The sequence below is a fragment of the Winogradskyella sp. genome (assembly GCF_013213835.1).
Classification (GTDB): domain Bacteria; phylum Bacteroidota; class Bacteroidia; order Flavobacteriales; family Flavobacteriaceae; genus Winogradskyella.
In genome coordinates, this window is sequence record NZ_JABSSU010000005.1 from 173,015 (window position 1) to 230,685 (window position 57,671).

The following is a 57,671-nucleotide window of genomic DNA, read 5'->3' on the forward strand; positions in this document are numbered from 1 at the left end:
TCTCATCAACACCTGAACCTTTAAACTCTAAGGTGATACCTATATGATTAAATGCCATTTTCACAAAATCACGCACTTTTGTGGTAACTCCTGTAGCAATAACCCAATCTTCTGGTTCGTTTGCTTGTAAGATCATCCACATCATGCGTACGTAATCTTTAGCATGTCCCCAATCCCTTAAGGCATCTAAATTCCCTAAGTAAAACTTATCTTGTAAACCTAAGGCAATTTTCGCCACAGCTCTTGTAATCTTTCTTGTCACAAAGGTTTCACCACGTCGTGGCGACTCGTGATTAAATAAAATCCCGTTACACGCATACATATTATAAGCTTCTCGGTAGTTTTTTGTGATCCAAAATCCATAAATCTTAGCCACACCATAAGGTGACCTTGGATAAAATGGGGTGTTTTCATCATAAAACCCTTGTTCATTCTTATTCTCTGGCATACCACCATACAACTCAGAGGTTGAGGCCTGATAAATTTTGGTTTTTTCGGTTAATCCCAACAAACGTACAGCTTCTAACAAACGTAATGTCCCCAATGCATCCACATTAGCTACATATTCTGGAGTATCAAAGGACACCTTTACATGCGACATGGCCCCTAAATTGTAAATCTCATCAGGTTGTACTTCTTGTATGATACGTGTGAGGTTCATCCCATCTGTTAAATCCCCATAATGCAACTTTAAGCGTACATCATCGTTATGTGGATCTTGGTATAAATGATCTATGCGCTCCGTATTAAATGACGAGGCTCTACGTTTGATACCATGTACCATATAGCCCTTTTCTAAAAGCAATTCTGCTAAATATGAGCCGTCTTGTCCTGTAATTCCTGTTATTAATGCAACTTTCATGCGTTATTCGTTGACCGTTTTTCGTTGACCGTTTTTCGTTATTCGTTTTTTGTTGTTCGTTATTCGTTATTCATTGTTCGTGGTTCGATGGTGGACGATGAACAATGGACGATTAATGCCTCGCACTACTTTAACGACTTTATTAATTTATACAACATCATTTTTATTCTTGTACAAATATCTTCTAATTTCTTATATTCTTCAACTGAAATATAGCCTAAATCCTTTGCTAAGAACAATTGATAATTTGCTTCTTCTAAGGAGCCTTTGGCAATGTACAAAAACTGAATAAACTCTTTTTTATATTGCCTCGCTTGTCCCTCTATAATATTAGTCGGCACACTACTCGCGCTTCTCTTCAACTGACTCGTTAAACCGTACATTTCTGAAGCAGGAAACTTCTTTGAAACCTTATAAACTTCTAGCGTAAACTCATGTGCTACTTGCCATACTTTAAGCTTTGATTCCATTGTGTGGTTGTTCGTTGATCGTGGTTTGTGGTTCGTTTTTCGTTGACCGTTTTTTGTTAGTCGTTTTTCGATATTCTATGATAGACGACGGACGATAAACGGTAATCGGTAATCGACTTACATCTTCACCTCTTTAAAATCATCAACATGATCTAAAAACCATTGGTAGGTTTGCGCTATACCATCCTCTAATTCCGTTTGGTATTGCCATCCCAACTCCTTGAGTTTTGACACATTCATTAATTTGCGTGGAGTGCCGTCTGGCTTGCTATTATCCCAACGTATCTCACCTTCATGACCTACAATACGTTGAATGGTCTCTGCCAATTCTTTTATAGTGACATCCTTGCCCGTGCCCACATTATATAAATGCTCTGGTAATTGTCCTTCTAAAGCAAACACTACAGCTTGTGCCATATCGTCTACATGCAAAAATTCGCGCATTGGAGTTCCAGATCCCCAAAGTTCTACTGGTGCATGATGATTCAATTTTGCCTCATGAAACTTACGAATCATTGCTGGTAATACATGCGAGGTCTTTAAATCAAAATTATCATGAGACCCATATAAATTGGTTGGCATTAAACTTACATAATCCTTATCAAATTGTTTGCGTATGGCCTCACATGCTTTAACACCAGATATTTTCGCTAGAGCATACCACTGATTTGTCGGTTCTAAACTATCCGTGAGCAATGCTGCTTCCTTTAAGGGTTGCTCAGCTAATTTTGGATAAATACAAGAACTCCCTAAAAAGATAAACTTCTCTACACCATGTTTTAGCGCACCATCGATCAGATTGTTTTGAATCTGCATATTTTCCATCAGAAACTGATAAGGGTAGCTATTATTTGCCAATATACCACCTACTCGAGCTGCCGCATCTATGACCACGGCTATCTGTTCATCTTTATAAAAAGCATTAACAGCATCTTGATTGCGTAAATCTAAGGTTTTACTTGATTGACCGATAAGATTGGTATAGCCATGTTTTTCAAGAGCTCTCCAAACCGCAGAGCCGACCATACCTTTGTGTCCTGCGACATATATCTTAGCATTTTTTTGAATCATAATTGAATGTTGAGGGTAAATTCAAACACTGCGTAAAATTAACATTTTTATAAGATTAAATGCTTAATTGTTCGTTTTTTATCACATGTTAATTCACGCAATTAAACCAGCAAAGCATACTGAAATTAAGGATAGACTACAACGCATCATTTGTCTTGATTATTCTGTACCTTATCTGTAAAAACTACAGTGTTATTTTCTAATAGAAAATTTATATATTTGCACTAGCTTTCCCAAATTTTAACACACCTACTACTGTCAGTACAAGCAGTTTAAATTTGTACAATTGTTGACACCAATTTAACCCTTATAATTACTCACGTATGCCTAAAAAGCGATATGCCTTAGGTGGGACACCCACATTTTATGATATTGATTGTCTAATCAGTCACAGTATTTAGACTGGAAGAATCCCATATTATACCGCTTCCATCTATAAAAAAGCACATCTTTTTTTGATGTGCTTTTTGCTTTTAATAAGTATCCTAGAAACATACACCTTTCACAGAACAAAACAACCATACACCCTAATTAACACTAAGTTAATCTAATATTAATGTGATACCTCACTGACATTTCTATATTTGGCGTCCCAAACTACCCTATTGTCTTAACTACTTACTATACTTATTAGACAATATGAAACATTTTTACATTTTACTGCTTGCTTTATTTGTTAGTGGTTCAACTTTTAGTCAAATAAATGAAAATTTTGATTCTGGCCTAAGCAACAGTTATTCAACGGGTAACGCAATTTTAGCAAGTGGTACTTGGACAATTAAAGACGTAATTCAAGAATCTTCCTCTAATTCAAGATCCGGATTCGCCGCTAGAATTAATGACGACAAAACTGGAGCTCACATTACAACACCAAACTTAAATGGAGCTGGAACCATTACTTTTTGGTATCGCGAATTAAACAGTGGTGGCGGAACTTTCAATCTACAGATTGCTACTAATGGCGGCTCATATACAACTATAGATTCCCAAGTTTATTCTGGTCAAACATACTCTGAATACTCATTTGATATAAACAGTGCTAGTGCAAATCTAACTGTAAGGATTTTAAGTGATGATAATTCAGGCCATTTAATTATTGACGACCTTCAAATTACATCATATTCCTCAGGCCCAACACCAACCATCATCTTATCAGAAACCACATTATCAGGATTTAATTACGTAGAAAGTAATGGTCCTTCAACTGCCCAATCTTTTGATGTTTCCGGTACTGATTTAGACAATACTGATGTCATCATTACTGCACCTACTGACTTTGAAGTATCAGATGCCGAAAACGGAACTTATGGTAGTTCCATTACGCTATCGGCTTTTGATGGAACAACTGATGAATTATGGGTGAGATTAGCAGATGGTAAAGCAATTGGTAATTACTCTGGCGATATAACAACAAGTGGTGGTGGAGATACAACACCTCCAACTCTATCACTAAGTGGTGAGGTTACTGCTGCTCCGCCCACAAATGACAACTGCTCAAACGCTATTGCACTTACCGTTAACAACTCATGTTCATCTTCCTCTTACTCGAATGCGAATGGTACGAATAGCGGAACACTTCCAGATCCTGGATGCAGTATTTATTCTGGGGCAGATGTTTGGTTCAGTATCGAAGTGCCAACTTCTGGTAATTTAGATATTGAAACGACTGCTGACGGCATTACTGACGGTGCAATGGCACTATACTCTGGTACTTGTGGTGCTTTAACTTTAATTGAGTGTGATGATGACGATGGTGCAGGATTTATGCCGTTAATTTCTGTTACAGGTTTAGTACCTGAATCTACAGTTTATGTGTTATTCTGGGCATATGATGGAGCCGAAGAAGGATCATTTAATATTTGTGCGGTGGATCCTATCGTTCCACCAACTATCACATTATCAGAAACAAGTCTAACTGGCTTCACATATGAAGAAGGAAGTGGTCCTTCAGACGAACTGACATTCACAGCAGAAGGAAGTAGTTTAACTACAGACATTACAATTACAGCTCCAACAAATTTTGAAATTTCTACTACATCTGGCTCTGGCTTTGCTTCCAGCTTAATGCTCACACCTACTGATGGTACTGTTAGCACAACTACTATTTATGTGCGATTAGCTTCTACACTAGATATTGACACTTATAATGGTACCTTAAGCGCTACTAGTACCGGTGCAACTCAACAAGATATCAATTTAAGTGGTGAGGTTACAGCTGTTTCTTGTGCAAGTTCAACAACAACTTTCCCTTTCAATGGCGTTAGTGGTAGCACAAACTTAGATCATGATAATAGCGGAAGTAATCCTTCAGGTAGTAATGGCGAATCTTGTGGTAACAACTACAGAATTTATTATGATTCTCAACCAAGTACAGATGGAAGCGGTAACTACCTAAGATCAAACACAATTGATGGTTTAATCGAGAGTGCGGATTGGGGAGGAACCGGTAAATTTGAAACATTCTCCATTGATGTTTCTGGGGAAACCTCTGTAGATATAGAAACTTTTGGAAATACAACTAATAGTGGATTTAATACTAATAGTGAACAGTTTCAATGGTGGTATAAGTTGGATGGAGGAGCTGAGACTAACTTAGGGTCAGCATTTGGTGACGGAACCCCCTATACTGGTTCTTTAGCAATTGCGCCAACGACTATTAATGTTACTGGTGTCAATTCGTTAAAGGTCGGTTTCACTTTCAACATGAATGGAGGTTCTGATGGTTTTGAAGATGTAGACCTTACTGTAACAAAAACACCAACAACTTACACCTATAATGGTACTTGGTCACCTTCTACTCCAATAGGCAATTCAACTGTTAATGATTTTATAGTCATTGCATCAGGAAATATATCTATAGATGCAGATATAACTTGTAGCTCATTTACGGTTAACGCTGGCGCAGGAGTGACTATAGACTCTGGCGTTACGGTTACAGTTAATGATGTCACAGATGGCTTCACTTTAGAATCTACCTCGAGTTCTTTTGCAAGCTTAATTCTAGACGGTAGTATTAGTGGTACGGTGAACTATAAACGTTATGCCAATTCTTACACCAATAATAGCACTTTTGATGATAATGATCTTATCGCTCCACCATTAGCTGTAACTCAATTCAGCGACTTTGCTACGGCTAATTCGGGATCTCTATTGGCTTCAGGTAGTTTAAGAGCCTTTGCACCTTTTGATAAAGGTACAGGTACGTATATCAACTACAACAATACAGATATGACACCACTTAACCCTGGTACTGGTTATAGAGTAGCCACGATACCTACAAGTGACCAAATATTAACCTTCACAGGGACTCCAGTATCATCTGACTTAACTGGTGCCTCTGGAATTAACATAGAAGATAATGGTCCACAGTTTGCCGATTGGAACCTTATTGGGAATCCGTATCCTTCTTACATAGACTTAGAGGCCTTTTTAACACATGAAGTGTCTACAGCAACATCAGGTGAGCGAAATATTGATTTATTGGAAGGTTTATCGGGCGTTTATGGTTATGATGGGAACTCTAATGATGGATGGACGGTGATTACTTTAGCTAATGATGCTGGTGAGTTACTAGCACCTGGACAAGGATTCTTTGTTGCTGCTGACGGTACTGATGTTGCAGCACATAATATAGAGTTCACGAAAGATATGCGCAGAACAGGTACCGCTGACGACTTTATTGCTTTTAATGACAGTAATTCATTAACGTATTTAGAGCTAAAAGCATATACTGTAAACAACGCATACCATACCGAATTTTATTTTAACCCTAACGCCTCATTAGGTTTAGACCCAGGCTATGACGCAGTGGTGTTTGGTGGCAATGCACCTAGTACGTTTGCCTTATACTCTCATTTGGTACAAGACAATGCTGGGTCACCATTTGCTTTACAAGCCCTTGGTAGTAATGATGTATCAAACGTAACCATTCCACTTGGTATTAATGCTAATGCTGGTGAGCAACTGACTTTTACAATACATGAAATGCAAATTCCTGATACGGTTAATGTATACCTTGAAGATACTGTAGAAAATACAATAACGCTACTTAACACTTCAGATTATATTATGACACCTTCGAGTCAACTGACAGGTACTGGTCGTTTTTACATCACATTTACCAATACAACTTTATCGACGCTTGAGGAAACTTTAGACATCGTAGACATCTATGCCAATAATACTAACAGAACGGTTGTTGTTTCTGGGGAATTAGATGCAAATACCTCAGCAACATTGTTTGACCTTCAGGGAAGAGTAGTGGAAACTGCAACATTAGACGCTTCAAAGCTAACAAACACAATTAATGTGAATCATTTAAGAACCGGTGTGTACATTGTACAACTCACTAATGCTTCTGGTAGTAAAACGTCTAAGATTATACTGAAATAAAGGTATTTCACATCTACCACAATTTAAAAACGCGTCCTTTTACAGGATGCGTTTTTCTTTATACCACATTACATTGACGTCTTGTCATTCAATAAGTAACACCTGGCTACTGATATGCTGTGACATATTCGTAAAAAGTGTGTCTAATTTTTGAGGATATTGTAAAACTGATATCATTAGAGTGCATTTCATCGATAGGTATGTTAAATTTCACGTAAATGTCGACGAAACGACTTATTTTTACGATGAAATCCTAATTACTAAGACATAAACCCGCTTATAATGAAAAAGAATAGCATCCTTGTTATACTCTTACTCATCATCCCTATGTTGAGTTTTGGACAAAGCACCATTTACTTAGAAACGTTTTCCGGACAAGTAGGTAAAGGCGCCTCAGGAAGTATTCCTCTAGTCGATTTAACCGATGTTACTTGGAATATTGATATTGCCAATGCCAACGTCAGTAACAATTATGTATTTAATGTAAGAACACTTAATAATGGTAGCACAGTATTTGAGTCTCGAAACGTTGGAACTTCAATTTGGCTATCACCAACAATTAATATTTCTTCATATTCTGACATTACATTCACCATTGATGCTTCGCAAGGACGCAATCAACTAGATAATGATGATACGCTGACTACCGAATACCGTTTGGATGACGGTCCTTGGACCGTTGCTGACACAAATGGCTCATTATCTAATGATTATGGTAATGTCACGATTAGTCAAGATAACCTTAATGGTAATACTCTTGAACTTAGAATTACTTCAGTGAACAATGCTAACAATGAACGTCATCGTTTTAATAATATCGAAGTCACAGGTACGGCAGATTGTAATACTGCATTTTCATTACCTTTTAATGAAGGATTTGAAGGAGGATCATTTCCTCCAGACTGTTGGCAAAGCTATAGAGGTACCAATGGTTTAGGTACAGGGTTTGATTGGACGTCCACAACTTTAACTTCTAATTCTGGAAATACTTCCGCCTTTGTTGAATATGAAGCTGTAAATGGCGGCAATGCAGAAGACTGGTTAGTAACACCCGCTATAGACCTCAGTAATACGCAACCTCAACTGCGCTTTTTTGCCAGAGATCAATTTACAATCAATTATAACACCTCCTATTCAATCAGAATTTCTGAAACCTCGCAAACTGATATTTCAAGCTTTACAACCATTCAGACCTATACTGAAGCAACCTTAGGCAATGCATTTAATGAAAAAGTCATTGATTTGTCCGCGTTTACAGGGACTGTATACATCGCTTTTGTTATGGAACAGAATGATGGAGACAATTGGTTTTTAGATGATATTTCAGTAGAAGATATTTCAACTTGTACCACACCTGAAGATGTTACTAATATCACTACAGTTTTTGAAAATAACAGCATCAGACTAGACTGGCAATTGAGCGCATGCTATGATGAACTACTTATTATTGCTAGGGAAAATAATCCAGTAAGCGCAACACCTGTAGGAGATGGCAGTACGTATATGGCAGACACTGACTTTGGTAGCGGCACCGAAATCTCTACAGACGAGTTTGTAGTGTTTAAAGGAGTCGCCACAGGTGGTAATATTAGTAATGTTATCTTAGGAAGTTCATATCACTTTGAAATCTTTACAAGAAAAGGTAGCAATTGGAGTGCTGGAGTGCCTTTTAGTTATGACAGTGATTATTGCACAGTAACTGGGGATACAGCGTTTTTTGATACTTCCATCACCTTAGTCAACTTTGGCAGTATTAATAATGTCACTGGTCAAGGCTCAGGTTATGACGATTTCACTGCACAATCTACAAGTATAGCACAAGGTAACTCTGAAGATTTAACCGTACAACTAAATACGGATGGTGATGTCACTATTTATAGTTACGCCTGGATTGATTGGAATCAGGATGGTGATTTTTTGATGATGCTGGTGAAACCTACGATTTAGGGTTTGCAGAAAATACTGCGGATGGTCCAACATCTAATAGTGCTTTAGCCATTACAGCACCAATAGATGCGGAACTAGGAGATACAAGGTTACGAGTACTTTGCCAATACTACAACACTTTTATTCCTAACAATGGGCCATGCGATGGCTCTACTGACGGTGAAATAGAAGATTACACCGTGACTATTCTACCTGCAATCACTTACACCTATGATAATGGTTGGTCGCCAGAAGACCCCAATGGTATAGCCACATTGGCTAATCCTATTGAAATCATTAATGGTGACGTAACCTTTTCGTTATCTACCCAAGCACAACACATAACCGTACATCCCGGTGCTGGGATGACAGTAAATTCTGGGGTACTATTAACAATTGCTGATGATTTAGAATTACAATCTGTAAGCAATGCCTATGCTAGCCTTATTTTAAATGGTGATATATCGGGTACGGTTCGTTATAAACGTCATGTGAATTCGTATACCAATGATGGTGTTTTGAATGATAATGATTTAATTTCATCCCCACTATCTGGTCAAACTTTTGGTGACTTTGCCAATGATAACAGTAATTTATTGGCTTCAAATACTCTAAGAGCCTTTGCACCTTTTGACAAAACTACCGGAACATTTACCAACTATGATACGGTTTCTAATAACAACACGGTAATTACTGATGGCACAGCTTATAGAGTTGCAACTTCAGACGCTAATACTTTGAATTTTACAGGAGCGGTTAAAACAGATGAGGTGGATGTACCTATCGTGTCCTCAGGCCCACAATTTGATGTATGGAACCTTGTTGGTAATCCTTACACCGCCTATATTAATGTCGCTGATTTCTTAAATCAAGAAGTGAGTCCAGGAGTTGCTAATAGAGATCTTTTAGATCCATTTGCGGTAGCAGTATACGGTTGGAATGGTAGTGGCTATGACATTATTAATTTGTTTACAGCAGCTTCGGTAAACTTGGCACCTGGTCAAGGCTTTTTTGTAGCCACCAATGGCAATCACGATTTGAAGTTTGCGCCAGTCATGCGTAAAACGAGTATTCAAGCGGGTACTTCTGACGACTTTATTGCTAATGGAAACACTAATGCAGTGCAATTTGCACGACTGAAGTTAGCCACAACAGCAAAAAGCTATACGACATCCTTCTACTTTGACGACAACACCACCATGGATTTAGATCCTGGTTATGATACTGCAGTTTTTGGAGGTAATGCTCCTAGTGATTTTGCCTTATACTCTAAACTTGTTGGTGAAAACAACATGCCATTTGCTATACAGGCTATAAACACTACTCATCTTTCCAACGTTACTATCCCTTTAGGAGTCAATGCCAATGCAGGCGAGCAATTAACATTTAGTATTGAAGCAATGCAATTACCCTCGACTATTAATGTGTACTTAGAAGATCAAGTGACCAATACTGTTACCTTACTTAATACCAGTAATTATATCCTTACACCAAATACTAACTTACAAGGTACTGGCAGATTCTATGTTCACTTCACCAACACCACACTTTCTGCCCCAGATCAGACCCTAGATAGCATCCAGATACAATCTGATAATAGAAACAAAAACATTGTGATTAGCGGAGTCTTGTCCACATCTAGTGAAGTACACATTATAGATCTTAACGGCAGAGTGATTACAACACACGCATTGGATCCTACCACGACTATACAACGCATTAATGTAAATCATATAAATGCAGGTGTATATATGGTACAAGTACATAATGCTACAGGCCATAAAACCGTAAAAGTAATTTTAAAATAAACGATGAGTCTATACTTGTTAAAACTAAAAAACGGACACATTTATGTAAATGCAGTTTAATTTTCAAGCCTTTACATTGGGATACTAAACTTGTCTACGATTTAGTTGATAATCTTAACATAAATCAATAAGCGATGTATTTCATCGATATTATATTGCTTTTTGTCGTTGTTTTTATTACTATTGTCGGTATTATAGTTTGAAAAACACTATTGAGTCCCAAATCTTCAATAGTATTACACATTCAAGCGTCTAAATCCTACAGTGCCGCCTATTAAGAGCTTTTTATAGATCTGTTAATTAAAGTTTAACACTCTCAAATAGCCCCTTAATAATGAAAAATCTCTACCTCTCTCTTTGTGCAATTGCGCTGTCGCTTAATTGTTTGTATTCTCAAACTGAAGTCATCGAAAATGTTAATCTTGGACCTATTGAATTAGTTGTCTATGGTAATGATTTATACATCGCCAATACCTACGACAACAAAGTTCAAAAAATAGACATGACGTCACCTTCACCTACACTGATAGATGTTGCTACTAATATTGGAGGTGCCGCTGGTTTAGCTATAAGAGGTGATGAATTATTTGTATCAGGCTATAATGACACGAATATTTATAAACTAGATCTTACCTTACCCATTCCGATAACCCCAACCGTCATTTTTTCTGATACTTCATGCCCTTATGGTCTTGAAGTTAAGGGTGACGACCTCTATGTGGCCGAAATAGATTGTAATACCATCTTTAAAATAGATGTAACCGATCCAGAACCAAGTGCTGTAACCGTAGTTGAAACAGGATTGGATGGACCTACAAGTTTGGCCATTAAAAATGACATCCTTTACATTACCCAACAAGGTTCAAACAAGATTTCTACTGCAGATCTAAAGGCTAATTTACCAACGACAGTATCAGACGTTGTAACTGGTCTCAATGGTCCTTTTGCCTCATATCTTAATGGAGATTATTTATACTTTAGTGAAGGTGGTGCTAATGTGAACTCTGGCACAAATAAGATTTCAAAGTTCAATACTAATGATATTTCACCTACCGTAACTGTGATATACTCAAACCTTACAGACCCAACAGGTTTTGCTTTAGACGGTGATGAGATGTATTTTTCAGATTATTGGGATGGTAAAATATTTAGGTTTGACACTAATATTCCTTTTAGAACAGCAGGATCTGGCGACTGGAACTCGAGTCTAACTTGGACTGGTGGTAGCATTCCAACTTCGACAGAAGGTGTACAAATTAATCATAACGTCACCATGAGTTCTGGTGTTGTTCATAATGATAATATCACAATATCAAGTGGCTCATTAACCATCGAAAAACAAGCCAGTTTAACCATTAACGGCACCTTAACGACCAACAATAGTGTTATTTTAGACTCAGATTCCGATGAATATTCTAGCTTAATTGCTACAACTGTTGTCGGAGAAATTGCGTATCAACGCGCTATAAATGCCTACACGAATGATGCAGTTCTTAATGATAATGATTTGGTGTCTTCCCCAGTTGGTACAATAGCTTTTTCAGATTTAGCCAATCATTTAGATAATACCAATCTATTAGCGTCAGGATCACTCAGAGCCTTTGCCCCATTTGACAAAACAGCCAACCCTGCTGCTTATGTGAATTTTGACGTTAACAACGCTGATAATATCATCTTAGGTAGAGGCTACCGAGCGGCAACTACAGACGGTGGTACTATTACCTTTGAAGGTACACCAGTAACAAGTGCAGTAAGTTATAATATCACGGATTCAGGTAATGGATATGAAGAATGGAATTTAATAGGTAATCCTTATCCTTCCTTTATCGATGCCAATCTATTTTTAAATCATGAAGTTTCACTAGGGGTAACCAACGCAAGTTTATTAGATAACAACGCCATCGGTATTTACGGATATGACGGGAATACTTCTGATGGTTGGGAAGTCATTACCTTAGCCAATGCTGGTGGTAAACATATTGCACCTGGACAAGGCTTTTTTGTAGCTGCAGACGGCGATGATGTTGTTGCGCATGATATTGAGTTTACTCCAGCAATGCGACTGGCAAGTGCTGCTGACGATTTTATCGCTGGACGTCATGGAGAAAACACAACAAATGGCAGCACGTTAACCTTTGTTAAGTTGAAAATCAACAATACCAGTGCTAACTTTATAACTGATATTTATTTTGATAATAATTGCTCATTAGGATTAGACCCAGGCTACGATGCCATGATTTGGGGTGGCACAGCGCCAAGTAATTTTTCGATATATACGCATTTGGTTGAAGATAATACAGGTGTAGACATTGCATTGCAAGCCGTAGGAAGTAATGACATCAATGATGTTATCATACCGGTAGGTGTCAATGCAAGTGCTGGCACCCAATTAACCTTTAGTATTGATGAGATGAATAATATACCAAGTACAGTAGAAATATATTTAGATGATACCGTTTCAGGCACTAGTACCTTATTAAATGATGGCCATTATGTCTTCACACCATCAAGCAACCTCGCTGGTACAGGACGTTTTTATTTAAGGTTTACAAACACCACCTTATCCTTAACCGAAGACAGTTTAGAGCATCTGCAAATTGTCTCTAACCACCGTGAAAAAACCATAGATATTATTGGTAATCTACAACCAGAAATTACTGCCACATTATTTGATATACAAGGGCGTATCGTACTATCTACAGTACTCAATAGTCGCACATTAAAACAATCTATTGCAGTAGACACGATTAACCCTGGAGTATATGTCGTACAACTAAACCATAGTAACCAAAACAAAACCCAAAAGGTCATTATTAATTAATTACAAGCCCTTAAGCCTCTATAAAAAAAAGCAGTTCAACAGAAGCTGCTTTTTTTTTATTCTAAGAATTTTATAAATTGAGTTTTTAACACGAAAACGTTTTCGTAAATTTATCGTTGAGAAATTTTTAAATAAAAATGTATTTTCGTGTGACTAAATGAATTAAATAACTTCATATATGAAACAGTTTTACTTATTTTTTGCCCTGTTAACAGCATTTCCTTTTGCTTGCCTAGGTCAAACTTTCACCACAATTGCAGAAGATAATGCCAGTAATTACGGTGGATCATGGAATAACGGTGATAACAATGGAACCGGATTTGAGCAATGGACTCTGACAGCCAATCCAAATGGCGGTTTTGCTGGTAGTTATATTGGTGGCACAGCTATAGGAGATCCAGCATTTGGTTTATTTTCAGGGGATAATGGTTCAGCTGAGTCAATTGCTGAACGAGGGTTCAGTGAAAATCTTAAACCTGGGGATGTCATTTCTTTAAATATTGGACATACAACAACCATAAACGGAGAATTGGGCATTGTTTTATTAGATGGTTCAACACCTGTGTTCACAATAAAATACGTACAGTTCGCTTCATTTTGGGTAATCAATGACGGTGGATCAGATTTTAACACCAGTCAAGGTTACAGTGCTAATACTAGTCTATCTTTTACTTTTACTTATGAAGGTAATAATCAGTATTCATATACATTCGGCTCTTCTTCAGGTAATAACTTTACATTCTCGAATGGTACCGTATCAAATATTGATGGGATACGTTTTTTCAACATAGATCAAGGTGCCAGTCAAAACTTCGGTATAAACAATTTATTAATTCAGCGACCTACCTTTACGACTATAGCTAATGGCAATGTTAATAGTGGTTCTACATGGGCTAATGGTGATATTCCAGATGGCACAGGTCGTGTTATTATAAATCATGAAGTGACTGTTGCTGAAGATGAAAACTTAGAAGCTACCGATTTAGAATTAGGCGCCAGTGGCGAACTTATTTTAAATTCAGTAAGTGATAATTTTTCAAGTTTAATTGTGGACAATGTATCTGGTACAGGAACTGTCACTTACAACCGCTTTGTAAATACCACGCCTAACAATGATTTAATTTCTGCACCGGTATCAGGACAAACTTTTACAGATTTTAGAACAGCAGATTCCAATGCCAATCAGACTGCACTTCACGCTGATGCTGGTAACACGACATTTTTATTCGGTCCGTTTGATAAAACATCGGGGGCATTTACCACTTACGACACAAGTACATCTGCAACTTTAAGTGCTGGTACAGGTTATCGCGCAGCTACAGATGCTGGCAGCACATTGGCGTTTACAGGCACCGTAGAAACTGGTGATGTTGATGTTGATATTGTGTCTTCTGGGGCTCAATTCACAATATGGAATTTAATTGGGAATCCATTTACGGCCTATATTAATGTAGCCGATTTTTTAAATCAAGAAGCTGAAATTGGAGGAAACCCAACACTTGATAATATTGATTTATTGGACGACAATGCTCAAGCAATTTATGCATGGAATGGTTCAAGTTATGATATTTATAACTTGTCTTCAGGCAGCACAAAATACATTGCACCTGGTCAAGGATTCTTTGTAGGAGCTGACCCAAGTGATGTGGCTGGTTATGACATTAAGTTTGCAGCAAGCTTAAGAGTTGTAAGATCTGATGATGACTTTGTACCAAACAACACTGATCCGATTTCCTTCTTGAAATTGCGTGCCTTTACCTCAAACAACACCTATTCTACTGAATTTTATTTCAATCAAAATGCGTCTTTAGGTTTTGACCCTGGCTATGATGCTGTTGTATTTGGAGGTAATGCACCAACCAGTTTTGCTTTGTATTCGCATTTAGTACAAGACAATACGGGTCTGCCATTTGGTTTACAATCTCTAGGCAATTCGGATATTTCAAACGTGACCATACCGCTTGGTGTAAATGCTAATGCTGGTGAGCAATTGATCTTTACAATTGAAGAAATGCAACTACCAGAGTCTATTAATGTTTATTTAGAAGATACTGTAGAGAATTCAATCACCCAGTTAAATACTTCCGATTACATCTTAACGCCATCATCTAACATATCAGGTACTGGGCGTTTTTATATTACGTATACAAATACGACATTATCAACTACTCAATCGTCTCTAAAAGATGTTAACATCATTGCTGATTATACTAATAAAACAGTTATTATTAATGGGCAGATACAACATAATTCCATTGCAAATATTATTGATTTACAAGGTAGAGTTGTTATGACTCAAGTTCTTGATAATTCTAAGACATCAAACAGTATTGACGTAAACCACTTAAGCAATGGCATTTACATTGTACAACTCTCCAATGACGTCACCAATAAAAACAAAAAAATAATATTGAAATAGAAATTTATTAAGATGAAGCATATGGCTGACCTAGTAATTATCTTATGCTTCATCTTAACTTAATCAGAACCTTGGCATCATCTAACTATTTCATAACATTAGTGAATAAAAATAAATTACTATTTTTGACACATAACCGCAAGAGTAATCATGAACAACAAAGACAATAACAAAAACTCTATTACAAGAAAAGAGGCCATAAAAAAAATGGGGAAGTATGCAGCCTTAACTGCCGCTGGTACTTTTTTAATTTTGAATCCGTTAAATGCTCAGGCAGGTTCGCCTCCGGGAGCTGATGGCGATCCTTTTGCAGGAGGTTAATATACTATTAACCAATCGTCACTGTGCTTCAAACTTTAGCACCCACATATCAAACATCTTTTGATGACACAGTCTTACTTTGGTTTTTAAAATCAAATAAGTATGCTTTGGTTGACCGAGATTTTAATAATATTCTCAATCATTATATAAATGCGACATCATTAGCCGATTTTAATTGTGTATTAAATGATTTAGATGAAGCTTCAGACGCAACATTGGTTTCGCAACATCTTGAGACATTTCTTAAAGACTGTAATACAATTTTAAGTGAGGGTTCAACCGTGGTGTTGCCTTTTAATCACGAAAATCGCGATAGCTCAGAGTTATACCAAATTGGTGATACATTTATAGAAATGCATTATAGTAACGCGTTACTAAAACCATTATTTCATACAGCTTTAGAACAGTATCTCGCTAAAAATAGATCTGCCAGCCAAAAACTTATTTTTGATATTCATCTTGAAAACGGTAATATTTCACTATATATCAATGAACAACATGTGATAAGTGCACGCCAAGGGGACTATCATAAGATTCAAGGGAAGTTCATTATGCATGTCATATGTGCCATCCATAAACGTCTAGAATCTGAATGGTTAGGTACTTTTCATGGTTCTACAATAACAGATGGTAACAATGCGGTGTTGTTTATAGGCAACTCAGGCAAAGGCAAAAGTACCTTATGTGCATTACTGGCACAACATGGCTTTCAACTTTTGGCCGACGATGTTTCACCGATGTTGTCTGAGGACAGGAAAATCTATAGTAATCCTAATGCCATTTCCATTAAACATGGAGCTTTTGAAGTGCTGAAGCCTTATCTTAAAGATTTTGATGCATTACCAAAAACGTCGTTCTATCAAAATAAAGGTCAAACTGCCTATGTGCCTCAAAACACATTTGAACTGAAAGGCTATTCTTGTAAGGCTATCGTCATGGTGAATTACAAGGCTGGGGCTGAGACGGCTTTAAAACGCACTACTATAGCACCCGTCTTAGAAACCTTAATCCCAGAATCTTGGTTATCACATAATGCCAAGCATGCCAAACAATTTATGGTTTGGTTGGAACAAGTACAACTTTACGAACTGACTTATAGCAATACCGAAAGTGTTGTTGATCGGATATCATCTCTTTTTACTAGTTTTGGTGATACCAATGAGTAAAAGGTCAACGCAATAGAAGTCCATTTATGGCCAAACGTATAGCAACCTATCAACATATTGCCGATATTTTGAGCTTTGAGAGTTCTACCGAGGCATTAGAGGCAGCATTAACCGCACCCGACTTCGACTGGGACGCTATTGTTATGGAAGGCAGCAAGCACCTGGTCTTACCAGCACTATATTGTCGGTTGAAGTCTAAAGGCTTGTTGACTGTGCTTCCCGAAGAATTGAGCACCTATCTTGAAGAAATTACAAACATTAATCGCAATAGAAATAAAGTCATTTTAGAACAAGTCCATTGGTTGTCTACGGTATTTAACACACATCATATCAACCATGTCTTTTTAAAAGGTGCTGCCGTTTTAGCGATGGACCTCTATGACGATATGGCCGAGCGTATGATTGGCGACATCGATGTGTTGGTCGATTTGGAACAACTAGACACAGCTTATGAATTATTAATTAAAAACAACTATACACCAATTCCTCAGACTTTAGGTCACGACTTTTTTGAGCACAAACACTTACCTCGTCTTAAAACCAAAGACTTTATTTGTGCAGTTGAAATTCATCGTAAACTTTTCGTTTCTAATGAAAATGTCACACTGACAAATACAAACCTTATAAATAATAAAGAGAAGGTTAATGACATCTTTGTCCCTAATCATCAGCATCTTATAATGCATAATGTTCTAAATCATCAACTAAACGATGATGGCTATTATTTCAGTACCGTAAACTTTAGATCTAGCCATGAATCAATCAGGCTGTTACAAATTGAACCAATTAAGCATGAACAGTACAATGACACCTTTATACAATCCTATTTTAATCTAATTGGTATATTTTTTAAAGATGAAGTCCTTCATTTATACGCTACAAAAAATTTAAGAATCACATTTGCTCTGCAACGATTAAAATACCCAACGTTAAACCACCTTTATTTTAAAATCTTAAAATGGTGGCGTTTTATCCACATAATCATCAATAGATCAATACTTTTCGTTAAAAATAGCTCATATCGTAAGGCTATTTTGAAGGACAGAAGGCGTATATCAGCGCATTTACTATCATTTATCAAAAATTCTTAGGAATATTCTCAATAAGTTCATCCCTTTATTTGTTTTATAACACATAAATTTTACCTTTGACTTAAATTGAATTTAGCATGAAAAAAATTTCTTTACTCTTACTACTTATCTGCTTTGGTTTCTCAATCAATGCACAGTCCTCAAGAAATGACAAAGAATGGTTTGCCAGTGTTGGTTTAAATGGCATTAATAGTCTCGGATCGAAATCACCTGTTGAAAGTCCATTTGATTGGGCGAATGGTTTACCGATTTCAGCAGGAATTGAACTGGCATGGACTTCAGGCTTGGCGATAGAACAAAGTTTTACCTTAAACAAATTTGCCGAAGGCGATGAAATAGACGGTGTTGTTTTACCCGAAGATTATACGTATTCCTCATTTGATACCCATGTAAAGTATTATTTTGGAAAACATATTTTACCAAGAACATCTTGGATTGATTTCTATGGTAATGCCGGCATTGGTATCTTTTCAATTGACGAAACAAATATCTCACTAAATGTAGGTGGTGGTGTTCAAGTTTGGTTAAACCGACGCGAAACAATTGGTGTAAGATTACAAACCATTGCAAAATTTGCGATGAATCACGCTGAAAGTGGTATAGATAACAATCATTACCAAACCCATATACAAATGGTGTTTGCCTTGTAGTAAAAATATATATTAATTAATAAAAAAGGTCTCATTATCATGAGACCTTTTTTTATTGGTAGTTTCTTCTATCCCTATTTTGAAATGAACTTATCAAAATAGTCTATCGTATAGCCTAAGCCTTCTCGCAAATGTATTTTCGGCTCCCAGCCATTTAATTCTTTTTTTGCTAAACTGATGTCCGGCTGTCGCTGCATTGGATCATCTTGTGGTAATGGCATATGAATAATTTTAGACTTAGAACCTGTCAAATCAATCACTTCTTTCGCCAATTCTAGCATGGTAAACTCTACCGGATTCCCAATATTTACAGGCCCTACAAAACCATTTCTAGAATTCATCATTCTTATCGTTCCTTCCACCAAATCATCAACATACTGAAAACTTCTGGTCTGTGTCCCATCACCAAATACGGTAATATCATCACCACGTAAAGCTTGCATGATAAAGTTAGAGACAACACGGCCATCTTGAGGATGCATTCTTGGACCATAGGTATTAAAAATTCTAATAATCTTTATATCTACATTATTTTCTTTGTGGTAATCCATAAATAAAGTCTCAGCACAACGTTTCCCTTCATCATAGCAAGAACGTAAACCTATAGGATTGACATTTCCCCAATAGGATTCTGTTTGTGGATGCACATTAGGATCACCATAAACCTCACTGGTGGAGGCTTGCAATACCTTCGCCTTTACGCGTTTAGCCAACCCTAACATATTTATAGCTCCCATTACTGAGGTCTTTATAGTTTTTATCGGATTATACTGATAGTGTACAGGTGACGCAGGACAGGCCAAATTATAAATCTCATCAACCTCTATCATAAACGGATTAATAATATCATGACGGATTAATTCAAAATAATGATGATCCATTAAATGTTCTACGTTCTGTTTAGAACCTGTGAAGTAATTGTCTAAACATATCACTTCATTACCTTCGTTTAGCAGGCGTTCACATAAATGAGAGCCTACGAAACCGGCACCTCCTGTAACTAGTATTTTTTTCATTAAGTCTGTTGTTTTATTGTTTCTTAAAAATAAGATATTATTTACAAGTCTCTAGTATCCAGCAAAATAAAAATTCATTGTTTTTTGCATTAAACGGTACAGTTCTGGAAACTGCTTCTTAAATGCCCTTGGTGTTTCTATTAAACTCTCTAAGAGCACTGCAAAGAACTCATAATGATTGGTATAGGCATAAGCCCTAAAGTATTTAGATTGAATTAATGATTGCCGAATAGACGCATTCAACTTCAAATAGGTTATCAAATCTTGAAACCCTTGCTTAAAAATGACACTACTTGTATCCTTATTACCAAAGGCATTGAGATGAATGGCATGACCAAACTCATGAATACCCACATTTAAATTATCATCTCCTACATGATAACCATGCTCAAAGTCTTCCCAGGAAAAGACAATCACTTTTAGATTTGGGTTAACTTCTCCCTTATGATAGGTCTCATTCACTTTTGAATGGTATTGCCTGGGATAAATAATTATGGTCTCAATCAACCCAATACTATACTTTCTGAAACCAAAAGTGAGCATTACAGCCGTAGCACCAATTAGTGTTTTCATGCGTTCATTAGGCTGAAGACCTTGTCTACCAATAAACTGCTTTTCTGCGATAAAGTGTGCCAATCGGTGCTGAAATATATCTTGATCTCTTTTATCTAGGTTTCGATAAAACGCAAACTCTTCATTAAGCAATCGCAATTGAAATGGGCTTAATTTCTTTTTAAAAGGAATAGCATTTAAGAAGAACGGTTTACGATATTTTAAAGCATAGAGCTGCTCAAAAAACACATAAAAACGACTCAAAACAACCAAAGCCATACTCACAAAAAAGATGGTCAATAAAACGATTCGAGATGTCGGGTCCATAGGTTGTTATAGGGCAAATATCTAGTCAGTTATATGGGTAAATATAGTCAGAAAAAGAAGAAACACCACTCAGTTTGGCGCAACTATTTAGCCCTAATTAAGTCCAATTATAACAGGTTATTCTCAATGAGCATGCGCTTAACATCTTCATGATCTTCCCAAAACTTTTCATTAATACTTTTAATGGTTTTATTGTACTCTGGATGTGATTGTAATGCTTTGATTAATGGATCTTTTTCTAAGAACACAATCATCCAATACTGAAAGTTACTTTGATTTGAGAATATCTTGTACTGCGCAATTGCTTGATCATAATCGCCATCATAAATGTGCTTTACAGCTAAACTGGCAGATTGATATATGGATGTATCCGTTTCACAATAGGTAGCATACTCCTGATAAAATACGTTAGCGGTTTCAACCTCACCCATTTTTTTATACACTATGGCCATTTTTAAATATTCATGCGGATATAAATCAATGCCACGTGCCGTCTTTATGTCATTGTAAATGTCATAATAATGGTATGCTTCTTTATAATCTTCTTGATAATAATACAATTTTGCAACCTCATTTAAGACATCTATCCGTGTGGTATCTCTTTTCCATTCCTTAAGCATTAATTCGGTGGTTTTTTCGAGATTGCCATATTTGGCATATTCTATATAATTTTTAAGGTAAGGCGCATATGGATTAGTAGGATTATAATCCAATGATTTATCGATTTGCTCTAAGGCTTCGTCAACAAAACCAACTTGGATTAAGGCATTACTTAAGATGAGATACGCGTAGCTTTTACTCACAGAATCGTTTGCCTCAACATTAATCTGATTGGCTTTAAGTGCATACTTTAAATGTTTGGCGGTATTTGGTACCGCACGCGCATACAAGTCTGATAAAATTAAAACTACAGATGACGAATTGGGGTTGTATTCTAGCGCCTTCTCAAGGTGTGGAATGGCCAGATTGAAATCCAACGTGGAAATATAATATAGTGCTTTTGCTATAAGGCTTAGGTCTAACTTTGAATCATATAACAAGGCTTTATCTGCAGCTTCATTAAGTTTATCTATATACTTTTTTTGGATTTTAAACTGATCTAAGTAGTAATATGAAATGGCTTTTTGTGCATATGCAATCGCAAACTCTTTATCCAACTCAATGGCTTTATCAAAGAATTCTACTGCTTGTATTAAATGGTCTGTAGTTCTGCTTTGCGCCAATTCTAATCCTTGTAAAAACAAATCGTATGCTTCGACGCTTTCAGTAGGCGTTTTGTCTAAAATGGCAAATTCATTTGGCGTAATATTAGCTTTAATGGCCAAAGCTATTTTTTTAGCGACAGTATTCTGAAGTTCAAACACATTATCTAACTTGTATTTATACTGCTCTGTCCATAATTGCGTATCTGTTGTGGCATCAATAAGCTGAATATTTAATAACACTTCATTATTCTGCTTTTGCCCACTACCTTCTACGATATATTTGACATTTAAGTCTTTAGCAATGTCAGCGACCGATAAACTTGAAGCTCTATACTTTTCGACCGAAGTTCTGCTAATCACCCTTAAGTCTTCAATTTTTTGGAGTTTACCTAATGCCGATTCCATTAATCCGTTTACAAAGTAGAGATTGGATGAATCAGCACTCATATTTTTGAAGGGCAAAACGGCTATAGACTTTTGTGATTCTGCTGCTTTCTGAGAATCACCTGTAGTATTACCAACATAGAAACTAATAAGTGCTATAATCAATGCTGATAGTACCCCAATTATTTTGTTTTTATGCGTACTTAAAAATGAGGCTGATGTTTCCTGTAACGCTTGAGCGTCCTCTAATTCATTATCAGATTCATTAGATATAACATCAACCTCTGAGCGCTCATCAATCTGTTTTCTAGCTTCACCTGGCGGATGTCCAAAGTACTCTCTGTAACACTTAATGAAATAGGATGAATTACTAAAACCTACTTCATACGAAATTTCAGAAACTGTAAGTTCAGAAGTCACTAAAAGTTCTTTGGCTTTATCTAACCTCAGATTACGAATAAACTGGCTGGCAGACAGTCCGGTTTGTTTTTTAATTTTTCGTAACAAACTCGAACGACTCATACGCATGGCCTCTGCCAATTCTGAAACCCCAAACTGTTCATTAGAGATTTCATCTAAAACGCGTGCTTTAGCTTGGCTTAAAAAGTCATTAGAAAAGGAATGTTCGGACATGAATTAGGTTAAAAAAATGAAGATAAATATTTTTTAGAAAATGTTAGTGTAATGCTTTGATTTTATGACCTGCTTCAAGGGTTTGCGTCATAATTTATATCCCTGCAACATAATTTATATAGCGGCTTCAAACTTCATATGTATTGATTCACAAGTGTTTCACCTTGCTTCAAGACTTATCAGACATTTGTATCAACAAAACGACACAACGTCACCATAAAAATTTAAAACAATGAAAACAATTAAAATGAACACCATCAAAACTGTAAAACTGCTAAGCTTAGTATTTGTATTATTTATAAGTTCTTGCGCAAATGAAAAGACAAAGAAAACTACTAAAGATGACATCGCATCTAAAGTAGAAGCTCCTCAACAAGAGATTCATGAGGCTATTCTTACCAATAATTATGATGCTTTTAATCAACACATAAAAGCGGGAAGAGATATTAATAAAAAGGAAGCCATGGGAGGTTCAACACCATTGATGACTGCAATTACATTTGACAAGCCAGAAATGGTTAAGGCATTACTCAAAGCCGATGTAGATTTATCTATACAGAATAATGACGGATCTACAGCATTACATACTGCTGCATTTTTTGGAAAAACAGAAATCGTACAACAACTTATTGATGCCAATGCTGATAGGTCTATTAAGAACAACTTTGGCGCTACGGCCAGAGAATCTGTACTTGGTGATTTTGCACAAATGAAACCTGTTTATGAGATGATGATTTTACAATTGCAGCCTATGGGATTTCAGCTAGATCTTAATGAGGTTGAAAAAGCAAGACCCGTAATCGCTTTAATGTTACAATAATAATTCACCCTTAAAACTAGAATACAATGGAAAGACGATATGATATAGACTGGCTACGAGTAATTGCGATAGGATTGTTACTAATCTATCATATTGCTATTGTATTCCAGCCTTGGGCAATGTTTTTGGCCTTTATTAGAAGTGAAAACCTATCTACTGAACTTTGGCAACCAATGACATTATTAAACGTATGGCGCATCCCAATCTTATTTTATGTGTCTGGCATGGGTCTATTCTTTGCTATGCGCAAAAGAAATTGGCTGCAGCTCATCGGTGAACGTACTAAGCGCATTCTGATACCATTTCTATTCGGAATGGTGGCCATTACACCTTTACACATGTTTGTATTTCAAAAGTATTACAATATGACATTGCAGTATTTTCCACATATGGGACACCTTTGGTTTTTAGGAAATATCTTTACATATGTGGTGCTGTTATTACCTGTATTTCTAGTACTTCAGAAATACGACAATAGCAAACTAAAACAGGGCGCACAAAAACTAATGGCTTATCCATTGACACCATTCATTATCAATATCCCATTTATAGTAGAAGCATTACTATTAAAACCAACTCCATTTGCAATGTATGCCGAAACTTGGCATGGCTTCTTCTTAGGGCTTTTGTGTTTTTTCTTTGGGTTCTTTTTTATGCATGTTGGGCAATCCTTTTGGAAGAACGTTTTAAACTGGAGATGGCTTTATCTTGGTATTGCAGCCATCCTGTTTACTATAAGATTTACAGTTTTTGCTACTGAAGCACCAGGCTATTTAATGGTGATAGAATCTAACAGTTGGATCTTTGCAGTCTTTGGGTTTTGTCATAAATACTTAAACAAACCAAGTACATTATTGTCGTATTTAAGTACAGCTGCATATCCTGTATATATTATACATATGCTAGTGCTTTACGCGGCTTCAGCTTTAATTTTACCATTACAGCTACCAGTTTATCTATCGTTTCCACTGATTATTATTGGCACGTTTACAGGATGTTATGTCATCTATGAATTCATCATTAGACGCATAAGAATACTGCATCCGTTCTTTGGTTTACGATGGACTTTTAAACAGTTTCAAAAACGAAAGAATACGTCTCTAACAACTAAACCTTTAGACCAATGAAAATTTTCAGAAAAATCAGATTTCAGCTTCTTGAAAAAGGTAAAACCAGTCAATACCTAAAATACGCCATTGGAGAAATCCTACTTGTGGTCATTGGTATACTGATTGCCTTGCAAATCAACAATTGGAATGAAGCTACAAAGGAACAACGTATTCTTAAAGATTATCTCGTTAAGATAAAATCGCATACCCAAGAAGACCTCAGAGAATTAGAACTTGCGATAACATCAAGAAAACAGTTTGCTGACTTATGCAAAAAAGCAAGAAGAGCAATGCTTACACATACCGAAGAAGACAACATGTATGTGATGATGACGAGCGGATTGGCTTTTGTAGACTTTTATTTTAAACCAAAAAGAGACGGCTATGAAGCTTTAAAAAATTCAAGCTCGTTTGGTAAAATCAATAATAGTAAACTAGACTCCTTATTGATTCAATATCACATCATCATAGATCTTATCGCCGAAAATGAAAAAAGTTATAACGAGTATATCTTGACACAAGAGGCAGATCTATCTAAAAAGTTTGACAGAACACTGGTTTTGGCCTCAGCATTTATGCAACAAGATGAATTGAATGCTTTAGAGATTCCGCAGGAAGAATTCTCAGAAGCCTTTAAAGCCTATACGTCTTTTCCAGCTTATAGAAATGTCATCAATTTAGCGGCATTTCAATTTGAATCTATGGTAAAACAATATAAGGAACTGAAACAAACAGGTGAAGCTGTCATCAAAGAAATAGATAGGTTCACTGAAAAATAATCATCAATCAAAAAACGAACAATTATCAAATCAATTCAAACAAAAACAATCAAAAAACAAACAATTATTAAATCAATTAAAATGAAAACAATCAAAACTCAAATTTTATTAAGAACAGCTTGCGTCCTATTTACATTACTATCTGGTATAACAAACGCCCAAGACTCAGAAACAGCAAAATCAACAGAGCGTAGTGGTTTTATCTTTGAATTTACCATTGGAGGTGGGCTCATAAGTCTAGAAGATAGTGCAGGTATTCAAACTTTTGATACATCTCAAGGCACATTTGTATTTCCAGATTTAAAATTTGGTTATATGATAAATGAAAGACTTGCCGTTACTGCATCCATACCAGGAAACATCTATGAATTTCAAGATAATGATAGACACTTTGGTGGTTTTATCCCTTCTGTGCAGTATTGGGTAAAAGACCGTTGGTGGATACATGGTGGTATTGGCTTAGCAATAGACGCACCTGCATTGTATGATATTAAAGATGATGTCAATGACGATTGGAATTTTGGATGTGCAGTAATGGCAAGTACAGGTTATGAAATTTACAAAAAGAACAACTTTGCCCTTAATGTGCAGTCAAAATTGGTATTAGGTCGTTCATCTTTAGACGGTGACGTGCATAGAGATGCACTAATCTTTAATGTAGGATTAGGATTAAGTTGGCTATAAATGTCATGCAAATCAGATAAATACAGCAATATCAAGTTCAATTCATATGTATTAAAATCATGTTTGAAATATTATTGATAACGCTACCATACAAATATTACGATGAAAAAAATTTTATGTACTTTAATGTTATGTGGACTAACATTAATCGTTAAATCTCAAAATGCGAGTGTTGAAAAATCTACATTCGGAATTCAAACCGGAGTTTTAGGAATGTGGGCATACAATGAAGTAAGACTCTCAAATACCATCGCACTGCGAACAGAGCTTGGTTTTGATTTTGGTATTTGGGAAACTACTTTTTATGATGATTATGACGCACCATTTCTATTAACACCAGTTATCGTCGTTGAGCCTAGATTCTATCACAACCTAAAAAAACGTTCAAACAACTCAAAGCGAATTGATGGTAATAGTGGCAATTTTATTGCTCTAAAAATGAGCTATCATCCAGATTGGTTTGTCTTGTTCAATACAGATAATGCCCCTATTGTAAGTGATTTTTCTATTATCCCAACGTATGGAATTAGAAGAAATCTAGGTAAACACTTTAATTATGAAGCCGGACTAGGAGCTGGGTTTAGTCACACCTTTGCTGAACGCGCTGGTTATGATAAAAACAAAAGTGAAATAGAATTAAATATGCACTTACGCATAGGGTATAGATTTTAATGTAAATAGAAATCAAATTATCCATTATAAAACTAGCTTATCAAAGGATAAATTATCTATGATTATTTATCCTTTTGAGCATTTAATTGAGAAAAAATGAACCGATTGGTAAAATTTATTGAAAAGAATAGTTCAGGAAAAAAAGTTTTAGGACTTTTTATCTTGACCAATTGTATTTATGCATTTATGCTGACTGTTACGATTCCTAAAACCATGACATACTCTAATGATATGCAATTATTAGATATGATGCCTACAGGATATAATTTAAAATATGTCAATGAATTATTTACTGAACTTGGTGCAAATGGACGTTCAACCTATCTCACCAACCAAATACCGGTTGATATGGTTTACCCACTGCTATTCGGAATTTCTTACTGTTTGCTTTTGGGATATTTCTTAAAAAAAATGAATAAATTAAATACCCAATATAGGTATCTCTGCCTATTACCGATAATCGCCGGTATTGCAGATTATTTGGAAAATATCGGAATTATAGCAATGTTAAAAAACTATCCTGAATTGACAGAGGTTGCTGTAAAAACGACTAGTTTCTTTTCTCTAATAAAAAGTATTTCAACAAGCGTTTTTTTTATAGTCTTGATAATAATGCTGATTACACTTGCAATTAAATTTATGAAAAGGAATAAAACAAGTGCTAACAATGTAAATAGTCAGAACTGATATAAAACAATAAAATTAAATATCTATGATTGTAAATACAGAACAGAAAAATTTAATTAAAACCGCTAGAATAACTGGCGTATGGTATTTAATGATGGCCATTACAGGAATTCTAGGATTTATGGTCTTTCATTCTCAAATATTTGTGTCTGGTAATCCTGAACAAACACTGGCAAGTTTAGTAGCATTAGAAGCCACAGCAAGAATTAGGTTGCTATTAGAGTTTGCTATTGTAATATCACAAGCACTTACCGCTGTTTGGTTTTACAAACTATTTAAAGATAGTTATGAATGGGAAGCTTGGACTTTAGCAATATGGGGAATGGTAAATGCTTTAGCCATTATGATAAGTGCAATTGCAATCGCCTCAGCAATAGGTATTGCAAATTCTGATATCAATGCTATGGAAGACAAAGTTTTACTAATTCAGGTTCTTCAAAATATAATTTCAAATGCGTGGGGTATTGGTGGGCTATTTTTCGGGTTATGGCTATTTCCTATGGGATATATAGTCATCAAATCTAAAAGACTACCTGTCTGGTTAGGAAGAGTTATTATTGTAGGTGGTATAGGCTATCTAATTTCTACAGTTATAAGCTACGCTGGAATTGATTTTAGTTTGAATAAATTTCTAATGCTACCTGCAACCATTGGTGAATTTTGGATGATTGGTTATTTGCTAATTTTTGGAATAAGACCTAATTATGGAATAAAATTAAATTAAAACGGCACACAAGACCGTTAACAACATTAAAACGAAAATTATGAACTATAAGCTTTTTTTATTAATCATAGCACTCTTTATAACGCATACATCTTTTACTCAAAAAATTGAACTAAATAGCGGTTCAGGTTTTTTTAAAATCAACGGAATTGGCAAACATCAAAATGATTCAATTACCATTTTTTATCATAAACCAATAAATTTCACCCAAAGTTCAAAGATTTTAATTGTTGTTCCTGGTGCTGGCAGAAATGGAGACAGTTATCGAGATTCTTGGATAAAAACATCCGAAAAACATAGTGTTCTTATTTTATCACCATCTTATCCAGAAAAAGATTATAATTATGGAGATTATCATCTTGGAGGAGTTGTTAAAGACTTGGATTTATCAAAAGGAGTTTCATTCAAAAAAGGTACAAATCAAGTTCACATTGATGAAGATGTAATTGAATATACTATTGAAACAAACAACGCGAATTGGATTTTTAATGATTTTGATAGAATTTTTGAAATAGTCAAAAACTCAACAAATTCAAATCAAAAAAAATACGATATGTTTGGTCATTCTGCTGGAGGACAAATACTACATAGATTTGTTTTATTTCAACCAAATTCTAAAGCTGACAGAATACTAGCATCAAATGCTGGGACATATACGCTTCCTGATTTTGAAACGTCCTACCCATTTGGAATAGAAAATCTTAATATTCCGAAGAAGCAATTAAAGAGGTCGTTCAATAAAAAACTTGTGCTATTCCTTGGCGAACTTGATAACATTTTGGAAACTAGAGGTAGAATGTTACGATCTAAAACTGCAGATAAACAAGGAACAAGTCGCATTGAAAGAGGTAAAAACTTCTACTCCTTTAGCAAAGAATTAACTAAAACATCAGAAATGACATTTAATTGGGAACTAAAAATAGTGCCCAATGTAGGACATGATCAAAAAAAGATGGCAAAGGCTGCTGCAAAATATTTATATGAATAATCAACATAAAAATCTTATTCCAATTTTTAAGAAATAATATTTAAAACAATGATTAACTAGAATTTATCAGTAACAAATGAATTATGAAAGCAATAGTCTGTCTAAAATATGGTAAAGCAGAAAACTTAGTTCTGCAAAATGTTAAAAAACCTAAACCAAAAGATAATGAAGTACTTATAAAGATAATCGCTACATCAGTTACTGCTAGTGATGTTCTAATTCGCAAATTGGATGAACCTTTAATTCCAAAACTAATTCTTCAACTTATGTTTGGTTTTGGACGTCCAAGGAATCCGATTCTTGGAATGGTAACATCTGGAATTATAGAAGATAAGGGTAAAGATGTTACAAAATTTGAAATTGGTGATGAAGTTTTTGCCTATGGCTCTGTCTCCTCTACCAAACATCGTTTTGGTTCATATGCAGAATATATTTGTTTACCTGAAGCTTGGAATTTGGCACTCAAACCCGAAAATCTCAGTTTTGAAGAAACTGCTGCAATTCCTTATGGTGGATTACTAGCGAGTCATTTAATAAAAAAAACAAGTATAACAAAAGGTGACAAAGTTTTAATTTATGGAGCTTCAGGAAGCATAGGTACTATAGCCATACAATTAGCAAAGAATTTGGGTGCTCACATTACTAGTGTTTGTAGTAGTAGAAACTTCGAATTAGTAAAATCTTTAGGTAGTGATGTAATTATAGACTACACCTTAGAAAATTCTGAAAAACAATTAGAAACTTATAAATACGTTATTGATGCTGTAGGCAATTCAAAATCATCAACATTAAAAGAGAAGAGTAAAAAAGCGCTGACTTTAAATGGAAAATATATTTCTATAGATGATGGAATTCCTTTAACTCCAAAAGAAGCTTTTATTAATTTAAAAACTTTAGCAGAACAAGAAAAAATTAAACCAGTTATTGATAAAATTTATTCTTTAGAACAAATGGTTGAGGCTCACGAGTATGTTGAAACAGGACGTAAAAGAGGAAATGTCGTCATAGAAATAAACACCTTTTAAAAATGAAATACTATCTAAGAAACTAAAAGCCTTGGCCTGTTCTTGATTCAGAAAATATAGATAAGCGCACAACTGTAATTGGGATAGATTACATTGCCATGTTCCTTGCGAATAGATACAATTTAGAATGGAACCAAAAAAACAAATTAAAAGAACAAAAAAATTTGTTTTCGCAAAGCAAAATATAAAAAGTACTGATTAAAAAACACCAATCTTATGAATGGACCAGATAAACATAAAAAATTCCCACTTCAAAACTACGATAGACTTTGTTTCTTAAAAAACATTGTAAAGCATCCTAATATCATTGTGGGTGATTACACCTACTATGACGATTTTGAAAATGTAGAAAACTTTGAAAACAACGTAAAATACCATTTTGACTTTGTTGGTGATAAATTGATCATTGGGAAATTCTGTATGATTGCTTCAGACGTCAAATTTATTATGAATGGAGCTAATCATTTAACAGATGCATTATCAACGTATCCTTTTGCAGTTTTTGGAAATGGTTGGGAACATGCAATGGATGAGAAATCATATCCACATAAAGGCGATATTACTATTGGTAATGATGTTTGGATTGGTTACAATGCCACAATTATGGCCGGAGTAACGATTGGAGATGGTGCAATAATCGCCACAAATTCTACCGTTATTAAAGATGTTGAACCTTATACTATTGTTGGTGGAAATCCTGCGAAAGCCATTAAAAAACGGTTTGACAGTAGTACTATTTCAAAACTCTTAGACTTAAAGTGGTGGGATTGGGAAATTGAAAAAATTACGAAACACCTGCAGGACTTAACTGATAATAACATTGAGAAATTGTTAAAATAATTCTCAATGTTTCGGTTAAATGTAACATTTTATGTTCTGTCGCATCTAAATTACAGTGATATGAACTAATTAAACCCATCAAATAAACTTTATATGTTTTTTAAAACACAAGAAGGAAAACATAAAATTTTAGAACTGTACCATAAAAAGCTACAAGAACTAAACATTGATTATTCTGAAAAACTAATAAAAACAACCTTTGGTGTCACCAATATTATTGTAACTGGAGACGCAAAAAACCCTCCATTATTCTTAATTCATGGTACTGGTGGTTGCGCACCACAGATCTTGGAATCTTTTCCTAAACTATCGCAAAAATATAGGGTTTATGCTATTGATGTTTTAGCACAACCAAATAAAAGTGCCGAGCAGAAATTGGATATGAAGACTTTAGATTATGGTAAATGGGTGATAGAACTCGTGAAATACCTTAAGTTACAAGAAGTGACTCTAGTTGGGTTTTCATTTGGAGGTTTAATTAGTCTAAAGACTTTAGAATATAATGAAAGTTACATTAAAGAAGTGTTTCTTATAGCACCAGTGTATTTGGTAAATGGAAATCCATTCAAAAACTTATTTCAAATCTTTATTCCTTTGAAAAGCTTTATAAAAACAGGGAAACATGAAAAAATCAAAAAAATACTCAATACCTTGTTCTCAGAATATGATGATTTTGCGTTGCATTTTATGTCAGCAACCTTTCAACATTGCAATATGGATTTTTCGCCATTACCAGTGTTAAAGAAAAAAAGTGCTCAAAACATTAAATCACCTATCACCATTTTTGCATGTGAGGATGACATTATGTTTCCAGGCAGAAAGATGGTTAAAAAAGCTAAAACTCTATTTAATTCACCTCTAGAATTGATACTTTTAGAGAATTCTAAACATGTTCCTGGTAGAATTCACCTCGATTTGATTCAATCTAGAATTTTAAAATAGTATAGATATCTTTCTATCAGAATCAAAATTTCAAGAAGCTTATAACTATTTCAGTTCATTAAATCGTCTCTAGGATTGCTGTGCATCCTTATTAATCCGCCTTGAAAATACTTCAAACAAAAAAATGCTCAAGCTGACACAATCTTAAACGCCTTTTAGTAATTCATCAAAGCGTCTCTAGGATTGCTGCGCATCCTTTTTGATCCGCTTTGAAAATACTTCAAATAAAAAATGCTCAAGCAAGCCTACACAATTTTAAATCCCTTTTAGTAATTCATCAAATCGTCTCAAGGATTGCTACGCATCCTTTATGATCCGCTTTGAAAATACTTCAAACAAAAAAATGCTCAAGCAAGCCTACACAATTTTAAATCCCTTTTAGTAATTCATCAAATCGTCTCAAGGATTGCTACGCATCCTTTATGATCCGCTTTGAAAATACTTCAAACAAAAAAATGCTCAAGCAAGCCTACACAATTTTAAATCCCTTTTAGTAATTCATCAAATCGTCTCAAGGATTGCTACGCATCCTTTATGATCCGCTTTGAAAATACTTCAAACAAAAAAATGCTCAAGCAAGCTTGGCATTTTTTCTTTTTGAAGTATTTATTCGTGACCACGGTAGGATTCAAACCTACGACCGCTGGAGCCGAAATCCAGTGCTCTATTCAGCTGAGCTACGTGGCCAATTATATTAAGCCATTAATTTAGCCTTTACAATAGTAGAAATAGTTTTACCATCTGCCTGACCTGCCAATTCTTTAGAGACAATACCCATAACTTTACCCATATCTTTCATGCCTTCAGCACCAACTTTATCAATGGTCATTACAACAACTTTTTCAATCTCTTCCTCACTAAGCGCTTCTGGTAAAAACTGACTAATAACCTTAGCTTGCTCCAACTCTGGTTGTGCCAAATCTTCTCTCTTCTGTTCTAAAAAAATAGCAGCACTGTCTTTACGCTGCTTCACCATTTTAGATAGAATTTTAATTTCCTGTTCTTCCGTTAATTCTTCATCTGATGACGATGCTGTCTTTACCAACAAGATTTCAGCCTTAACTGCTCTTAACGCCGCCAATGCAGTTTGATTTTTTTCTTTCATAGCAGTCTTCATTGCTGCCATGATCTCAGATTGTAAACTCATTATCACTACAAATTTAAAGGATACGAATATACTAAAAACTATACGTTACCACTTGTTCTTAAGCTAATAAAAAAAACCCAGAAAGTTGAGGGATTTATCTTTCTGGGCTCGACTATGTTGAGTTAAAGCTAACTTTTTAATCTACATTATCGTGCAAGAAGGAATTATTACTACGCAACTGAATATCATCATTATCATCTGTACCAACAGACATTCTTGATGCATTAGTTTCCGAAGATGAATGCTGAGCATCCTCTAAATTTACTCCTTGCCTTTTATATGCAGGTTCTTTTTCTATATCGTCAATCTTCGCTGTATTAAATTTATAATTAAAGTCTTTCATGTGCTTTCTTCGTTCGTCTGCACGTGCTTTAATCAGCTCAGAAATTGGACTATTAATAGGGTCTATTTCTTCTTCTACAACCGGTTTTGTCTCCTCAACAGGCATTACTTTCTTTTCGAATACTATCTCTTCCTTAACTTCTGTTTCTTTTGTTTTAGCTTCGGTATTGATTGATGAACCGTAGGTTTCAAAATCATCTAAAACATAACGCTTCTCACCTTCTTCGTTTACTTCTGTTACTGAAATAATCTCAATTGGTTCATTAACTTCGATATCTTTGACATCGTCATCTAAGCTAAAGAAAATCGTTTCTTCACCTGTTTCTGGTTCTTCAATTTTCTCAGGCTCTACATTAGATAATGGTAAATCAAATGTAAGTGTAATCTGCTCTTCTTGAATTGGTTCTATGTCTTCAACCTTATTTTCTATCGGCGTAATGATAAAGTCTTCAGTCGTATCTTCAGTAGGAATTTTAGCATCTAAAACTTCCTCGTATACCACATTAATATTTCTAATCGCTTCTGTTGTGGCAATTAAATCTGTTTGGTTACTAGTAGTTATCTCAAACTCATCTTCAATATCGTCTGTTAAGACGTGCTTCACAATAGGAGCTTCTTTCTTTTCTTCTAAAACGATATCTGGCGTAATAATAGCCGGCTCTCTTTCTTGAGTACTTATTTCTTCAATGATCTCTTCCTCTTCTAATGCATGAATGACTTTCTTGGCTTCTGTATTAGATATCTCATTTTGCTGATCAATATCAAATCCTGTAGCTATAATGGTCACAGAAATAGATTCTTGAAGTGATTCATCTTCACCAACACCCATAATTATATTTGCTCCATGACCTGCTTCATTTTGAATGTGGTCATTGATTTCACCGATTTCATCAATAGTGATTTCTTGAGAACCTGAAACTATTAACAATAGTACATTCTTAGCTCCTGTAATCTTATTATCATTTAGCAATGGTGAATCCAAAGCCTTCATAATCGCCTCTTGAGCTCTTGTCTGTCCTGAAGCCGTTGCAGAACCCATAATTGCTGTTCCACTATTACTTAATACCGTTTTAGCATCACGTAAATCGATGTTTTGCGTATAGTGATGTGTAATAACCTCAGCAATACCTCTAGATGCTGTTGATAATACTTCATCAGCTTTAGAGAATCCGGCCTTAAATCCTAAGTTACCGTATACTTCTCGAAGCTTATTGTTATTAATTACAATTAACGAATCTACATGCTGACGTAATCTTTCGATACCTTTTTGTGCTTGCTCATTACGCATCTTTCCTTCAAACTGAAAAGGCATCGTTACAATACCAACAGTAAGAATATCTAATTCCTTAGACATTTTAGCGATTACAGGTGCAGCACCAGTACCTGTTCCGCCACCCATTCCTGCAGTGATAAACACCATCTTTGTATTGGTGTCTAACATTCTGCGGATATCTTCAAGACTTTCAACAGCAGCTTGCTCACCAACATCTGGGTTAGCACCAGCACCTAAACCTTCAGTAAGATTAACACCTAACTGAATTTTATTTGGTACACCACTGTTATGAAGTGCTTGCGCATCTGTATTACAGATCACAAAATCAACTCCTTTTATGCCTTGCTGAAACATATGATTAATGGCGTTGCTTCCACCTCCACCAACACCAATTACCTTGATGACATTAGATTGATGCTTAGGTAAATCAAATGAAATGCTTTCGAAATCGTTATTATTACTCATACTCTCTAAGATTATATGATTTTTATATTTTTTAGTTTAGTTTCTTATTAGTTTATTCTGCGTTATCCAAAAAATCTTTAACGCGTTCTGTTAGTTTATCTAAAAACGAACGTCTTTCCTTCGGTTGTTCAGGCACCACTTCAGGCTCTGCTTCTGTAACCTCAGGTGTTTCTAATTCATTTTCGATCTCTTGCTCTTCTGCAACCTTACGTTCTTGTCGTTTTAGTCCGTCCATCACTAGTCCTACTGCTGTTGCATACAAGGGACTGGCAATATCTTCATCACTATCTCCAGCCAAATGCTCATTTGGATAGCCTATTCTGGTATCCATTCCTGTGATATATTCTACCAATTGCTTTAAATGTTTCAACTGGCTTCCACCACCAGTTAAGACAATACCACCAATGAGCTTTTTCTTTTGCTCTTCGTGACCATAATTTTTTATCTCTACATACACTTGTTCAATAATTTCCACAACTCTTGCATGAATAATCTTTGACAAGTTTTTTAATGTAATCTCTTTTGGCTCTCTACCTCTTAACCCAGGAATAGATACGATTTCGTTATCCTTATTTTCACCTGGCCAAGCTGAACCAAACTTTATTTTCAACAGTTCCGCTTGCTTTTCAATAATAGAGCAACCTTCTTTGATATCTTCTGTAATGACATTTCCACCAAAAGGAATTACCGCTGTATGTCTAATGATTCCATCCTTAAAAACCGCTAAATCTGTCGTTCCACCACCAATATCAATTAAGGCTACGCCAGCTTCTTTTTCTTCTTGACTTAATACCGCATTTGCAGATGCTAATGGCTCAAGCGTAATGCCTTCTAATTGTAACCCAGAACTTTTTACACATCTACCAATATTTCTTATCGATGACACTTGTCCTACAACAACATGAAAATTAGCTTCAAGTCGTCCACCATACATTCCTATTGGTTCTTTAATTTCAGCCTGACCATCCACTTTAAATTCTTGTGGTAGCACATGGATAATTTCTTCACCTGGAAGCATCACTAACTTATGGACCTGATTGATTAAACGGTCTATATCAGAATCTTCAATGACAACTTCTGAGTTTGATCTCGTGATATAATCACTGTGTTGTAAGCTTCTAATATGTTGACCAGCAATACCAACTGTAACCTCTTCTATCTTTTCTGATGCAGCAGCTTCAGCTTCTTGCACCGCTTGCTGAATTGACTGAATGGTTTGGGTAATATTATTAACTACTCCGCGATGTACACCCAAACTTTTGGATTTCCCTACACCAAGTATTTCTACTTTACCGTACTCATTCTTACGACCAATCATGGCCACAATTTTTGTGGTTCCTATATCTAAACCTACCGAAATGTTATGTTTGTCCATAGTCTATGCTTTGGTGCAAATTACTTGTTTGTCAAACTTTAGGTTGACACGTTTATACTTATCTAAAATTTTATCTTTTAAAGCCTTTTGATAAAAAGCCTTGAAATTATTTATCTTTTTTTCGAGCTGTTTTAATGTTCCTAAATGCACAGTAAAATCACTCTTTCTAATCTTGAAATCAATAGTTTTATCACTATTCTGGTGGATTTCAATGACGTATTTTTTCAAGAATTCATCTTCATCAACAGCTTTAGCGAATTGATAAACTGTCTCAAGGTCATTTTTCTTAATATTACCAGTAACTAATGGAACTCTTGCAGCATAGTTAGTTGACAGAGGCATAAACTGACCTTCATCATCAATGTAATATGATGCATTGGTATTCACCCGCGCAATAGGTCGTTTTTGTTCAATTTCTGCCGAAAGCTCACCGTTTACTGACATAAACACTTCTGCTTTCTTTATCATTGGATTAGATTTTAGGGCAATCTCTAATTCATTCAAATCTATAATATCTTTAGGCTGGTCTGAAACGGGCTGTTGATTTTGTATTAACAATTTACTAACAGTAGCTTCAGTTATAAATAATTTGTTCTCACCCTGAAATTCGATGTTTGGCTCACTGACTTTTCGTGTTCGATTCCGGTGGTTTGAAAAGGCATATAAAAACCCTACAAACAGCACTAAAACAATGATTTTTAAGTAGTTATAATTAACCTTCATTTGAAAAAGCAGCTTTAATGTATTTCACTTCTTCCCCTATATCTCCAGCACCCAAAGTGAGCACTATATCTGCATCTGATTTTTTAATTGATTGGATGATTTCAGATTTTAAAATCAACTTTTTATTTAGATTTTCAACCTTATTTAAAAGCCAGTTAGACGTCACTCCTTCGATTGGTAATTCCCGTGCTGGATAGATATCTAAAAGCAATACTTCATCAAAATTTGAAAGACTTTCCGCAAACTCATCTACAAAATCTTTTGTTCTACTAAATAAATGTGGTTGAAATATCACCAATACACTTTTGTTTGGATACATTTCACGTACTGCAGCATGCACTGCATTGATTTCTGTTGGATGATGCGCGTAATCATCTATATAGACAAAATCCTTTGTTTTGATTTGATAAGTAAATCGTCTTTTAACTCCTCTGTAAGCGTCTAGTCCAGTTTTCAAATCAGGAATATCACAACCATATTCGATTGCCATTGCTAGCCCGATTACTGCATTAGATAAATTATGTCGTCCAGGTAAATGAAATGTAAACGCTTCAAAAATGTTTTGAGGTGTCTTTAAATCGAAAATATACGCACCATTTTCTATGCGAACATTCTGAGCTTCATAATCTGAATTATCCTCAACCCCATAGGTTATGCCTTCTAACGACAATCCGTTTTTTACAAAAAGCTTACCATTTGGTTTTATACACTCTGAAAACTCCTTAAAGGATTTATGAAGTTCTGAAGCATCACCATAAATATCTAAATGGTCAGCATCCATAGACGTAATACACGCTATATCTGGTGCTAATGTTAAAAACGAACGGTCAAATTCATCAGCTTCAACCACTGTGGTTTCTGTGCCATTAAGGATTAGGTTAGAATTGTAATTTTCACTGATTCCACCTAAAAATGCCGTTACCGGCGCATTGCATTCATTAAGTAAATGCCCTAAAATACTCGTTGTTGTTGTTTTACCATGAGTGCCTGCAACTGCTAAACATTGAGTTTGCTTTGTAATTTCTCCAAGCGCGACAGACCGCTTAACTACATTAAAGCCATTAGCTTTAAAATACTGAAACTCCGAATGACTGTTTGGTATTGCTGGTGTGTACACTACCAATGTCTGCTCTGGATTTAAAAACTTTGAATCCACTAAAGCAATATCATCTTCAAAATGAACTTGTACACCTAAGTCTTCCAAAGCTTTTGTTATTTCAGTTGATGTTTTGTCATAACCACCAACTTGTTTACCATAAGCCACAAAATAACGCGCTAAGGCACTCATTCCTATGCCACCAATGCCAATAAAATAAACGTTATTTACAGACTTAAAATTCATTATTTGGTTAAAAGCTTTTCAACTTCATCTACGATATCATTAGTTGCATTGATCAATGCCAATGCTTCAATATTTTTACTTAAAGTTTTTCGTTTTTCTTCGTTAGAAATCAATTCAGAAAACATATTCTGAAATTCAGTATCTAAATCTTTTTCTCTTACTAAAATTGCGGCTTCTTTATCTGCAATAGCTTGAGCATTCTTTGTTTGATGGTCTTCTGCAACATTTGGCGATGGAATAAAAATGGTTGGTTTACCGACAATACAAAGCTCTGATACCGAAATGGCGCCAGCTCTAGAGATGATAATATCTGCCGCCGCATAAGCCATATCCATATTATTCAAAAATGCATGTACTTGCACGTGGTTTAATTCATTATGATGCTTGTATTGGTCATAATATAGTTTGCCACATTGCCATACCAATTGCACATTATTATCTTCAAAAAACTGAAGATTAGTCTCAATAAGTTCATTTATTCTTCTTGCTCCTAAACTTCCACCTAAAACTAGAAGCGTATGCTTACTGTGTATTAAAGTAAATGCATCTTTACCTTCAATTTCTTTCCCCTTCACCTTTAATAAGTCCTGCCTAATCGGATTGCCAGTTAATTTCAGTTTTTCTTTTGGGAAGAATCGTTCCAAACCTTCATAAGCCACACAAACTGTATTCACTTTTTTACTTAATAGTTTATTCGTAATTCCTGGATATGAATTTTGTTCTTGAATTAAACTAGGAATACCCTTTGAAATAGCAACTTTCAACAAAGGTCCACTCGCAAAACCGCCAGTACCGATAGCAACATTTGGTTTAAAGTTGTTTATTATTTTTCGAGATTTAAGCAAGCTTGATATTAACTTAAAAGGAAACATCAGATTCTTTAATGTAAGTCTACGCTGAATTCCAGAAATCCAAAGTCCTTTAATTTTATAACCTGCTTGAGGCACTTTATCCATTTCCATACGATCTGAAGCTCCTACAAACAAAAATTCAGCATCTGGATAACGAGATTTCAACTCATCAGCAATAGCAACCGCAGGATAAATATGACCTCCTGTTCCACCTCCGGACAATATGAATTTATATTTTGATTTACGACTCATCTTTTCTCAACTTCGACAGCGCTCAGTTTGACATTCTAATTCAGTTAAATAGCTTCACTTAAAATATCTAAAGGATTTTCTTCTTCTGATTCTTCTTTACTTTTTATCTCTTGGCGCTTAACACTTACACTTAATATGATTCCGATTGCCAAACAAGTCATCCATATGGATGTTCCACCACTACTTATTAAAGGCAAGGTTTGTCCTGTAACTGGAAACAATTCTACCGCCACTGCCATATTTATCAATGCTTGAAAAACGATTGGCAAACCAACGGCTAAGACTAATAATTTCCCAAAAATGGTGTCTGACTTTTGAGAGACAATAACAATCCTAAACAACAACCAAGAATACATTACCAACAGAAAAACACCACCAAATAAACCATACTCTTCAATAATGATAGCAAAAATGAAATCAGAAGATGATTGTGGCAAAAAGTTCTTCTGAACACTTTTACCTGGCCCAAGCGGTTTTAATCCTGTTGCAATAGCAATTTTTGCTTTTTCAATTTGATAATCTGCCTCAGTATCTTCACCATTTGAGAAATTTTCTATTCTGCTCATCCAAGTATCCACACGGTTTGGCATTTGCTCTGGGAACGCTTTTGCTACCAAAATGAACATAGCTAAAGCCGCAACTCCAGCACCGATAACCAGTAATAAATACTTCACCGGATAACCACCAATAAACGTGATCATCACAACCATAGAAAAAATAATTGCTGTTGTAGAAAAGTTAGCAGGTAGAATTAATATCAGAATAAAAAACACTGGCATCCATAACGGTATAATAGTCTCCTTAAAACTGACATTTTTATCTCTAATTTTAGACAAGTACCTTGCTACATATACCATGAGTACAACAGCCGCTAAAGTGGATGTTTGAAATGACATATTAACCACCGGAATTTTAATCCAGCGACTAGCATTGGCTCCTTCAATCGTGGTTCCTTGTAACATTGTAACCAACAACAATACAATAACAATAGGAACCATTATCATCGATAGACCTCTGAAATATTTGTAAGGTATTTTATGTATACCAAACATAATCCCAAACCCCAACGCCAAATGCATAAAATGCTTTAAAAAGAATGAAAACGTATTACTTGTTCCGCTAATATTGGCCAAATTACTAGCAGCACTATACACAGGTAAAAAGGAAAAAATAGCCAACAATGTTGCTATAGCCCAAATGGCTCTATCACCTTTTATTTGCGAAAACATGTTATTCATTTCTTTATTTATTTGATGACTGAGTTACTCAAAGTCATCCTTTTCCAATGAAGCTTCAAGAACCTCAGCCTCCATATTTAATTACAGATTTCGAACAGCATTTTTAAATTGACGACCTCTATCTTCATAGTTTTCAAACAAGTCGCAACTTGCACATGCCGGAGACAATAACACGTTATCACCTGCTTCGGCCACCTTATATGCAATCTTTACAGCTTCCTCTATATATTGCGTTTCTACGATTATATCAACCATATTTCCGAAGGCATCGAGCAACTTGGCATTATCAACACCAAGGCATATAATGGCTTTAACCTTTTCATTAATAAAAGGATATAGCTCAGTATAGTCATTACCTTTATCTACTCCTCCAACAATCCAAACTGTTGGCGCATCCATGCTTTCTAATGCAAAATAAGTTGCATTAACATTGGTTGCTTTAGAGTCATTAATGTATTGCACTTTATTAATTTTCAATACATGTTCTAAGCGGTGCTCTACGCCTTGAAAATTTTCTAAACTCTCTCTAATCGTCTGCTTTCTTATTTTAAGCAAATGTGCCACTGTAGAGGCAGCCATGGCATTTTTCACGTTATGTTTGCCTTGTAATCTTAAGTTTGCTGTTGGCATAATTATTTTATTATTATCTATCGTTATTATTATGTTATTGTTATCTAAATAAGCGCCTTCTTCCACAACTTGAGTTATTGAAAAAGGTAATTTTTTGGATTGAATTGAATTGTTTTGAAGCCAGTTTGAAATCACTTCATCATCTGCATCATATATGAAATAATCCTCGTTAGATTGATTCTCAACAATCCTAAATTTTGAAATGATGTAATTCTCAAACTTATAATCATATCGATCTAAATGATCTGGTGTAATATTGGTTAGTACTGCAATTTTCGGCTGAAAGCTACTGATGTCATCCAATTGAAAACTACTTACCTCAAGCACATAATTTTCATGGTTTTCTTCTAGAATTTGTTTTGCAAAACTGTCACCAATATTACCAGCTAAACCCACATTTAATTCTTGCTTTAACAAGTGATGCGTTAACGTTGCTGTTGTGGTTTTACCATTACTACCAGTTATAGCCACCAAAGTGGCATCTGTATAATTTGAAGCAAACTCAATTTCAGAAACTATTGTAATTCCCGCAGTTCTTATTTTTTGGATCAAAGCCACTTTATCTGGAATCCCAGGACTTTTCATGATGAGATCTGCATTCAGAATGTTTAATTCTGTATGCTGCTCATCTTCAAATTCAATCTCATTATTTAAAAGAACGTCTCTATAATTTTCTTTAATTTTTCCCTTATCGGAGACAAACACATCATATCCTTTTTCCTTTGCTAAAAGTGCGGTACCAACTCCACTTACTCCTCCTCCCAATATGACTAATCTTTTCATTATCTAATCTTCAATGTCACAATAGAAAGGATGGCTAGCAGTATACTAACAATCCAAAATCGTGTTACAATTTTACTTTCATGATATCCTGATTTTTGATAATGATGATGCAACGGAGACATCTTAAAAATTCTCCGACCTTCACCATACTTTTTCTTGGTGTATTTGAAATAACTCACCTGCATCATCACAGATAAATTTTCAGCTAAAAAGATGCCACATAATAATGGAATCAACCATTCCTTTCTTACAGCTATACCAATTACAGCAATGATTCCTCCAATAGTTAAACTTCCAGTATCTCCCATAAAAACCGAAGCCGGATATGCATTATACCACAGGAACCCAACAAGAGCACCGACAAAAGCTGCGATATAGATGGTGATTTCTTCTACTTGTGGTATGTACATGATGTTGAGATACTTTGAGAAGATGATATTACCCGAAACCCAGGCAAAAATACCTAAGGTAAGTACTACAACTGCTGAAGTTCCTGCAGCTAAACCATCGATTCCATCTGTTAAATTGGCCCCATTAGAGACCGCTGTAACAATGACTATGGTGAGCAAAACAAAAATGATCCAAGCATATTTTTCTAATTCTGGACTAATCCATGTAATGAGATCTGAATAATCAAACTCGTTATTTTTTACAAATGGAATGGTGGTCTTGGTAGACTTCTTTGCTTCATCAAATAATTTTGCTTCAGGAATATTAGAGTTTTCTGCAAGTAATTCTTGTTGCACTTGTAAAGGCAATTCTTCTTTGATGGTAACATCTCCATGAAAATACAAGGTTAACCCAACAATAAGTCCTAAACCAACTTGGCCCAAAACCTTAAATCTTCCTTTTAGACCTTCTTTATCGTTTTTAAACTTTTTAATATAATCGTCTAAAAACCCAATCACTCCCATCCAGAGTGTTGTAATAATCAACAGAATAATATAGATGTTTTCTAGCTTAGCAATCAACAACACCGGGATCAATGTTGCTAGTATAATAATGATTCCTCCCATGGTCGGTGTCCCAGCTTTTTGAGCTTGTCCTTCTAAACCAAGATCTCTAATAGTTTCCCCAACCTGTTTTCTTCTTAAGAATTCAATGATACGTTTACCATAAATCGTTGATATCAACAAAGACAAAATTATTGCTAGAGCGGCTCTAAAGGTTAAGAACCCAAATAGCGAAGCCCCAGGAAACTGAAATTGTTGTTCGAGATATTCAAATAAGTAATATAACATCTACTTCTGTAATTGTTTTAAAAGTTCATTTACGGTTTTATAGTCATCAAAATCGAAACGCTCACCATTAATTTCTTGATATGTTTCGTGTCCCTTACCTGCAATAAGAATAATGTCTTTAGACTCTGCCATTTGACACGCTGTTTTTATAGCCTGCTTTCTATCTGTTATGGACAAGGTCTTTTTGAAATTTTGAGGCTCAACACCTTCTTCCATTTCCTGAATAATAGTTTCAGGATTTTCACTTCGTGGATTGTCACTTGTAAAAATCACCTTCGTACTTAGTGCTGAAGCAATATGCGCCATCTTTGGCCGCTTAGTTTTATCTCTATCACCACCACAACCCACGACAGTTATCAATTGCTCATTATTAGTACGGATATTATTTATAGTTTGAAGTACATTCTTTAACGCATCTGGTGTATGCGCATAATCTACAATCGCAGTTATTTTATTTTCTGAAATGAGATATTGGAAACGACCTGAAACATTTTCAAGCTCACTAATAAGTCTTAAAATTTCTTCTTTTTCTAGTCCTAAAAGCTCAGCAGCACCATAAATAGCAAGAATATTATAAGCATTGAAACTCCCAATTAACCTTGTCCATAATTCATTGTCATTTACCTTTAATAGCAAGCCACTAAATTCATTTTCTAAAATCTGTGCTCTATAGTCTGCATAGTTCTTCAAGGCATAGGTGTACTTTCTTGCCTGGGTATTCTGAAGCATTACTAAACCATTCTTGTCATCAATATTTGATAATACAAATGCCTCTTTTGGTAATACATCAAAAAACGATTTTTTAACATCTCGATATTCCGCAAACGAACTGTGATAATCTAAATGATCGTGCGATAGATTAGTGAAAATTCCACCTTCAAACTTTAAGCCTTCTATTCTACTTTGATGAATACCATGTGAGCTCGCTTCCATAAAACAAAACTCAACTCCTTCATCATTCATTAATTTTAGGTAGTAGTTTATACTCAATGAATCTGGTGTAGTGTGCGTCGCTTTATATTCAGTTTCACCAACCATAATTTTCACTGTAGACAACAAGCCAACTTTGTAACCTGCGTTTTTAAACAATTCATATAACAAGCTTGTTACGGTTGTTTTACCATTAGTACCCGTAACACCTACCAATCTCAAATTTTGTGATGGATGCTCATAGTAATTTGCAGCCATAAAAGCTAGCGCCTCATTAGAATTCGCTACTTCTACATAGGTTACTCCTTCTTGTAAATTTTCAGGAAGTGTTTCACAAACAATGGTGTTTGCCCCTTTTTCTATAGCTTTCTCTATAAAATCATGTCCATTTGAGACAGCACCAGTTATAGCAACAAATACATCTTCTTGAGTTACCTTACGAGAGTCAAACTCAATTTTCTTTATGAATATACTCGTACTACCAACGACAGCATTTATAGTCACCTTATACAATATGTCCTTTAATACTTTCATGAGGCTTCTAAGACAATTGTTTGGTTAGCTTTCAATTTTTGATGCTTACTTATAGATTGAGATTTTACGGTTCCACTACCTTTAAGTTTCACCCTAACATCTACTTGTAAATTTTCTAACAGCGCAATAGCATCCATAGCTGGCATACCAACGACACTCGGCATTAACTCTTTGTACTTATTTGCATAATCAAAATAAGCATCATAATCTGCATCGACATTATTATTATCAAAAACGAGACCTTCAACCTCATCAATTACAGGTGTATCTGTATAAATCTTTTGTGCTATTCTTTTAAAAACTGGTCCAGAAACATCAGCACCATAATACCCAACTTTTGTACTTGGCTTATGAATTACTACAATACAAGAATATTTAGGGTTATCTGCCGGAAAGTAACCTGCAAATGATGAAATGTATTTTTTATCTTCTTTCCATTCTTCATAGTTAGCATAATCCGTTCTGGCAGTCCCGGTTTTACCAGCCATTGAAAATGTTTCTGAATACATACGCTGACCTGTACCACGAATCACAATATTCTTCAGCATATCCTTTACTTCACCTAAAGTCTCATCCGAACAAATCTTATCCACTAACACTTCCTTCTCAAACACCTCAATATCCTTGTCAAAGGACTTCACTGACCTTATAAATCGAGGCTTTATCAACTCACCATCATTAGCAATTGCATTATAAAAAGCCAAGGTTTGCAAAGGCGTCATTGTTAAGTTATAGCCATAAGCCATTGATGGTAGTGCGTTTCTACTCCAGTTTACGGCACCTGGCCTAGGAATATCTGGCTTTCCTTCACCTATTATAGAAACACCTAGCGGTTGGTCTAATCTCCATTTACTTAAGCGATCTAAAAACTTTTCAGGTTTCTTGGAATAATGATCATCAACAATGGTAGCTAAACCAATATTTGAGGATACTTCTAAAGCTCTAGCTGCAGAAATTTTACCATAACCACCACGATGGGAATCACTAATAGTTCTTCCATAAAAATATTTCGTTCCTTTCTTAGTATCAACTACTGTAGACGTGTCTATTACCTTATCCTCTAATGCGGCCATTATGGCCATGACTTTAAACGTAGAACCAGGCTCATGACTTTCACCAACAGCATAGTTTAACTTTTCGTAATATGTTTCTTTTGAAGTTCTTGCAAGATTAGAAATTGCTCTAATTTCACCAGTTCTAACATCCATAACAACTACACAACCATGCTCAGCCTCATATTTCTCTAGCTGACCTAACAAGGAATGGTGTGCAATATCTTGAACATTAACATCTATTGTAGTGTACACATCATAACCATCTTGTGGTTCAACCTGATCAAAATCTGCAATAGGCTTCCATTGTCCATTACCTATTTTCTGCTTTAGACGCTTTCCTTTTTTGCCTTGCAAGTATTTTTCACCGAACGCACCATCAATACCTACTCTTGTCGCATAATTATTTTCATCAATGCGCTCGTAACCAATAGACCTAGCCGCTATTTCTCCCATTGGATGTTCGCGTCTTGTGGTTTGCTCCACAATCAAACCACCTTTAATAGCACCAAGATTTAACAATGGAAAACTGCGCATTCTTAAATAGTCAGAATAGCTGATATTTCTGGCTAATAAGAAGTATCTATTTCTGTTTTTACGTGCTTTCCTTAATATATTTTTATAGTAAGATTTAGGCTTGCCTTTATACAGAGACAATGAATCAGCCAAGGCATCAAGGTGTTTTTCAAAAGTTGCTTTTTTTGCCTGTATAGCATCAATCCTAATATCATATTTAGGAATTGAAGTTGCTAATAAACTTCCGTCTGCAGAATATACATTCCCACGATTGGGTTCAATATCAAAATCCCTAACAGTACGTTTCTCTGCTAACTCGCGATACTGATCACCTTGCACAAACTGAATACTACACAGTTTAAAAACCACTGCAAGCACAAAGACAAACATGCAACCTGCCACAAAGTACAATCTGTTTAATATGTTAGTTTCGGTTGTTGCCAAGCTCTATTTTTCCTGTGTTTTAATTCTGATTTTCGTTGGCGGCACTTCAGAAATATATATTTCCTTTTCTGCCACTTTATTTATTATTGTGGATTCCATCTTCAGACGCATCAACTTTGAACGACCATCCACAAAAGCAGATCTTAATTCTTTAACTTCATTGGTTAAACGCGCGATTTCATGCACTTTTTCATCAGCCTTATGAGAACTTGCAATCATTATAATCGCCAGAAACGAAACAAAAATGATGATACGCCAATTTTTAAACGAATCATCACTGATTAGAAACTTCCCTCTTAATATGCTGTAGATGCTTTTCTTCATATTTTTTCAGCAATTCTCAACTTTGCGCTTCTCGCTCTATTATTATCTTTTATTTCAGCTTCGGTTGGCACAATCAAGCCTCCTACTTTTCTTAACGGTACCTCAAAATTTCCGAACATATCGCGCTCTGGTTCACCTTCAAACAATCCGTTTCTTATAAATCGTTTTACTAACCTATCTTCTAATGAGTGATATGAAATAAAACTGAGTCTACCACCTACTTTAAGAACCTCTGGCATCTGCTGTAACAACTCTTTTAATACTTCAATTTCTTGATTCACTTCAATTCTTATCGCCTGATAAATCTGAGCTAAAACTTTATTTTCACGCTTATGATTTAAAAAACGCTTTAAAACCAATTTCAATTGTTGACCCGTCTCAATAGGCGCTATTTTACGTTCCGAAACTATAACTCTCGCCATGGCAGGCGCTTGCCTTAATTCTCCATACTGCAATAGCACCGAGCGTAACTGCTCCTCTTCATATTCATTAATTACCTCAAAGGCAGAAAGTTTATCATCTTGATTCATTCTCATATCTAACCTCGCATCAAAACGTGTTGAAAATCCGCGCTCAGCAACATCAAACTGATGAGAAGACACACCAAAATCAGCTAAAACGCCGTCAACTTCCTTAACACCATAGAATCTTAAGAACCTTTTTATATATCTGAAATTCTCATTGATGAGCACAAAACGACTATCATCTATTTTGTTAGCTAAAGCATCTTTATCTTGATCAAAAGCAAACAATTTACCTTGCTCACCAAGTCTAGACAAAATCTCTCTGCTATGACCTCCACCGCCGAATGTTACATCTACATAAACACCATCTGGCTTTATATTTAAACCATCTACGGTTTCCTTAAGCAGCACTGCATTATGATAATCCATCATCTTCGTCTTGTCCCATTACCTCTTCAGCCAAATCGGCAAAGTCTAAAGCCGCATCATCAATTGCCTGCTCATACCTGTCTTTATCCCATATTTCAATAATATTGACCGCGGAAGCCAAAACAACCTCTTTGCTTATACCAGAAAAGCCCATTAAATCTTTTGGAATCAACAATCTACCCGCATTATCTACTTCAACCACCTTCACACCAGCCGTAAAACGTCTAATAAAATCGTTGTTTTTCTTCTTGAAGCGATTGAGCTTATTCACCTTAGTCATTAAAACATTCCATTCTTCCATGGGATATAACTCTAGACAAGGCTGAAATACTGCTCGTTTTAAAACAAAACCATTCTGCAAAGCAGCTGACAACTGCTTTTTTAACGCTGCAGGAATCATCAATCTTCCTTTAGAATCAGCTTTACATTCATATGTTCCTATAAATGAATTCAATGGAGTGGTTTTAGTAGCTAAACGATTTAAATCCAAAGATATTGAAAAAATTACCACATTTTACCACTAACTCCCACTTTTGTTGATAAGTTTTAAAGTCACAAGAACCCAACATATCTCAACCACTATATTTTACTGCTTTTACGAAGTGTTAATTGTAGTGGTAATTATTAACAGAGTGATGTCTTCTGAAGAAAAAAGAAAAAAATGAAACTATATGATCCGACTTGATTTAAAAAAGATTTAACCTTATATGCTCGAAGCAAACAAAATTTTAATTTAGAGGTTATAAAAACTAGTTTTACTCGAGGAATCAATTCGTGAGTTCAAATATTTTTTTCATTTATATGTATTGAGATTTATAAATAAAAAAAATCATGTACTTTTGTTTTTAACATTAAGCACTAATTCCATAGATGACACACCTTTTAAAAGAAGAAAAGGATTATAGGTATATTGAAGTAGGAGAAGGCACACCAATCATAGTGTTGCATGGCTTAATGGGTGGATTAAGTAACTTCGATGCAGTCACCAATTTTTTTGGTAGTAATGGCTATAAAGTTGTGATACCTGAGTTACCTATTTACACTATGTCTCTTCTAAAAACCAATGTGAAGAGTTTTGCCAACTACCTTAAGGATTTTATTGAATTTAAAGATTTTGATGAAGTTTTACTATTAGGAAATTCACTTGGTGGCCATATTGGACTTTACCACACTAAACTTTATCCAGAAAAGGTAAAAGGCTTAATAATAACGGGAAGCTCAGGACTTTATGAGAGTGCCATGGGAAGTGGTTACACTAAAAGAAGTGACTACGAAGTGATTAAGAAGAAAGCTCAAGATGTATTTTACGATCCTGAGGTAGCTACTAAAGAAATCGTAGATGAAGTTTACGAGACTGTTAACGACAGAAATAAACTAGTTAAAACTTTAGCTATTGCCAAAAGCGCGATTCGTCATAACATGGCTAAAGATTTACCTAAAATGGAAACACCAACTTGTATCATTTGGGGCAAGAATGATAATGTAACACCACCAGAAGTTGCTGAGGAATTCCATGAGTTGTTACCAGATTCCGACTTATTTTGGATAGACAAATGTGGCCATGCTGCAATGATGGAGCATCCTGAAGAATTTAATACAATTTTGAATTCTTGGCTCGAGAAACGTCAATTTTAAGATTCTTACGAAGTCAATAAGACCAAATAATACTTTATTATACGTTTAACTAAAAAAGATTCCCACTTTCGTGGGAAATGATATGAAAATAAAATCGGCTGAATTTGTAATGAGTAATTCTGATGTGGCAAAATGCCCTAAGAATACTATTCCAGAATACGCTTTTATAGGTCGCAGTAACGTTGGTAAGTCTTCTCTTATTAATATGTTGACTAACCGAAAGAGTTTAGCGAAGACTTCCGGAAAGCCAGGAAAAACACAACTGATTAATCATTTTATCATCAATAACAATTGGTTTTTAGTCGATTTACCAGGTTACGGTTATGCTCGTGTTTCTAAAACGTCTAAAAAGACATTTCAAAAATTTATTACTAACTATTTTGAACAACGTAAACAATTGGTTTCTGCTTTTGTTCTCGTTGATATTAGACACCAACCTCAACCTATTGATTTAGATTTTATGATGTATTTAGGTGAAAATGGTATTCCGTTTGGAATCATTTTTACTAAAGCAGATAAACTAAAACCTAAGGCTATTGAAAAACATGTTGATGATTATTGCAATGTTTTACTTGAAACTTGGGAAGAATTACCACCATACTTCATTACCTCTTCGAGCAAAAAAATAGGTCAAGATGATGTGCTCGATTTTATTGAAGCTACTAACGAGGAAATCGCAAATTTAAGTTCAGACTTATAATTAAGTTTTAACGTCTAGCGCATCTCTTAAGGCATTACCAATCAACATAAATGCCATTACCAAGAACATGATACATAATCCTGGTATAATTGCTAAATACGGCTTACCTAGGATAATATAATTGTAGTGATCTTTTATCATAGCTCCCCAACTTGCCATTGGAGGTTGTGCGCCAATACCCAAGAAGCATAAACCACTCTCAATTAAAATTGCTGCAGCAAAGTTCGCCGCTGAAATTACGATTAGAGGACCAAATATATTTGGTAAGATATGCTTAGTAATTATTCTATAATCATTATAACCTAATGCTCTTGCAGCGGTTACATATTGCATTTCTTTTGCACTTATAATTTGACCTCTTACAACTCTTGCCACTTCAACCCACATGGTTAAACCGACAGCAATAAAGACTTGCCAAAATCCTTTACCTAAAGCCAAAGTAATTGCAATAACCAATAAAAGTGTTGGAATAGACCATGTAATATTAATAATCCACATAATAAAGGCATCTATCTTTCTACCATAATAACCCGCTATACTTCCCATTAATAATCCTACCAAAAGTGAAATAAGCACAGCTACAAAACCAATAAAAAAAGATATACGAGAACCAATTAATACACGGCTTAAATAGTCTCTTCCGTATTTATCTGTTCCAAAGGTAAATGTCCGCGTTTCGATGTAATCTTCAAACTTGCCACCACCTAAAGCATCTATACTCAATTCTTTTTCAACACCTTTTAATCCATCTGATGCATATTCAACATAACTCAATACATTATCCTTGATTCTATAGGATTGAATAGGAATTTCTGTATCTGTATTATCCTTGCCAAAGAATAGTTTAGAAAACACATTTTGATCAGACGATATACCTGAAGGAATCGTTAGCATCCCTACTTCAAAACCAGGAGACTTAGAATGAATGGAGAGATGCATCTGGTTAGCGTTTTTAGAAGCGTCTGGCGCAAACACATAAGCAAAAATTGAAACTAAACCAATACAAACAATAGCTACAAAACTAAAAACGCCCCAAAAGTTTTTTTTAAACTTTTGAAGCGCTAAAGCTGTAAGTGAATTATTTTTCAAAGGTATCTTATTAGAGTATTGTTAAGCGTACCAATATACATTTTAATTATAAAAATTACTCCTTTACTCCTGCCATTTTCCCTTTAATAGAGTATGTCATTTTTAAGTCTTGAAGTACATTTAAGGCTTCTTCAATATACACATCCTTAGATAAATTAACATGCCATCTTCTTCTCTTTTCTTTTAAGATAGAATCTTTTTCCATCAGTTGCACTTCGTATGGTAAGGATTTAAATGTAAGGTCTGTTTTATATTCTGAAAGCTTTTCAAAACGTCTAGCTTCTTCTTCATTAACTTCCATTTCTTTTTTATAATCGTCATAATTTAATGAGAACACTTCTCTATCTCTCATTCGCTTTACCCATTGTGCATTTTCATCTATCAATTTCAATTGATCATTAGCAGCCATACGGGCTTTACTTTTTTCTATTGTAGCCTCGTAATCAAAATACTTATCCCAATATTCATAATCAACAGCATCAATTTTATCCCAAGGCAACGGATTTTCTTGGTCTTTCTCACCTATATCAATATAACTGTAACGATCTGGAACTACGACGTCGCTCTTTACACCTTCAAGTTGTGTAGAACCACCATTAATTCTGTAAAACTTTTGAGTTGTAAAACGTAATGCTCCCATATCACCATTAGAATTGTTACGCACCATTCGATTTAAATCAAATACAATTTGAACCGTCCCTTTACCATAAGTCTGCTTACTTCCTATAACAATTCCTCTTTTATAATCTTGCATTGCTGCTGCTAAGATTTCTGATGCAGATGCAGACAATTCATTTACTAAAATCACTAATGGACCATCCCAAATTATGGACTTGTCTTCATCTTTGAGTACTTCTTTTGGCTCACCTGTTGTTTTCACCTGCACAACTGGCCCATCTTCAATAAATAACCCAACAATATCTACTACAGTTTGTAAAGATCCTCCTCCATTATTCCTAAGATCTAAAACCAAACCTTCCATACCTTGTTCTTTTAAACGAATGACTTCTTTTTTGATATCTGAAGCTGCATTTCGCTTGTTATAATCTTCGAAATTGATATAAAATTTCGGTAGATTAATGACACCAAAGGTTTTACCATCTTTATCTACTGTTGAAGACTTGGCATAAGTTTCTTCTATCTCTACAACATCTCTTGTAATATTTATATCTTGTGTAGTTCCATCAACTTTTTTGAGCGTTAGTGTCACCACAGTGCCTTTCGGTCCCTTGATGAATTTTATGGCGTCGTCTAGACGCATACCAACCACATTTACTGGCTCTTCTTCATCTTCTTGTTTTACTTTAAGAATATGATCACCAACTTCTAATTCATTTGCTCTCCAAGCAGGACCACCACTAATCAATTCTGTTACCACAATCGCATTTCTTCGCTTTTGAAGTCTTGCGCCTATGCCTTCAAAATTCCCAGAAATTGCTACATCAAAACGGTCTTTATCTTCTGGTGCGTAATATGCTGTATGCGGATCGAATTCATTTACTATAGCATTCATGTACACCGCAAACCAGTCTTCTCTTCTTCTATCTTTAATAAAATCATATAAATCATCAAGTGACTGCTTAGTTTCTAGTCTCGCCTCAGATTCAATCTCTTTTTCTGACTTCTTTTCCAATTTTTCAGTCGCAGTGTCTTCATTGAAAACACTTTCAGGCAGATTATTTGAGGACAAGTCTGAATTCCTTTCTTCTAAAGCAGCATCATAATTCGCGATAGATGAAAATTTTAATTGTTGCCTCCAACGTTCTTTCATTTCACGCTTATTCTTCACATAGTCTAATGCTTCATAATCTGCGACAAACGTTTCGTCTTTTGAATAATCAAATGGTTTCTCTAATATCTCAGTATACAACTTCTTAGACTCCTCAATGCGCTCAAGTAAACGCTGATGTGTTAAATTAAAAAAGGTTAAGTCATAAGACTGTAACTGATCATCAATCTCATTTTTATAGGCTTGAAACTCTTCGATATCAGAAGCATAGAAATAGCGCTTTAATGGATCTAACTGAATTAAATAATCATCGAAAACACTAGCCGAAAACTCATCGTTTAATTCTTGTGGATCAAAATGACCTTGATCTAAAAGATAAGTAATCAGCTGTATGAGTAATTTGTCTTTATCTGGATTGTCAAACGTCTTATTTGTAAAACTGCACGAAGCAAATGCGATTAAAAGTGCAAGCAACAAAAACTTATAATTCCCTTTCATGTCCTTATTTATATTTTTCAAAATGGTAGATTATACTAAAATAGAAGAAAAAACCATGCCAATAAAAAATAGCGACACTAAATTTTTGTTAAACCAGAAATTACAAGTTGTTACATTGGTTTTTAGTACTTTTACATTACCTAAGAATCAATACTATTTACATGTCAAAACGACCATTAATTTTAATTACAAATGATGACGGAATTACAGCTCCTGGAATCAGAACTTTAATAGCTGTAATGAAGACCATCGGAGATGTTATTGTAGTCGCTCCTGATAGCCCACAAAGCGGTATGGGTCATGCCATTACTGTTAATGCGACATTACATTTAGACAAAGTTAAAATTGAAGGTGATGATACTGAATACAGTTGTTCTGGTACACCTGCAGATTGTGTGAAACTTGCAGTTAGAGAAATTTTAAAAAAGAAGCCAGACATCTGTGTTTCAGGCATAAACCATGGCTCTAACTCTTCAATTAATGTGATTTATTCCGGAACCATGAGTGCGGCACTTGAAGCTGGTATTGAAGGTATACCTGCAATTGGCTTTTCCTTATTAGACTACAATTGGAATGCCAATTTTGAGCATTGTAAATCTTATGTAAAAACCATTACAGAACAGGTTTTAGAACACGGATTACCAGATGGTGTTGTGTTAAACGTTAATCTTCCTAATGTTAGTAAAGCTGAAATTAAAGGCATTAAAATCTGCCGCCAAGCTAGGGCGAATTGGGTTGAAGAATTTGACAAGCGCACCAACCCGATGGGAAGAGAATATTATTGGTTGGCAGGTAAATTTGTTAACGAAGATAATGGTGAAGACACCGATGAATGGGCTTTAGCGAACAACTATGTTTCTGTTGTACCTGTGCAGTTCGATTTAACCGCACATCACACTATTCAGCAACTAAACACTTGGAATCTCAATGACTAATTTCGACTTTATAATCTTTAAACACTTCGATTAAATGAAGTACTATATTATTGCTGGAGAAGCTTCAGGTGATTTACATGGTTCTAATTTAATGAAAGGTATTTTGAAGCAAGATACCAACGCAAATATCAGATTTTGGGGAGGAGATTTGATGCAAGCTGTTGGTGGCGAATTGGTAATTCATTATAAGGAACGTCAATTTATGGGGTTTGCAGAAGTTATTATGAACCTTCGCAAAATATCTGGTCATATAAAATTCTGTAAAAAAGATATTGAAAGTTACAATCCTGATGTGATTATCTTCATTGATAATTCTGGATTTAACCTAAGAATTGCCAAATGGGCAAAAGAAAACAACTATAAAACACATTACCATATTTCACCTCAAGTATGGGCGTCTAGAGCAAGCAGAGTTGAAAAAATAAAACGCGATGTTGATGCTATGTATTGCATTCTTCCGTTTGAGAAAGCATTCTACAAAACATATAATTATGATGTTCATTTTGTTGGGCATCCACTTATTGATGCCATTGCAGATAGACCACAAATTGATGAAAACCAATTTAGAGACACACATCATTTAGGTTCTAAACCCATTATAGCACTATTGCCAGGTAGTAGAAAACAAGAAATCACCAAAATGCTCGGCGTAATGCTAAGTTTAGTAGATGATTACAAAGATTATCAATTTGTTATTGCCGGTGCACCTAGTCAAGATTATGAGTTCTACAAAGGCTTTATAAAACAAAACAATGTGAGTTTTATATCTAATAAAACCTACGATTTATTAAGCATTTCTAATGCAGCATTGGTGACTTCTGGAACAGCAACTCTTGAAACTGCCTTATACAAAGTCCCGCAAGTAATCTGCTATAAAGCCAATGCCATTAGTTATCATATTGCGAAAAGAATTATTACACTTAAATATATTTCATTGGTAAATTTAATTATGGACCGAGAAGTAGTTACAGAATTGATTCAAGGCGACCTTAACAAAACAAAACTTAAGCAAGAGCTAAACAAAATTCTTGATTCTGATAACCGAGAAAAACTATTCATGGATTATTATGAATTAGAGGAAAAACTAGGTGGTAAAGGAGCTAGTGATAAAGCAGCCAAATTAATTTATGAGAATATCTTAAATTCTAAAAACTAAAAACCATCTCTATTGAAATGAAAAAGATACTACCGCTTCTATTATTCTTATTATTAGTAAGTAGTTGTAAGTCTAAGAAACGCTATACATCTTCTAAACGACAAACTAAAACAGTTAATGTTACTACTTCCAAAAAACCAACAGAAGAGGCAAAGGCCATTGTTAAGACTGCCAAAAAATTTAGTGGAACACGCTACAAATTTGGTGGTACCACAAAACGTGGTATGGATTGCTCTGGCTTAGTGTATACCACTTTTAAGGAGCATAATATCAACTTACCTAGAACTACTAGAGACCTTAAAAGTGAAGGCCATTGGATAGATATTAAAGATGTTAATGTTGGAGATTTAGTGTTTTTTGCTACTAAAAAAAATAGTAGGAATATTAACCATGTTGGTATTGTGACTCATGTTAGAACTGGTCATGTAGAATTTATTCATGCCTCAAGTAGCAAAGGCGTTATGATATCATCACTTGCCGAACGCTATTGGTATTTTGCTTACGTACAAGCACGTAGAGTTTTGTAATCTTTTTCTGTATTTTAATTGAATTTGCTATATTTAGTAACTGACTATCATGAAGTTATTAAATTTTACAATCATAAAGCTTACGCTTTGCCTTGTCATAGGCATTATACTCGGCCGTTATTTCCGTTTTAATTTTCACATCTCAACGCTATTATCTATTGGACTAATCATCTCAACAAGTGTTTATTGGTTCTTTCAAAGAGGCAAAATAATTGATTCAACATTTTTTGCCATTTTAGGTTATGCATGTATGACGAGCCTTGGAATTAATGCTTACAATATTCAAAATGAAAGGTTAGACACAATCCATTACACCAATTTTCAGGTTGAAAGCAACTTTAATGACATTGTATTTACAACTGAAGAGCGACTAAAACCGGATCTTTATAATGACAAATATATTGGTCGGATTCAATCCATAAATAACTCGGCTGCCAATGGTCGAATTCTGATTAATATCAAAAGAGATTCAATTGCTTCAAACTTACCCATAGATGCTGTTCTATTGGTAAAAAGCGAATTTAAAGGCATTCAAAAACCTTTAAATCCCCATCAGTTTAATTACAGCGAATATTTAGAATTAAAACAAATCTACAAACAGATATACCTCAAAAAATCTGAAACTTTTTTACTATCAAAAGAAAAAACTTCCATTTACGGATT

48 protein-coding genes, 1 tRNA gene and 1 pseudogene (2 of these 50 running past the window's edge) are annotated in these 57,671 nt (G+C 35.1%); 27 read left to right on the forward strand and 23 right to left on the reverse strand.

Annotation, left to right across the window (positions count from 1 at the left end):
- The 3 genes from gmd to HRU50_RS09290 form a co-directional block, all read right to left on the reverse strand.
- A protein-coding gene (gene gmd / locus HRU50_RS09280; RefSeq protein ID WP_296350503.1) for a GDP-mannose 4,6-dehydratase crosses the window boundary here: on the reverse strand, positions 1–862 show its 5' portion. Its footprint begins 266 nt before the window's first position; only the first 862 of its 1,128 coding nucleotides appear in the window; its start codon is at positions 860–862; its stop codon lies off the left edge, out of view.
- A 125-nt stretch (positions 863–987) separates the two neighbouring features.
- On the reverse strand, positions 988–1,332 hold the full coding sequence (locus tag HRU50_RS09285) for a four helix bundle protein (RefSeq protein WP_296350505.1): 345 nt from the start codon (positions 1,330–1,332) through the stop codon (positions 988–990).
- Between the two features lie 117 nt (positions 1,333–1,449).
- Positions 1,450–2,400, reverse strand: a complete 951-nt coding sequence (locus tag HRU50_RS09290) for a GDP-L-fucose synthase (RefSeq protein WP_296350880.1) — start codon at positions 2,398–2,400, stop codon at positions 1,450–1,452.
- Positions 2,401–3,042: 642 nt separating this feature from the next.
- On the opposite strand from HRU50_RS09290, the gene HRU50_RS09295 reads away from it, so the two are divergent.
- From HRU50_RS09295 to HRU50_RS09335, 10 genes and pseudogenes are all read left to right on the forward strand, one after another.
- Complete coding sequence (locus HRU50_RS09295; protein WP_296350507.1) at positions 3,043–6,795, forward strand: T9SS type A sorting domain-containing protein; 3,753 nt, start codon at positions 3,043–3,045, stop codon at positions 6,793–6,795.
- A 282-nt stretch (positions 6,796–7,077) separates the two neighbouring features.
- Positions 7,078–8,742 (forward strand): choice-of-anchor J domain-containing protein, encoded by a 1,665-nt coding sequence (locus HRU50_RS09300; RefSeq protein WP_296350509.1) that lies wholly within the window; start codon positions 7,078–7,080, stop codon positions 8,740–8,742.
- Positions 8,743–8,762: 20 nt separating this feature from the next.
- Positions 8,763–8,915: pseudogene (locus tag HRU50_RS16045) on the forward strand (GEVED domain-containing protein); the annotation flags it as partial.
- Between the two features lie 6 nt (positions 8,916–8,921).
- Positions 8,922–10,529 (forward strand): T9SS type A sorting domain-containing protein, encoded by a 1,608-nt coding sequence (locus HRU50_RS09305; protein ID WP_296350511.1) that lies wholly within the window; start codon positions 8,922–8,924, stop codon positions 10,527–10,529.
- 334 nt (positions 10,530–10,863) lie between these two features.
- Entirely contained in the window at positions 10,864–13,350 is a 2,487-nt protein-coding gene (locus HRU50_RS09310; RefSeq protein WP_296350513.1) for a T9SS type A sorting domain-containing protein, read from the forward strand.
- Positions 13,351–13,528: 178 nt separating this feature from the next.
- The gene (locus HRU50_RS09315; RefSeq protein ID WP_296350515.1) at positions 13,529–15,769 is read left to right on the forward strand and encodes a T9SS type A sorting domain-containing protein; all 2,241 of its coding nucleotides are present in this window, start codon (positions 13,529–13,531) and stop codon (positions 15,767–15,769) included.
- A gap of 150 nt (positions 15,770–15,919) precedes the next feature.
- Positions 15,920–16,090 carry a hypothetical protein gene (locus HRU50_RS09320; RefSeq protein ID WP_296350517.1) on the forward strand — a complete coding sequence of 57 codons (171 nt, stop codon included), beginning with the start codon at positions 15,920–15,922 and terminating at the stop codon, positions 16,088–16,090.
- A 23-nt stretch (positions 16,091–16,113) separates the two neighbouring features.
- Positions 16,114–17,256: a hypothetical protein gene (locus HRU50_RS09325; protein WP_296350519.1), complete on the forward strand. Its 1,143-nt coding sequence runs from the start codon at positions 16,114–16,116 to the stop codon at positions 17,254–17,256.
- Between the two features lie 26 nt (positions 17,257–17,282).
- A complete protein-coding gene (locus HRU50_RS09330) occupies positions 17,283–18,347 on the forward strand; it encodes a nucleotidyltransferase family protein (protein WP_296350521.1) in 1,065 nt (354 codons plus the stop codon).
- Positions 18,348–18,424: 77 nt separating this feature from the next.
- Positions 18,425–18,997 (forward strand): outer membrane beta-barrel protein, encoded by a 573-nt coding sequence (locus tag HRU50_RS09335; RefSeq protein WP_296350523.1) that lies wholly within the window; start codon positions 18,425–18,427, stop codon positions 18,995–18,997.
- A gap of 74 nt (positions 18,998–19,071) precedes the next feature.
- On the opposite strand, the gene HRU50_RS09340 is transcribed toward HRU50_RS09335, so the two are convergent.
- From HRU50_RS09340 to HRU50_RS09350, 3 genes are all read right to left on the reverse strand, one after another.
- Positions 19,072–20,013: a UDP-glucuronic acid decarboxylase family protein gene (locus HRU50_RS09340; RefSeq protein WP_296350525.1), complete on the reverse strand. Its 942-nt coding sequence runs from the start codon at positions 20,011–20,013 to the stop codon at positions 19,072–19,074.
- Between the two features lie 51 nt (positions 20,014–20,064).
- A complete protein-coding gene (locus tag HRU50_RS09345) occupies positions 20,065–20,892 on the reverse strand; it encodes a zinc-dependent peptidase (protein WP_296350526.1) in 828 nt (275 codons plus the stop codon).
- A gap of 107 nt (positions 20,893–20,999) precedes the next feature.
- Complete coding sequence (locus HRU50_RS09350; RefSeq protein WP_296350529.1) at positions 21,000–23,114, reverse strand: helix-turn-helix domain-containing protein; 2,115 nt, start codon at positions 23,112–23,114, stop codon at positions 21,000–21,002.
- Between the two features lie 232 nt (positions 23,115–23,346).
- Here HRU50_RS09350 and HRU50_RS09355 point away from each other — a divergent pair, with 232 nt between their 5' ends.
- The 11 genes from HRU50_RS09355 (at position 23,347) to HRU50_RS09405 (ending at position 32,384) form a co-directional block, all read left to right on the forward strand.
- Entirely contained in the window at positions 23,347–23,934 is a 588-nt protein-coding gene (locus tag HRU50_RS09355) for an ankyrin repeat domain-containing protein (protein WP_296350531.1), read from the forward strand.
- A 26-nt stretch (positions 23,935–23,960) separates the two neighbouring features.
- Positions 23,961–25,061, forward strand: a complete 1,101-nt coding sequence (locus tag HRU50_RS09360; protein ID WP_296350533.1) for an acyltransferase — start codon at positions 23,961–23,963, stop codon at positions 25,059–25,061.
- Positions 25,058–25,822 carry a DUF6090 family protein gene (locus HRU50_RS09365; protein ID WP_296350535.1) on the forward strand — a complete coding sequence of 255 codons (765 nt, stop codon included), beginning with the start codon at positions 25,058–25,060 and terminating at the stop codon, positions 25,820–25,822. Before HRU50_RS09360 ends, HRU50_RS09365 begins: the two co-directional genes overlap by 4 nt.
- An 81-nt stretch (positions 25,823–25,903) precedes the next feature.
- Positions 25,904–26,506, forward strand: coding sequence for a hypothetical protein (locus tag HRU50_RS09370; RefSeq protein ID WP_296350538.1), 603 nt, complete (start codon positions 25,904–25,906; stop codon positions 26,504–26,506).
- A gap of 102 nt (positions 26,507–26,608) precedes the next feature.
- Positions 26,609–27,178 (forward strand): hypothetical protein, encoded by a 570-nt coding sequence (locus HRU50_RS09375; protein WP_296350540.1) that lies wholly within the window; start codon positions 26,609–26,611, stop codon positions 27,176–27,178.
- A 96-nt stretch (positions 27,179–27,274) separates the two neighbouring features.
- The gene (locus HRU50_RS09380; RefSeq protein ID WP_296350542.1) at positions 27,275–27,865 is read left to right on the forward strand and encodes a hypothetical protein; all 591 of its coding nucleotides are present in this window, start codon (positions 27,275–27,277) and stop codon (positions 27,863–27,865) included.
- Between the two features lie 25 nt (positions 27,866–27,890).
- Positions 27,891–28,589, forward strand: coding sequence for a DUF4386 domain-containing protein (locus tag HRU50_RS09385; RefSeq protein WP_296350544.1), 699 nt, complete (start codon positions 27,891–27,893; stop codon positions 28,587–28,589).
- A 40-nt stretch (positions 28,590–28,629) separates the two neighbouring features.
- Entirely contained in the window at positions 28,630–29,577 is a 948-nt protein-coding gene (locus HRU50_RS09390; RefSeq protein ID WP_296350546.1) for a hypothetical protein, read from the forward strand.
- 83 nt (positions 29,578–29,660) lie between these two features.
- Positions 29,661–30,602 (forward strand): NAD(P)-dependent alcohol dehydrogenase, encoded by a 942-nt coding sequence (locus tag HRU50_RS09395; protein ID WP_296350548.1) that lies wholly within the window; start codon positions 29,661–29,663, stop codon positions 30,600–30,602.
- Positions 30,603–30,818: 216 nt separating this feature from the next.
- Positions 30,819–31,442, forward strand: a complete 624-nt coding sequence (locus HRU50_RS09400; RefSeq protein WP_296350550.1) for a CatB-related O-acetyltransferase — start codon at positions 30,819–30,821, stop codon at positions 31,440–31,442.
- Between the two features lie 93 nt (positions 31,443–31,535).
- Entirely contained in the window at positions 31,536–32,384 is an 849-nt protein-coding gene (locus tag HRU50_RS09405; RefSeq protein ID WP_296350552.1) for an alpha/beta hydrolase, read from the forward strand.
- Between the two features lie 613 nt (positions 32,385–32,997).
- On the opposite strand, the gene HRU50_RS09410 is transcribed toward HRU50_RS09405, so the two are convergent.
- The 15 genes from HRU50_RS09410 to mraZ all read right to left on the reverse strand — a co-directional run bounded on the left by HRU50_RS09410 (position 32,998) and on the right by mraZ (position 49,193).
- Positions 32,998–33,071: transfer RNA gene (locus HRU50_RS09410), tRNA-Arg, on the reverse strand.
- Positions 33,072–33,078: 7 nt separating this feature from the next.
- Complete coding sequence (locus HRU50_RS09415; RefSeq protein ID WP_296350554.1) at positions 33,079–33,531, reverse strand: GatB/YqeY domain-containing protein; 453 nt, start codon at positions 33,529–33,531, stop codon at positions 33,079–33,081.
- A 136-nt stretch (positions 33,532–33,667) separates the two neighbouring features.
- On the reverse strand, positions 33,668–35,611 hold the full coding sequence (gene ftsZ / locus HRU50_RS09420) for a cell division protein FtsZ (protein ID WP_296350556.1): 1,944 nt from the start codon (positions 35,609–35,611) through the stop codon (positions 33,668–33,670).
- Between the two features lie 52 nt (positions 35,612–35,663).
- The gene (ftsA, locus tag HRU50_RS09425) at positions 35,664–36,986 is read right to left on the reverse strand and encodes a cell division protein FtsA (protein WP_296350558.1); all 1,323 of its coding nucleotides are present in this window, start codon (positions 36,984–36,986) and stop codon (positions 35,664–35,666) included.
- Between the two features lie 3 nt (positions 36,987–36,989).
- The gene (locus tag HRU50_RS09430; RefSeq protein WP_296350560.1) at positions 36,990–37,709 is read right to left on the reverse strand and encodes a cell division protein FtsQ/DivIB; all 720 of its coding nucleotides are present in this window, start codon (positions 37,707–37,709) and stop codon (positions 36,990–36,992) included.
- Positions 37,699–39,051 (reverse strand): UDP-N-acetylmuramate--L-alanine ligase, encoded by a 1,353-nt coding sequence (gene murC / locus HRU50_RS09435; RefSeq protein ID WP_296350562.1) that lies wholly within the window; start codon positions 39,049–39,051, stop codon positions 37,699–37,701. Before murC ends, HRU50_RS09430 begins: the two co-directional genes overlap by 11 nt.
- Entirely contained in the window at positions 39,051–40,154 is a 1,104-nt protein-coding gene (gene murG, locus HRU50_RS09440; protein WP_296350564.1) for an undecaprenyldiphospho-muramoylpentapeptide beta-N-acetylglucosaminyltransferase, read from the reverse strand. The genes murC and murG overlap by 1 nt, the downstream gene beginning before the upstream one ends.
- 44 nt (positions 40,155–40,198) lie before the next feature.
- A complete protein-coding gene (locus HRU50_RS09445; protein ID WP_296350566.1) occupies positions 40,199–41,392 on the reverse strand; it encodes an FtsW/RodA/SpoVE family cell cycle protein in 1,194 nt (397 codons plus the stop codon).
- 81 nt (positions 41,393–41,473) lie between these two features.
- The gene (gene murD, locus HRU50_RS09450) at positions 41,474–42,805 is read right to left on the reverse strand and encodes a UDP-N-acetylmuramoyl-L-alanine--D-glutamate ligase (protein WP_296350567.1); all 1,332 of its coding nucleotides are present in this window, start codon (positions 42,803–42,805) and stop codon (positions 41,474–41,476) included.
- Positions 42,805–44,046 carry a phospho-N-acetylmuramoyl-pentapeptide-transferase gene (gene mraY / locus HRU50_RS09455; protein ID WP_296350569.1) on the reverse strand — a complete coding sequence of 414 codons (1,242 nt, stop codon included), beginning with the start codon at positions 44,044–44,046 and terminating at the stop codon, positions 42,805–42,807. The genes murD and mraY overlap by 1 nt, the downstream gene beginning before the upstream one ends.
- Positions 44,047–45,510, reverse strand: coding sequence for a UDP-N-acetylmuramoyl-L-alanyl-D-glutamate--2,6-diaminopimelate ligase (locus tag HRU50_RS09460; RefSeq protein WP_296350571.1), 1,464 nt, complete (start codon positions 45,508–45,510; stop codon positions 44,047–44,049).
- Complete coding sequence (locus tag HRU50_RS09465; RefSeq protein ID WP_296350883.1) at positions 45,507–47,468, reverse strand: penicillin-binding protein; 1,962 nt, start codon at positions 47,466–47,468, stop codon at positions 45,507–45,509. The genes HRU50_RS09460 and HRU50_RS09465 overlap by 4 nt, the downstream gene beginning before the upstream one ends.
- A 57-nt stretch (positions 47,469–47,525) precedes the next feature.
- On the reverse strand, positions 47,526–47,846 hold the full coding sequence (locus tag HRU50_RS09470) for an FtsL-like putative cell division protein (protein WP_296350574.1): 321 nt from the start codon (positions 47,844–47,846) through the stop codon (positions 47,526–47,528).
- Entirely contained in the window at positions 47,843–48,739 is an 897-nt protein-coding gene (rsmH, locus tag HRU50_RS09475; RefSeq protein ID WP_296350885.1) for a 16S rRNA (cytosine(1402)-N(4))-methyltransferase RsmH, read from the reverse strand. The genes HRU50_RS09470 and rsmH overlap by 4 nt, the downstream gene beginning before the upstream one ends.
- A complete protein-coding gene (gene mraZ / locus HRU50_RS09480; protein ID WP_296350576.1) occupies positions 48,726–49,193 on the reverse strand; it encodes a division/cell wall cluster transcriptional repressor MraZ in 468 nt (155 codons plus the stop codon). The genes rsmH and mraZ overlap by 14 nt, the downstream gene beginning before the upstream one ends.
- Before the next feature lie 416 nt (positions 49,194–49,609).
- On the opposite strand from mraZ, the gene HRU50_RS09485 reads away from it, so the two are divergent.
- Both HRU50_RS09485 and yihA read left to right on the forward strand, forming a co-directional pair.
- Entirely contained in the window at positions 49,610–50,374 is a 765-nt protein-coding gene (locus tag HRU50_RS09485; protein WP_296350578.1) for an alpha/beta hydrolase, read from the forward strand.
- An 82-nt stretch (positions 50,375–50,456) separates the two neighbouring features.
- Positions 50,457–51,074 carry a ribosome biogenesis GTP-binding protein YihA/YsxC gene (yihA, locus tag HRU50_RS09490; protein WP_296350580.1) on the forward strand — a complete coding sequence of 206 codons (618 nt, stop codon included), beginning with the start codon at positions 50,457–50,459 and terminating at the stop codon, positions 51,072–51,074.
- On the opposite strand, the gene HRU50_RS09495 is transcribed toward yihA, so the two are convergent.
- Together HRU50_RS09495 and HRU50_RS09500 are read right to left on the reverse strand one after the other, a co-directional pair.
- Positions 51,075–52,169: an ABC transporter permease gene (locus HRU50_RS09495; protein WP_296350887.1), complete on the reverse strand. Its 1,095-nt coding sequence runs from the start codon at positions 52,167–52,169 to the stop codon at positions 51,075–51,077.
- 49 nt (positions 52,170–52,218) lie between these two features.
- Positions 52,219–54,390: a carboxy terminal-processing peptidase gene (locus HRU50_RS09500; protein WP_296350888.1), complete on the reverse strand. Its 2,172-nt coding sequence runs from the start codon at positions 54,388–54,390 to the stop codon at positions 52,219–52,221.
- A 161-nt stretch (positions 54,391–54,551) separates the two neighbouring features.
- On the opposite strand from HRU50_RS09500, the gene surE reads away from it, so the two are divergent.
- The 4 genes in view from surE to HRU50_RS09520 are tightly spaced (at most 49 nt apart) and all read left to right on the forward strand, a layout consistent with a single transcriptional unit that may run on beyond the window.
- Complete coding sequence (gene surE / locus HRU50_RS09505; protein WP_296350582.1) at positions 54,552–55,325, forward strand: 5'/3'-nucleotidase SurE; 774 nt, start codon at positions 54,552–54,554, stop codon at positions 55,323–55,325.
- A 34-nt stretch (positions 55,326–55,359) separates the two neighbouring features.
- Positions 55,360–56,481 carry a lipid-A-disaccharide synthase gene (gene lpxB, locus HRU50_RS09510; RefSeq protein ID WP_296350584.1) on the forward strand — a complete coding sequence of 374 codons (1,122 nt, stop codon included), beginning with the start codon at positions 55,360–55,362 and terminating at the stop codon, positions 56,479–56,481.
- Positions 56,482–56,498: 17 nt separating this feature from the next.
- Positions 56,499–57,008: a C40 family peptidase gene (locus HRU50_RS09515; protein ID WP_296350585.1), complete on the forward strand. Its 510-nt coding sequence runs from the start codon at positions 56,499–56,501 to the stop codon at positions 57,006–57,008.
- Between the two features lie 49 nt (positions 57,009–57,057).
- Positions 57,058–57,671: the 5' portion of a ComEC/Rec2 family competence protein gene (locus tag HRU50_RS09520; protein WP_296350588.1), read on the forward strand. The gene runs 1,417 nt beyond the window's last position; the window shows 614 of its 2,031 coding nt (coding positions 1–614); its start codon is at positions 57,058–57,060; its stop codon lies off the right edge, out of view.

What these genes read in the sequence shown, in the direction of transcription:
- HRU50_RS09285 (WP_296350505.1), bottom strand. Translation starts at nt 1,332, where the DNA reads ATGGAATCAAAGCTTAAAGTATGGCAAGTAGCACATGAGTTTACGCTA.
- HRU50_RS09295 (WP_296350507.1), top strand. Translation starts at nt 3,043, where the DNA reads ATGAAACATTTTTACATTTTACTGCTTGCTTTATTTGTTAGTGGTTCA.
- HRU50_RS09300 (WP_296350509.1), top strand. Translation starts at nt 7,078, where the DNA reads ATGAAAAAGAATAGCATCCTTGTTATACTCTTACTCATCATCCCTATG.
- HRU50_RS09310 (WP_296350513.1), top strand. Translation starts at nt 10,864, where the DNA reads ATGAAAAATCTCTACCTCTCTCTTTGTGCAATTGCGCTGTCGCTTAAT.
- HRU50_RS09315 (WP_296350515.1), top strand. Translation starts at nt 13,529, where the DNA reads ATGAAACAGTTTTACTTATTTTTTGCCCTGTTAACAGCATTTCCTTTT.
- HRU50_RS09320 (WP_296350517.1), top strand. Translation starts at nt 15,920, where the DNA reads ATGAACAACAAAGACAATAACAAAAACTCTATTACAAGAAAAGAGGCC.
- HRU50_RS09330 (WP_296350521.1), top strand. Translation starts at nt 17,283, where the DNA reads ATGGCCAAACGTATAGCAACCTATCAACATATTGCCGATATTTTGAGC.
- HRU50_RS09335 (WP_296350523.1), top strand. Translation starts at nt 18,425, where the DNA reads ATGAAAAAAATTTCTTTACTCTTACTACTTATCTGCTTTGGTTTCTCA.
- HRU50_RS09340 (WP_296350525.1), bottom strand. Translation starts at nt 20,013, where the DNA reads ATGAAAAAAATACTAGTTACAGGAGGTGCCGGTTTCGTAGGCTCTCAT.
- HRU50_RS09345 (WP_296350526.1), bottom strand. Translation starts at nt 20,892, where the DNA reads ATGGACCCGACATCTCGAATCGTTTTATTGACCATCTTTTTTGTGAGT.
- HRU50_RS09350 (WP_296350529.1), bottom strand. Translation starts at nt 23,114, where the DNA reads ATGTCCGAACATTCCTTTTCTAATGACTTTTTAAGCCAAGCTAAAGCA.
- HRU50_RS09355 (WP_296350531.1), top strand. Translation starts at nt 23,347, where the DNA reads ATGAAAACAATTAAAATGAACACCATCAAAACTGTAAAACTGCTAAGC.
- HRU50_RS09360 (WP_296350533.1), top strand. Translation starts at nt 23,961, where the DNA reads ATGGAAAGACGATATGATATAGACTGGCTACGAGTAATTGCGATAGGA.
- HRU50_RS09365 (WP_296350535.1), top strand. Translation starts at nt 25,058, where the DNA reads ATGAAAATTTTCAGAAAAATCAGATTTCAGCTTCTTGAAAAAGGTAAA.
- HRU50_RS09370 (WP_296350538.1), top strand. Translation starts at nt 25,904, where the DNA reads ATGAAAACAATCAAAACTCAAATTTTATTAAGAACAGCTTGCGTCCTA.
- HRU50_RS09375 (WP_296350540.1), top strand. Translation starts at nt 26,609, where the DNA reads ATGAAAAAAATTTTATGTACTTTAATGTTATGTGGACTAACATTAATC.
- HRU50_RS09380 (WP_296350542.1), top strand. Translation starts at nt 27,275, where the DNA reads ATGAACCGATTGGTAAAATTTATTGAAAAGAATAGTTCAGGAAAAAAA.
- HRU50_RS09385 (WP_296350544.1), top strand. Translation starts at nt 27,891, where the DNA reads ATGATTGTAAATACAGAACAGAAAAATTTAATTAAAACCGCTAGAATA.
- HRU50_RS09390 (WP_296350546.1), top strand. Translation starts at nt 28,630, where the DNA reads ATGAACTATAAGCTTTTTTTATTAATCATAGCACTCTTTATAACGCAT.
- HRU50_RS09395 (WP_296350548.1), top strand. Translation starts at nt 29,661, where the DNA reads ATGAAAGCAATAGTCTGTCTAAAATATGGTAAAGCAGAAAACTTAGTT.
- HRU50_RS09400 (WP_296350550.1), top strand. Translation starts at nt 30,819, where the DNA reads ATGAATGGACCAGATAAACATAAAAAATTCCCACTTCAAAACTACGAT.
- HRU50_RS09405 (WP_296350552.1), top strand. Translation starts at nt 31,536, where the DNA reads ATGTTTTTTAAAACACAAGAAGGAAAACATAAAATTTTAGAACTGTAC.
- HRU50_RS09415 (WP_296350554.1), bottom strand. Translation starts at nt 33,531, where the DNA reads ATGAGTTTACAATCTGAGATCATGGCAGCAATGAAGACTGCTATGAAA.
- ftsZ (WP_296350556.1), bottom strand. Translation starts at nt 35,611, where the DNA reads ATGAGTAATAATAACGATTTCGAAAGCATTTCATTTGATTTACCTAAG.
- ftsA (WP_296350558.1), bottom strand. Translation starts at nt 36,986, where the DNA reads ATGGACAAACATAACATTTCGGTAGGTTTAGATATAGGAACCACAAAA.
- HRU50_RS09430 (WP_296350560.1), bottom strand. Translation starts at nt 37,709, where the DNA reads ATGAAGGTTAATTATAACTACTTAAAAATCATTGTTTTAGTGCTGTTT.
- murC (WP_296350562.1), bottom strand. Translation starts at nt 39,051, where the DNA reads ATGAATTTTAAGTCTGTAAATAACGTTTATTTTATTGGCATTGGTGGC.
- murG (WP_296350564.1), bottom strand. Translation starts at nt 40,154, where the DNA reads ATGAGTCGTAAATCAAAATATAAATTCATATTGTCCGGAGGTGGAACA.
- HRU50_RS09445 (WP_296350566.1), bottom strand. Translation starts at nt 41,392, where the DNA reads ATGAATAACATGTTTTCGCAAATAAAAGGTGATAGAGCCATTTGGGCT.
- murD (WP_296350567.1), bottom strand. Translation starts at nt 42,805, where the DNA reads ATGAAAAGATTAGTCATATTGGGAGGAGGAGTAAGTGGAGTTGGTACC.
- mraY (WP_296350569.1), bottom strand. Translation starts at nt 44,046, where the DNA reads ATGTTATATTACTTATTTGAATATCTCGAACAACAATTTCAGTTTCCT.
- HRU50_RS09460 (WP_296350571.1), bottom strand. Translation starts at nt 45,510, where the DNA reads ATGAAAGTATTAAAGGACATATTGTATAAGGTGACTATAAATGCTGTC.
- HRU50_RS09465 (WP_296350883.1), bottom strand. Translation starts at nt 47,468, where the DNA reads ATGTTTGTCTTTGTGCTTGCAGTGGTTTTTAAACTGTGTAGTATTCAG.
- HRU50_RS09470 (WP_296350574.1), bottom strand. Translation starts at nt 47,846, where the DNA reads ATGAAGAAAAGCATCTACAGCATATTAAGAGGGAAGTTTCTAATCAGT.
- rsmH (WP_296350885.1), bottom strand. Translation starts at nt 48,739, where the DNA reads ATGGATTATCATAATGCAGTGCTGCTTAAGGAAACCGTAGATGGTTTA.
- HRU50_RS09485 (WP_296350578.1), top strand. Translation starts at nt 49,610, where the DNA reads ATGACACACCTTTTAAAAGAAGAAAAGGATTATAGGTATATTGAAGTA.
- yihA (WP_296350580.1), top strand. Translation starts at nt 50,457, where the DNA reads ATGAAAATAAAATCGGCTGAATTTGTAATGAGTAATTCTGATGTGGCA.
- HRU50_RS09500 (WP_296350888.1), bottom strand. Translation starts at nt 54,390, where the DNA reads ATGAAAGGGAATTATAAGTTTTTGTTGCTTGCACTTTTAATCGCATTT.
- surE (WP_296350582.1), top strand. Translation starts at nt 54,552, where the DNA reads ATGTCAAAACGACCATTAATTTTAATTACAAATGATGACGGAATTACA.
- lpxB (WP_296350584.1), top strand. Translation starts at nt 55,360, where the DNA reads ATGAAGTACTATATTATTGCTGGAGAAGCTTCAGGTGATTTACATGGT.
- HRU50_RS09515 (WP_296350585.1), top strand. Translation starts at nt 56,499, where the DNA reads ATGAAAAAGATACTACCGCTTCTATTATTCTTATTATTAGTAAGTAGT.